Source organism: Pseudarthrobacter sp. NIBRBAC000502770, from assembly GCF_006517815.1.
GTDB classification, from domain to species: Bacteria; Actinomycetota; Actinomycetes; order Actinomycetales; family Micrococcaceae; genus Arthrobacter; species Arthrobacter niigatensis.
The window spans coordinates 4,191,623-4,247,400 of record NZ_CP041198.1 but is presented as its reverse complement, the minus strand read 5'-3'; the positions used below and the strand labels follow the sequence as shown (position 1 = coordinate 4,247,400).

The 55,778-nt window shown below is 66.8% G+C and carries 53 protein-coding genes, 1 pseudogene and 3 riboswitches (1 of these 57 cut by a window edge); of the genes and pseudogenes, 24 read left to right on the top strand and 30 right to left on the bottom strand.

Features of this window, described 5'->3' with window-relative positions; genetic code table 11:
* The 4 genes from NIBR502770_RS20225 to NIBR502770_RS20210 form a co-directional block, all read left to right on the top strand.
* Window positions 1-343 carry the 3' portion of a phage holin family protein gene (locus NIBR502770_RS20225; RefSeq protein WP_141158388.1) on the top strand. The gene continues 89 nt to the left of window position 1, outside the view, so 343 of the gene's 432 nt are visible here — the last part of the coding sequence; its start codon lies off the left edge, out of view; the stop codon is at window positions 341-343.
* Window positions 340-1,002, top strand: coding sequence for a DUF3618 domain-containing protein (locus tag NIBR502770_RS20220; RefSeq protein WP_141182869.1), 663 nt, complete (start codon window positions 340-342; stop codon window positions 1,000-1,002). The genes NIBR502770_RS20225 and NIBR502770_RS20220 overlap by 4 nt, the downstream gene beginning before the upstream one ends.
* Before the next feature lie 104 nt (window positions 1,003-1,106).
* Window positions 1,107-2,336 carry a YhjD/YihY/BrkB family envelope integrity protein gene (locus NIBR502770_RS20215; RefSeq protein ID WP_141183147.1) on the top strand — a complete coding sequence of 410 codons (1,230 nt, stop codon included), beginning with the start codon at window positions 1,107-1,109 and terminating at the stop codon, window positions 2,334-2,336.
* A gap of 384 nt (window positions 2,337-2,720) precedes the next feature.
* The gene (locus NIBR502770_RS20210; protein ID WP_141158391.1) at window positions 2,721-2,978 is read left to right on the top strand and encodes a hypothetical protein; all 258 of its coding nucleotides are present in this window, start codon (window positions 2,721-2,723) and stop codon (window positions 2,976-2,978) included.
* 34 nt (window positions 2,979-3,012) lie between these two features.
* Here NIBR502770_RS20210 and NIBR502770_RS20205 read toward each other — a convergent pair whose 3' ends face one another.
* From NIBR502770_RS20205 to NIBR502770_RS20185, 5 genes are read right to left on the bottom strand one after another with little or no spacing between them, the layout of a single operon-like run.
* Window positions 3,013-3,804, bottom strand: a complete 792-nt coding sequence (locus NIBR502770_RS20205) for a glycosyltransferase family 2 protein (protein ID WP_141183146.1) — start codon at window positions 3,802-3,804, stop codon at window positions 3,013-3,015.
* A complete protein-coding gene (locus tag NIBR502770_RS20200; protein ID WP_141158392.1) occupies window positions 3,801-5,177 on the bottom strand; it encodes a bifunctional PIG-L family deacetylase/class I SAM-dependent methyltransferase in 1,377 nt (458 codons plus the stop codon). The genes NIBR502770_RS20205 and NIBR502770_RS20200 overlap by 4 nt, the downstream gene beginning before the upstream one ends.
* Window positions 5,171-6,259, bottom strand: coding sequence for an acyl-CoA dehydrogenase family protein (locus tag NIBR502770_RS20195; RefSeq protein ID WP_371416480.1), 1,089 nt, complete (start codon window positions 6,257-6,259; stop codon window positions 5,171-5,173). Before NIBR502770_RS20195 ends, NIBR502770_RS20200 begins: the two co-directional genes overlap by 7 nt.
* A gap of 50 nt (window positions 6,260-6,309) precedes the next feature.
* Entirely contained in the window at window positions 6,310-7,002 is a 693-nt protein-coding gene (locus NIBR502770_RS20190) for an O-methyltransferase (RefSeq protein ID WP_141183145.1), read from the bottom strand.
* A gap of 60 nt (window positions 7,003-7,062) precedes the next feature.
* A complete protein-coding gene (locus NIBR502770_RS20185) occupies window positions 7,063-7,386 on the bottom strand; it encodes a thiamine-binding protein (protein WP_141158394.1) in 324 nt (107 codons plus the stop codon).
* Window positions 7,387-7,510: 124 nt separating this feature from the next.
* On the opposite strand from NIBR502770_RS20185, the gene NIBR502770_RS20180 reads away from it, so the two are divergent.
* Both NIBR502770_RS20180 and NIBR502770_RS20175 read left to right on the top strand, forming a co-directional pair.
* A complete protein-coding gene (locus NIBR502770_RS20180; RefSeq protein WP_141183144.1) occupies window positions 7,511-8,158 on the top strand; it encodes a TetR/AcrR family transcriptional regulator in 648 nt (215 codons plus the stop codon).
* A gap of 244 nt (window positions 8,159-8,402) precedes the next feature.
* Window positions 8,403-8,627 (top strand): hypothetical protein, encoded by a 225-nt coding sequence (locus NIBR502770_RS20175; protein ID WP_141183143.1) that lies wholly within the window; start codon window positions 8,403-8,405, stop codon window positions 8,625-8,627.
* A 31-nt stretch (window positions 8,628-8,658) separates the two neighbouring features.
* Here NIBR502770_RS20175 and NIBR502770_RS21620 read toward each other — a convergent pair whose 3' ends face one another.
* From NIBR502770_RS21620 to NIBR502770_RS20140, 7 genes are all read right to left on the bottom strand, one after another.
* Window positions 8,659-9,126 (bottom strand): hypothetical protein, encoded by a 468-nt coding sequence (locus NIBR502770_RS21620; protein ID WP_246857339.1) that lies wholly within the window; start codon window positions 9,124-9,126, stop codon window positions 8,659-8,661.
* An 83-nt stretch (window positions 9,127-9,209) separates the two neighbouring features.
* Window positions 9,210-9,347 (bottom strand): hypothetical protein, encoded by a 138-nt coding sequence (locus NIBR502770_RS21615; protein ID WP_246857338.1) that lies wholly within the window; start codon window positions 9,345-9,347, stop codon window positions 9,210-9,212.
* A gap of 236 nt (window positions 9,348-9,583) precedes the next feature.
* On the bottom strand, window positions 9,584-9,895 hold the full coding sequence (locus NIBR502770_RS20160) for an AzlD domain-containing protein (protein ID WP_141183141.1): 312 nt from the start codon (window positions 9,893-9,895) through the stop codon (window positions 9,584-9,586).
* On the bottom strand, window positions 9,892-10,692 hold the full coding sequence (locus tag NIBR502770_RS20155; RefSeq protein WP_141183140.1) for an AzlC family ABC transporter permease: 801 nt from the start codon (window positions 10,690-10,692) through the stop codon (window positions 9,892-9,894). Before NIBR502770_RS20155 ends, NIBR502770_RS20160 begins: the two co-directional genes overlap by 4 nt.
* Window positions 10,689-11,219, bottom strand: coding sequence for a hypothetical protein (locus tag NIBR502770_RS20150; RefSeq protein ID WP_371416479.1), 531 nt, complete (start codon window positions 11,217-11,219; stop codon window positions 10,689-10,691). The genes NIBR502770_RS20155 and NIBR502770_RS20150 overlap by 4 nt, the downstream gene beginning before the upstream one ends.
* Before the next feature lie 65 nt (window positions 11,220-11,284).
* Window positions 11,285-12,676: a CoA transferase gene (locus tag NIBR502770_RS20145; protein ID WP_141183139.1), complete on the bottom strand. Its 1,392-nt coding sequence runs from the start codon at window positions 12,674-12,676 to the stop codon at window positions 11,285-11,287.
* Window positions 12,677-12,683: 7 nt separating this feature from the next.
* Window positions 12,684-13,583: a glycerophosphodiester phosphodiesterase family protein gene (locus NIBR502770_RS20140; RefSeq protein ID WP_141183138.1), complete on the bottom strand. Its 900-nt coding sequence runs from the start codon at window positions 13,581-13,583 to the stop codon at window positions 12,684-12,686.
* Between the two features lie 133 nt (window positions 13,584-13,716).
* Between NIBR502770_RS20140 and NIBR502770_RS20135 the strand changes: the two genes are divergently transcribed.
* Entirely contained in the window at window positions 13,717-14,994 is a 1,278-nt protein-coding gene (locus NIBR502770_RS20135) for a DUF445 domain-containing protein (RefSeq protein WP_371416520.1), read from the top strand.
* Between the two features lie 159 nt (window positions 14,995-15,153).
* Window positions 15,154-16,710 carry an HNH endonuclease signature motif containing protein gene (locus NIBR502770_RS20130; protein WP_141183136.1) on the top strand — a complete coding sequence of 519 codons (1,557 nt, stop codon included), beginning with the start codon at window positions 15,154-15,156 and terminating at the stop codon, window positions 16,708-16,710.
* Window positions 16,711-16,919: 209 nt separating this feature from the next.
* On the opposite strand, the gene NIBR502770_RS20125 is transcribed toward NIBR502770_RS20130, so the two are convergent.
* From NIBR502770_RS20125 to cycA, 5 genes are all read right to left on the bottom strand, one after another.
* Window positions 16,920-17,669, bottom strand: a complete 750-nt coding sequence (locus NIBR502770_RS20125; RefSeq protein WP_141183135.1) for a LamB/YcsF family protein — start codon at window positions 17,667-17,669, stop codon at window positions 16,920-16,922.
* Window positions 17,653-18,456, bottom strand: coding sequence for a hypothetical protein (locus NIBR502770_RS20120; RefSeq protein WP_141183134.1), 804 nt, complete (start codon window positions 18,454-18,456; stop codon window positions 17,653-17,655). Before NIBR502770_RS20120 ends, NIBR502770_RS20125 begins: the two co-directional genes overlap by 17 nt.
* A gap of 122 nt (window positions 18,457-18,578) precedes the next feature.
* The gene (locus tag NIBR502770_RS20115; RefSeq protein ID WP_246857337.1) at window positions 18,579-19,415 is read right to left on the bottom strand and encodes a methylenetetrahydrofolate reductase; all 837 of its coding nucleotides are present in this window, start codon (window positions 19,413-19,415) and stop codon (window positions 18,579-18,581) included.
* A gap of 153 nt (window positions 19,416-19,568) precedes the next feature.
* Window positions 19,569-19,668: riboswitch (glycine riboswitch) on the bottom strand.
* 92 nt (window positions 19,669-19,760) lie between these two features.
* A complete protein-coding gene (gene purU, locus NIBR502770_RS20110; RefSeq protein ID WP_141183133.1) occupies window positions 19,761-20,666 on the bottom strand; it encodes a formyltetrahydrofolate deformylase in 906 nt (301 codons plus the stop codon).
* 17 nt (window positions 20,667-20,683) lie between these two features.
* Window positions 20,684-22,195: a D-serine/D-alanine/glycine transporter gene (cycA, locus tag NIBR502770_RS20105; protein WP_141183132.1), complete on the bottom strand. Its 1,512-nt coding sequence runs from the start codon at window positions 22,193-22,195 to the stop codon at window positions 20,684-20,686.
* A 153-nt stretch (window positions 22,196-22,348) separates the two neighbouring features.
* Window positions 22,349-22,446: riboswitch (glycine riboswitch) on the bottom strand.
* Between the two features lie 312 nt (window positions 22,447-22,758).
* Window positions 22,759-22,858: riboswitch (glycine riboswitch) on the top strand.
* Between the two features lie 153 nt (window positions 22,859-23,011).
* On the opposite strand from cycA, the gene gcvP reads away from it, so the two are divergent.
* From gcvP to lipA, 6 genes are all read left to right on the top strand, one after another.
* The gene (gcvP, locus tag NIBR502770_RS20100) at window positions 23,012-25,864 is read left to right on the top strand and encodes an aminomethyl-transferring glycine dehydrogenase (protein WP_141183131.1); all 2,853 of its coding nucleotides are present in this window, start codon (window positions 23,012-23,014) and stop codon (window positions 25,862-25,864) included.
* Window positions 25,865-25,874: 10 nt separating this feature from the next.
* A complete protein-coding gene (gcvT, locus tag NIBR502770_RS20095; RefSeq protein WP_141183130.1) occupies window positions 25,875-26,987 on the top strand; it encodes a glycine cleavage system aminomethyltransferase GcvT in 1,113 nt (370 codons plus the stop codon).
* 46 nt (window positions 26,988-27,033) lie between these two features.
* Window positions 27,034-27,417, top strand: a complete 384-nt coding sequence (gene gcvH, locus NIBR502770_RS20090; RefSeq protein WP_141158408.1) for a glycine cleavage system protein GcvH — start codon at window positions 27,034-27,036, stop codon at window positions 27,415-27,417.
* Window positions 27,414-28,736: a serine hydroxymethyltransferase gene (gene glyA, locus NIBR502770_RS20085; RefSeq protein ID WP_141183129.1), complete on the top strand. Its 1,323-nt coding sequence runs from the start codon at window positions 27,414-27,416 to the stop codon at window positions 28,734-28,736. The genes gcvH and glyA overlap by 4 nt, the downstream gene beginning before the upstream one ends.
* 288 nt (window positions 28,737-29,024) lie before the next feature.
* A complete protein-coding gene (locus NIBR502770_RS20080; RefSeq protein ID WP_141183128.1) occupies window positions 29,025-30,464 on the top strand; it encodes an L-serine ammonia-lyase in 1,440 nt (479 codons plus the stop codon).
* Window positions 30,465-30,510: 46 nt separating this feature from the next.
* Complete coding sequence (lipA, locus tag NIBR502770_RS20075; protein WP_141183127.1) at window positions 30,511-31,524, top strand: lipoyl synthase; 1,014 nt, start codon at window positions 30,511-30,513, stop codon at window positions 31,522-31,524.
* A gap of 106 nt (window positions 31,525-31,630) precedes the next feature.
* Here the strand turns inward: lipA and NIBR502770_RS20070 are convergent, their stop codons facing one another.
* The 3 genes from NIBR502770_RS20070 to NIBR502770_RS20060 form a co-directional block, all read right to left on the bottom strand.
* Window positions 31,631-33,976: a glycoside hydrolase family 65 protein gene (locus NIBR502770_RS20070; protein ID WP_141183126.1), complete on the bottom strand. Its 2,346-nt coding sequence runs from the start codon at window positions 33,974-33,976 to the stop codon at window positions 31,631-31,633.
* A gap of 138 nt (window positions 33,977-34,114) precedes the next feature.
* Window positions 34,115-34,852: an HAD family phosphatase gene (locus NIBR502770_RS20065; RefSeq protein WP_141183125.1), complete on the bottom strand. Its 738-nt coding sequence runs from the start codon at window positions 34,850-34,852 to the stop codon at window positions 34,115-34,117.
* Between the two features lie 202 nt (window positions 34,853-35,054).
* A complete protein-coding gene (locus tag NIBR502770_RS20060; RefSeq protein ID WP_141183124.1) occupies window positions 35,055-35,672 on the bottom strand; it encodes an alpha/beta hydrolase in 618 nt (205 codons plus the stop codon).
* A gap of 174 nt (window positions 35,673-35,846) precedes the next feature.
* Here NIBR502770_RS20060 and NIBR502770_RS20055 point away from each other — a divergent pair, with 174 nt between their 5' ends.
* The 5 genes from NIBR502770_RS20055 (at window position 35,847) to NIBR502770_RS20035 (ending at window position 40,584) form a co-directional block, all read left to right on the top strand.
* On the top strand, window positions 35,847-36,104 hold the full coding sequence (locus NIBR502770_RS20055; protein ID WP_141158415.1) for a DUF6458 family protein: 258 nt from the start codon (window positions 35,847-35,849) through the stop codon (window positions 36,102-36,104).
* A 257-nt stretch (window positions 36,105-36,361) separates the two neighbouring features.
* On the top strand, window positions 36,362-37,168 hold the full coding sequence (locus NIBR502770_RS20050; protein ID WP_141161390.1) for a DeoR/GlpR family DNA-binding transcription regulator: 807 nt from the start codon (window positions 36,362-36,364) through the stop codon (window positions 37,166-37,168).
* The gene (locus NIBR502770_RS20045; protein WP_141183123.1) at window positions 37,165-38,145 is read left to right on the top strand and encodes a 1-phosphofructokinase family hexose kinase; all 981 of its coding nucleotides are present in this window, start codon (window positions 37,165-37,167) and stop codon (window positions 38,143-38,145) included. Before NIBR502770_RS20050 ends, NIBR502770_RS20045 begins: the two co-directional genes overlap by 4 nt.
* 2 nt (window positions 38,146-38,147) lie before the next feature.
* Window positions 38,148-40,238: a fructose-specific PTS transporter subunit EIIC gene (locus tag NIBR502770_RS20040; RefSeq protein ID WP_141183122.1), complete on the top strand. Its 2,091-nt coding sequence runs from the start codon at window positions 38,148-38,150 to the stop codon at window positions 40,236-40,238.
* Window positions 40,239-40,305: 67 nt separating this feature from the next.
* On the top strand, window positions 40,306-40,584 hold the full coding sequence (locus tag NIBR502770_RS20035) for an HPr family phosphocarrier protein (RefSeq protein WP_141158418.1): 279 nt from the start codon (window positions 40,306-40,308) through the stop codon (window positions 40,582-40,584).
* A gap of 122 nt (window positions 40,585-40,706) precedes the next feature.
* On the opposite strand, the gene NIBR502770_RS20030 is transcribed toward NIBR502770_RS20035, so the two are convergent.
* From NIBR502770_RS20030 to NIBR502770_RS20020, 3 genes and pseudogenes are all read right to left on the bottom strand, one after another.
* The gene (locus NIBR502770_RS20030; protein WP_141183121.1) at window positions 40,707-41,138 is read right to left on the bottom strand and encodes an SRPBCC domain-containing protein; all 432 of its coding nucleotides are present in this window, start codon (window positions 41,136-41,138) and stop codon (window positions 40,707-40,709) included.
* A complete protein-coding gene (locus NIBR502770_RS20025) occupies window positions 41,135-41,983 on the bottom strand; it encodes a class I SAM-dependent methyltransferase (protein WP_141183120.1) in 849 nt (282 codons plus the stop codon). The genes NIBR502770_RS20030 and NIBR502770_RS20025 overlap by 4 nt, the downstream gene beginning before the upstream one ends.
* A 147-nt stretch (window positions 41,984-42,130) precedes the next feature.
* A pseudogene (locus NIBR502770_RS20020) lies at window positions 42,131-43,254 on the bottom strand (Ku protein).
* A gap of 40 nt (window positions 43,255-43,294) precedes the next feature.
* On the opposite strand from NIBR502770_RS20020, the gene NIBR502770_RS20015 reads away from it, so the two are divergent.
* Window positions 43,295-45,772, top strand: coding sequence for an ATP-dependent DNA ligase (locus NIBR502770_RS20015; protein WP_141183119.1), 2,478 nt, complete (start codon window positions 43,295-43,297; stop codon window positions 45,770-45,772).
* A 109-nt stretch (window positions 45,773-45,881) separates the two neighbouring features.
* Here the strand turns inward: NIBR502770_RS20015 and NIBR502770_RS20010 are convergent, their stop codons facing one another.
* Window positions 45,882-46,139: a hypothetical protein gene (locus tag NIBR502770_RS20010; RefSeq protein ID WP_141158423.1), complete on the bottom strand. Its 258-nt coding sequence runs from the start codon at window positions 46,137-46,139 to the stop codon at window positions 45,882-45,884.
* 432 nt (window positions 46,140-46,571) lie between these two features.
* On the opposite strand from NIBR502770_RS20010, the gene NIBR502770_RS20005 reads away from it, so the two are divergent.
* Both NIBR502770_RS20005 and NIBR502770_RS20000 read left to right on the top strand, forming a co-directional pair.
* Complete coding sequence (locus NIBR502770_RS20005; protein WP_141183118.1) at window positions 46,572-48,161, top strand: MFS transporter; 1,590 nt, start codon at window positions 46,572-46,574, stop codon at window positions 48,159-48,161.
* Between the two features lie 206 nt (window positions 48,162-48,367).
* The gene (locus NIBR502770_RS20000) at window positions 48,368-49,504 is read left to right on the top strand and encodes an FUSC family protein (protein ID WP_141183117.1); all 1,137 of its coding nucleotides are present in this window, start codon (window positions 48,368-48,370) and stop codon (window positions 49,502-49,504) included.
* Here the strand turns inward: NIBR502770_RS20000 and NIBR502770_RS19995 are convergent.
* On the bottom strand, window positions 49,472-50,245 hold the full coding sequence (locus NIBR502770_RS19995; RefSeq protein ID WP_141183116.1) for an SDR family oxidoreductase: 774 nt from the start codon (window positions 50,243-50,245) through the stop codon (window positions 49,472-49,474). The two genes, NIBR502770_RS20000 and NIBR502770_RS19995, sit on opposite strands and share 33 nt — an antisense overlap.
* Before the next feature lie 88 nt (window positions 50,246-50,333).
* Between NIBR502770_RS19995 and NIBR502770_RS19990 the strand changes: the two genes are divergently transcribed.
* Together NIBR502770_RS19990 and NIBR502770_RS19985 are read left to right on the top strand one after the other, a co-directional pair.
* On the top strand, window positions 50,334-50,684 hold the full coding sequence (locus NIBR502770_RS19990) for a hypothetical protein (RefSeq protein WP_141183115.1): 351 nt from the start codon (window positions 50,334-50,336) through the stop codon (window positions 50,682-50,684).
* A gap of 125 nt (window positions 50,685-50,809) precedes the next feature.
* Window positions 50,810-51,133: a hypothetical protein gene (locus NIBR502770_RS19985; protein WP_141183114.1), complete on the top strand. Its 324-nt coding sequence runs from the start codon at window positions 50,810-50,812 to the stop codon at window positions 51,131-51,133.
* A gap of 32 nt (window positions 51,134-51,165) precedes the next feature.
* Here NIBR502770_RS19985 and NIBR502770_RS19980 read toward each other — a convergent pair whose 3' ends face one another.
* The 5 genes from NIBR502770_RS19980 to NIBR502770_RS19960 all read right to left on the bottom strand — a co-directional run bounded on the left by NIBR502770_RS19980 (window position 51,166) and on the right by NIBR502770_RS19960 (window position 55,674).
* A complete protein-coding gene (locus NIBR502770_RS19980) occupies window positions 51,166-51,495 on the bottom strand; it encodes a GNAT family N-acetyltransferase (protein ID WP_141183113.1) in 330 nt (109 codons plus the stop codon).
* Window positions 51,496-51,510: 15 nt separating this feature from the next.
* Window positions 51,511-52,830, bottom strand: a complete 1,320-nt coding sequence (locus NIBR502770_RS19975) for an acyltransferase (protein WP_141183112.1) — start codon at window positions 52,828-52,830, stop codon at window positions 51,511-51,513.
* 85 nt (window positions 52,831-52,915) lie between these two features.
* The gene (locus NIBR502770_RS19970; RefSeq protein ID WP_141183111.1) at window positions 52,916-53,320 is read right to left on the bottom strand and encodes a DUF1304 domain-containing protein; all 405 of its coding nucleotides are present in this window, start codon (window positions 53,318-53,320) and stop codon (window positions 52,916-52,918) included.
* Between the two features lie 36 nt (window positions 53,321-53,356).
* Window positions 53,357-54,208, bottom strand: coding sequence for a class II fructose-bisphosphate aldolase (locus NIBR502770_RS19965; RefSeq protein WP_141183110.1), 852 nt, complete (start codon window positions 54,206-54,208; stop codon window positions 53,357-53,359).
* The gene (locus NIBR502770_RS19960; protein ID WP_141183109.1) at window positions 54,208-55,674 is read right to left on the bottom strand and encodes a GntP family transporter; all 1,467 of its coding nucleotides are present in this window, start codon (window positions 55,672-55,674) and stop codon (window positions 54,208-54,210) included. The genes NIBR502770_RS19965 and NIBR502770_RS19960 overlap by 1 nt, the downstream gene beginning before the upstream one ends.
* Between the last annotated feature and the right edge of the window lie 104 nt (window positions 55,675-55,778).

The following is a 55,778-nucleotide window of genomic DNA, read 5'->3' as shown; positions in this document are numbered from 1 at the left end:
CCGTGACCTGTCCACCCTGATGCGCCAGGAAGTGGAACTGGCCAAGGCCGAACTCAAACAATCCACCTCCCGCGCGGGCAAAGGCGCCGGCATGCTCGCCGGCGCCGGCGTGGGCGGCCACTTCGTCCTGGTCTTCCTCTCCCTGGCCCTGATGTTCGCCCTCGGCGCCGTCATGGCCCTGGGCTGGGCGGCGCTGATCGTCGCCGTGCTCTGGGCCATCATCGCCGCCGTCCTGGCCTCCATCGGCCGGAAGGAACTCAAACAGATCAAGGGCCTGCCCCAAACCGGGGAAACCCTCGCAGAAATACCCCCAACCCTAAAACCAGGTGAGGTAAACCGATGAGCGAAAACCCCGATGCCATCCGCGCAGACATAGAAGCCACCCGGGCCCGCCTGGGCACCAACGTCGACGCCGTGGCCGACAAAGTCACTCCGTCCAACATCGTCCACCGCCAAACCGACAAGGTCCGCGACGCCGTGACCGGGGTGAAGGAGAAAATCATGGGCGCAGCAGACCACGCCACCACCAAGGTTCACGACACCACCGCCACCGGGACCGGACACACCACCAACGCCCTAAACACCGCCGGCGACAACCTCCACCAGGCAGGAGACGCGGTCTCCGCGAAACTCTCCGACGCCGGCCAGGCCGTCTCCAACGCCCCGGACCAGGTCAAAGCCAAAACCGCCGGGAACCCCCTGGCCGCCGGGCTCATCGCGTTCGGCGCCGGCATGCTCATCTCCTCCCTGATCCCCGCCAGCGAGAAGGAACGCGAAGCCGCGGACCAACTCAAAACCGCCGCCCAGCCCCTGGCAACCCAGGTCACCGACGCCGCCAAAACCATGGCCCAGGACCTCAAGGAACCCGCCCAGGAAGCCATGGACAACGTCAAAGCCACCGCCACCGACGCCGCCCACAACGTCAAAACCGAAGGCCAAAACGCCGCCACCGACGTCAAAGACCGCGCCACAGACGCCAAAGACAACATCCAAAACACCTAGCCCCCCCCCCCGCGGCACTGTAAGGCAACAGTTTGATCGGCAGGCCGGCACCGCGATCCGCGGGCCGGCCTGTCCCCTTGGCCCCCTGATTGAGAGGACACCCCATGGCCACTCACGACACATCCGAGACCAGTACCGCCAAGGCGGGCCAGGCTCCGGCCCCCGATGACTCGAGGAAACCTGCCAGCCCCAGGGACCTGGATAAACCGTCCTGGAAATACATCGCCAGGAAGACGCTCCGGGAATTCAGCAAGGACCAGTGCCCCGACCTCGCAGCGGCCCTGACGTATTACGCGGTTCTCTCGCTGTTCCCGGCCCTGCTGGCACTGGTATCGCTCCTTGGCCTGTTTGGGGACCCGCAGAAGACCACCAATGCACTGCTGGAAATCGTGCGCGGCTTCGCTCCGGCGGAAACCGTGAATACCATCAGCGGGCCGGTTTCGGAACTGACCAGCGCCCCGGCGGCCGGATTCACCCTTGTTATTGGCCTCGTAACCGCGCTGTGGTCCGCCTCCGGTTATGTCGGAGCCTTTGGCCGGGCCATGAACAGGGTCTACGAGGTGGATGAGGGCCGGGCTTTCGTGAAGCTCCGTGGAACCATGCTCGGCGTCACGCTCCTGGCTGTGGTCATCGTGGCCATGCTGGCCGGCATGCTGGTCCTCAGCGGCCCGGTTTCCGAGGCCGTGGGCGGCCTGATCGGCCTCAGCGGGCCGTTCCTCATGGTCTGGAACATCGCCAAGTGGCCGGTGATGATCGCCCTGATCATCGCCATCATTGCCGTGCTGTATTACGCCACTCCCAACGTCAAGCAGCCGAAATTCCGGTGGATGAGCATGGGGTCCGGGATTGCCCTGGTGGTCTTCCTGATCGCCTCACTGGGATTCGGTTTCTACGTGGGGAACTTCGGCAACTACAACAAGACGTACGGGGCGTTGGGCAGTGTCATCATCATGCTGCTGTGGCTCTGGATCCTGAACATGTCGCTTCTTTTCGGCGCCGAGTTTGACGCGGAAGTGGAACGCGGCCGCGAACTGCAGGCCGGGATCAAGGCCGAGGAAACCATCCAGCTGCCGCCGCGGGACACGAAGAAGAGCGAGAAGCTGCAGAAGCAGGTCGAAGAAGACATCAAGCATGGCCGTGACCTCCGGGAAAAGTACGCCGCGGAGAGTGGCCGGCAGGGCTCCGGCGAGGACCGGGACAGGCAGCCTGCCCGCAACGGCCGGGACGCGGACCGGCCAGGTGAGCGGCACCGCGACAGGGTCCGCGACAAGGTGCAGCACCGTGCCGAAAGCGGGGAGTCCGACGACGGAATCCGGCGGGGCGGGAGCGCTTAAGCAGGCAGGCGCAACCGCGGCGCAGAGGGACTAGGCAGGACCTTCGGGATGGAGGAAAATTCATCCTAGAGGTCCTGTTTGGTTTTCCCGGGCGGCAGCACCCCCGGGGCAATACGGGGTCGGCGGTGAGATGGCCTCTTCTGAGACCGAGGCCAGTCCCCCCAGTCGCCGTCGGCCCCCTCAGGCCCGCCCGTGCACCCCGTTCGCGGCGACGCCGCGCCACTGTACACGGGCCCCTCCCCACAGGCCCAACCGGCCCGGAACCAACTGGACAAGCACGCGGAACTGCAATACTTTCGTGAATACCTCGCCGGGATTCCCCGGAAGACCGGCAAGGCCGCTGAAGCAGTCGGCGGGATTACTGTCAACCATTTGTGAGCGGACATGCCTGCTATCCATTTTGAACAGTTTCTTGCCGAAGCAGTCGTTGCGGACAGGGAGCCCGGACTGGGTCTCCGACGCGACGAGCTATACGGTCTCTACACAAGCTGGTGCCTCCTGCATAAAGCGGAACTCCAGCCGCCGGCAGCCCTTTGGGACGCCCTGCACAACGCCGGCATCAACCCGGACAGCAACAACCTTTCCATGACAGGACCGGCCGCCGCTGACTACATCGTTGCCAGCGCCCCGGACCTGGTCTGACAGGGATACCACCCCCGCCGTCAGCGCGTTGCAGCTAAGGCCGGGCGAGTGCCAGGAGATAAGCGGCGAACCCCTGCGGTGCCCGTCCCGCAGTCCGTCCTGATGTGAGGACCCGGGTGGTGTCCGTGGCGACGATGCGTGCGCCGCTGTGCCGAAGCCGGGCCACCAGGGCCTGGTCTTCATCGAAATCGACGCCGGGAAAGCCTCCGGCCGCAAGGTAGGACGACGCCCGGACCCCCAGGTTGGCACCGTAGACATGGGGGTGGTTCTCGGTGCTGGCGTGCCGGGCGTGCCAGCGGGCCAGGAGCTCGTGGTGCATGCCGTGGGGGTCCGGCTGAACGGTGCCCAGGACAACATCGGTGCCTCCGGCGGCCAGTTCCAATTGCCGCAGCAGCCAGTGCCCGGGAACACAGGAATCCGCATCTGTGTTGGCCAGCCAGATTCCCCGCATTGGATCTGCCGGCGCACCGGACTGCGCAGGACCGCCGGCGTTCTCCAACGCCGCCCGCACACCGGCCTGCCGGCTCTTACCCACGCTCCCGAAGTTCGCCGAAAGCAGCACGCACCGCGGATCGCCCGCAACTGCGTCGGCGGCCACCGCCGGGGACCGGTCCGTGCAACCATCCAGGACGACGACCACCTGCACGGCAACATCCGGCACTTCCGACTCGACCCGGTCGGCCGCGTGCCTGACGGCGGTGAGAGCCCGTTCCAGGTGCTGCTCCTCGTTGTGGGCCGGAATGACCACTGCCACGTGCCGGATGCCGTGGTTTGCCTGGCCACCCGGCGTCGTTGGACCACCGTTGCCCGGGACAGTCCTGGTCATCCCGGCTCCCGGTCCGGAGCCACCAGGACTTCCAGCACAAAGTCGCGCTCCTGGTACAGCCCGGAAGTCCGCCAACCAAGCCGCTGCCGGGCCAGGGTGTGGACGGTGTCCCCGTCGAGCTCCCACCCTTCGATGGGATGCCGCCAGTGGCACAAGAGCAGGGTTCCGCCAGGTTCCAGGGATGCCTCCACCCTGTCCCACAGCCGGGCCAGCTCGGCAGGGGCCAGGTAGTAGCCCACTTCCGAGACCACCACCAGGTCGTACGTTCCTCCGGGCCAGGATCCAGGCAGCACGCGTTGTTCGACCCGGACCCCCGGCGTGCCCGCCAGCAGGTCTTCGGCGCGGCGCACGGCGGTTCCGCTGGCGTCCACCGCCAACAGGTTGTGGCAGCGGGCAGCCAGCTCGGCCGTCAGTGTTCCGATGGAGCAGCCCACTTCCAGCCCGCGCTCATAGCCTTCCTCCGGGAGGGCGGCCAGGGTGAGGGCCCGTTTGCGGCGCTCGTACCAACTCCTGCCGTAGTTCCAGGGATCCTTGGAATGGTCGTGGACGCCGTCGAATACCGCCTCTGCGTCCGCGCTGGAATGCAACGGGCCGGGTGAACCGGGCGCCGGGGTCCAGGCGAAGACTTCATAGCCTCGCCCGAAGTGCTCCAGGAAAGCGGCGCTGAGCAGGGTTTCGTCCCCGGGGAGGGGCGAAAGCGGCTGCACCTGGGTTGCGTGCTCCTCCATGGCGCGCTTTTTGGCCCGCCGGGCGCGTTCATCGAGATGGAAGCGGACCCACTGCTGCCGGTCCAGGTCGCCCGGCGTGGCCCAGTGCCAAAACCAGATTGGATATTCCAGGAGGGCGTGGCCGTCGCGGCGGGCAACCTCTGCCGCTGCCGCCCCCAGCGCGTCGTGGTCACCGTGGCCGTCGGCCCGGTACGGAGCAACGATGGCCAGCTGGTCCGGGCGGCCGGGGAGCCGCCGAACGGCGTCCCGGATGGCGCCGGCAACCGCTTCCGCATGGCCGGCCAGTCCCCGGTCCGGCAGACCGATGAACGTCCAGCGGTCCGCCAGGCCAAGGGCGTCCAGGGCCGCGGAAAATTCGGCAAGCCGGACGGCAGCCAGCTGCTCGGGGGTGGTGCTGGGTGAGTCCGGATGTGACCCCTCCCCCGCAGTGCAGAGCACGACTTCCACCCCGGCTCCCAGGGCCGCCAACGTGGCCATCAGCCCACCGGCACCAAGAGTTTCGTCATCCGGATGCGCCGCCAGGACAACGAACCGCATGCCCGACAATTCGGCCGGATTGAGCGGCAGCTCAGGGGCCACAGCCAGGCCGCTCCGGGTCCAGGCTGCTTCACTGGTGCCATCGTCCGTGTGCGAAAAGGTCACCACGGGCAGTCCCCCTTGAGCGCGAGCCGGCCCAGCTGGGCATCATCCCGCGCACCGTGATGCTGCCGGACGTAGAGGGCCAGGTCCGCCATCCTCTTGGCGTACTTTTCGTCAAAGGCGAGCGGCCCGGGCCCGCGGTTGGAGCCCACCAGGTGAAGGACACGTTCGACGGCGGCGGCAACAGTCCCCCGGACACGCTGGGCCTCGCTCCAGGTGCTTTGGTTCCCGTCAGCACCGAGCGATCCGTCATCAATGCGGGCTGCGGTGCGGGCAAGGTACTGGAGGGCGGCTGCGATGGTCCGGTCCACCTCACCCAAAGCCGCGAGCGCCAGCTGGTCCGGTTCCCGTCCGGCTCCGGCACCGGCGAGCAGCCCGTCCCGGAAGTCCCGCGCAACCCCCACGGCGCCGCCCAGCCAGCAGGCGGCGACGCCCATCCCGCCCCAGGCGAAACCGGGCCGGCTGTGGTACCAGCCGGTACCTCCCACAGGTGTTGCCGGGACCTGGTCGAAGTGCACGCTTCCGCTGGGTATCTCCCGGAGCCCGCGTGCGATCCAGGCCGGTTCCTCGCATTGCACCCCTGGGTGGCGAAGGCTGACAGCGAAAGCCGCCCTGCCGCCGTCGTCCGTATGGGCAGTGACGATGGCGCAGTCCAGCCTGCCTGCAAGTGAACACCAGGGCTTGGTCCCGTTGAGGACCACCCCGGTGCCTTCGGAGCGCGCCTCGAGCCTGGCATTGGGCGCCTCTGCGGCGAAGACGCCCCAGGATGCGTCGGCGGCACCTGCAGGCATGGGCTGGTCCACCGGGGAAGAATTGGCGGCCTGGGCGAGGATGGCGACGGCGTCGAGGTGCGGCTCGAACACCCTTGCGGCCGCCACATCGACGGCGGCCACGGAGGCGAGGAGCTCCCACAACACCATGGTGCGCCCCTCACCAGGCCGTGGCCAGGTGTGCCCGGCGTCCACGGCAAGGTCCAGCAGGGCGGGCACGTCACCGGCAGTACCGCCGGCTGAGTCAAGGATTGGAAACCACGGGGAGAGCCCGGCGGGAGTGGAGCCCAGGAGCACAGGAGTAGTTGTCGCTGGCAAGTACGTCCTCCATGAAAGGTGTCCGGTGGCACCGGACGCATCTCAACAGCTTACTTACTATTTTTCGGCAGGATGCGCGCCAGGGCGAATCCGTCCCAGCCCTTGGAGCCCACCGTCTGGATTACCGTGGCGTCCAGCCGCGGGTGGTCGCCCAGCAGCTTGAGGGCGTCGATGATTCCAGGCGCGTTGACGGGGTCGAGCTCCGGGTCCAGGACGGCGCCCTCCCAGATGGTGTTGTCCAGGACCACTGCCGCTCCGGGCCTGCCAAGCCGGACAGCCCAGTCCAGGTAGCGGCTGTTGTTTTCCTTGTCCGCGTCGATGAAGATGAAATCGAACGGCTCCCGCTCCTCTTCCTCGAGGGCAGCCAGGGTTTCCAGCGCAGGGCCCAGCCGGATTTCCACCCGCTCCCCCAGGCCGGCCGCATCAATATTGGCCCAGGCCACCTCCGCATGCTGGGGCAGGTATTCGCAGGTAACCAGTGTGCCGTTGTGTGGAAGTCCCCTGCCCATCCAGATGGTGCTGTAGCCCGCGAGGGTCCCAATCTCCAGGATGCGCCGCGCACCCGAGAGCTGGACCAGGAGCTTGAGGAGCTTTCCTGCGTTCGGCGCCACCTCGATGGGGGGCATCCCGGCCTCCGCGGCGGCGCGGATGGCCTGCTGGACGGCACCGTCCGGATGCACCACGGTGTCGGACAGGAACTCCTCGGTGGCAACCCATTCCGGCCGTGGTTTGTGCTCGAACATTGCCACAGTTTGGCACGCGGCGCCCCGGCGGTCCAGACAATCCGGCCCCTCAAAGGACGCTTAGGGCTCCTGCGCCAGTGCGGTCTCCAGGCGGTCAACCTTCGCTGTCAGTTCGCCGCTGTACCCGGGCCTGATGTCCGCCTTGATCACCAGTGAAACGCGGCTGCCGTACCGGCCCACGGCTTCGGTGGCGCGCTTGACCACGTCGAACACTTCGTCCCACTCGCCTTCGATGGTGGTGAACATGGAATCCGTCTGATTGGGCAGCCCGGACTCGCGGACGATCTTCACTGCGGCAGCAACGGCGTCGTGCACTGACGCGTCGTTGGGCCTGGAGCCCTCGGTGGGAACGCCTGACGGAGCAACAGAAAATGCAAGCAACATGCTCACCAGTCTCCCACGTGCCCGCGGGCAGCCGCAGGGCCGGGGCGCCGGTCGGCTGCGTCACATAAGCGGCTACCCCGAAGTAACCATGGTGGCGGCAGTCTCCGTTGTTACCCTTTTTGGCATGAGCCTCGCAGTCGCCCGAAAGCCCCTCCGCGCAGACGCAGCGCGGAACGTGGACAAGATCATTACTGCGGCGCGCCAGTGCTTCCGCGAGTTCGGCCCGGAGGTACCGCTCCAGACCATCGCAGCCACGGCCGGCGTTGGCCCGGCAACCCTATTCCGAAACTTCGCTGACAAGGAAGAACTGGTACTGGCGGCGCTCAACCGGCAGCTCCGGCTCACCGTGGACCCCGTCATGGACGGCGCCCTCGCCGATATCGATGCTGCCGCAGGCATGTTGCGTGTCCTCGAAGCCCTGATGGCCGCAGCGAGCGACGACGCCAACCTGCTGTGTGCGGTGGCGGGCCGGCGCGAGCTCCTCACCGGGATCACCGGATCGCTGATGGAATCCATGGGAGTGCTTCTGGTCCGCGGGCAGGGCCAGGGAAGCCTGCGCCCTGACATTTCCATGACGGACATGTTTCGGCTGCTGGCCATGCTGATCGGTGTGGTGGACACCATGGAACCGGGGTCCGATGCCTGGCGCAGGCCGCTTGCGCTGGTGGAGGACGCCATCCGCACAGTCCGGCCATCCCGACCGCTTCCGGTGTTCGTCCCCGTCCCCGCCGCCCCTGGGTTCACCGCCACCACGCCGGGCCAGCCGGGCTGAATAACATGCAGTCAGCCTGCCGGCCAGTCCATGCCGGGCGAGGCCGGCGTACGCAGCTCCGGTGCCGGAATCCCGCTGCCGGGCTGTTCCGCCGAGGGAGTCAGGTCACCAGTCGGGCCCCATTGTTACCTGCAGGTACGTGCAATAAACTCGGAGGTGGGGTTAGGCAGCCAGCCTCGGCACTTCCACGTTGGAGCAACCCCATGCACTTTGCGCCTGCCCCCCAGACAACGGCCGCACTGCCATGAACCACTCAAAGCTTCTCCACTACCTGACGGATCCGCGCGGGCCGGAGGAAGTCCTTCCCGAGCTGAACGCCGGCGAGCTGGTCGAGTTGCTCGACGCGCTGTACCAGAACCTCGATACCCCCGAACCCGAGTTTGGCGCACAGGTCTGGTACGAGATGGGCGTGGAGGAATGCGGCCGCCGGTCCGTCTCCCCTGACGGCGCGGCGCACGGGGTAGCCTAGCTACCCGTTCGTCCCGATTCCCCTAACTGTGTCAGCGCTTCTCCGCACCGGGTTCGCCGGCGGCGCTGTCCCCGGCGTGGGCATCTCCGCCGGCCCGTTGTCCAGCCGGCGGGGTTTCCTGGTGCTGCGACCCTGGGTCTGCGTGGCCGGGCTGCTCCTGCGCGGATGGCCCGTCCGCGTGCCCAGCGCCCAGGTGCCCGTGTTCGGCGTGCCCGTGTCCCTGGTAGCCGTGGCCGGGGTGTTCATGGAACTCGTTGGGAACGTGGTCCTTCGCTTCCATCAGGTGCTGCTGGAGCTTCTCCTCCGCATCCCGCCGACGCCTGGCGGTGTCTCGCAGCTCGCGCGTTGATTCCGAGCCGCGGGGGTCCAAATAGGTGGCCCGCGACTTCGCAGACTGTTCTGCCGGTACCCCCGCGCCTTGTTCGTCCTTGGCGTTCCTGCCGGTATCCTCGGTGCCCTGGCCGCCATGCGGCTCAACAGGCCGTGACTGTTCGTCCATCTCGAATCCTCCTTCGGTGGCCGCCTGGGTGTGGGCTGCCTCTCATCCAGTGCATCACAGATGGCTGCCGGAATGTTGGGCCACTAGGCCTGGGCTGCATCTGCCCGCCTGCGCATTTCCTCCCGCAGCAGGGCCTGAAGGGCCGGAACGGACGACGACGGATCCAGGTCGAGTGCCGCCCGGAGCCGTTGGCAGAGAATTTCCAGTTCCTCTTCCGGCACGTCCGAAAGTCCGGAAAAGCGCCTGAAGAACCGTTTGGCGGGAAGGCCCGCCCGCCGTCGGGCGTTCTTTTGGCGGATTCTGCCCGCCAAGCCGCCCGCAGGGTGCAGCTGATTTTCCATGGGTGCCGTTCAATAAGGAATTCCATGGCCAACTGCATAAGCCGATCCCATAGTACAACTGGCACCCCGCCGGCGAAGTGACCCACGTCACCATGCCCCGGAGTGGATTCAACAGCTCAGCTCCACCCCAGCATCCTCAGCAGCGCCGCCGTGCCGGCACCGGCGATCACCACCACCAGGAATGGAGCCCGCAGTACCAGGGCGATCGCGGCCGCGGCCAGCGCTCCCAGCCTGGCATCCGCGGCGAGTCCCTGCCCCGACACCACCGCGTTCACCACCGTCAGCGAGGCCAGCAGGCCGATAGTCATTGTTCCCGCGACACGTGAGGTGCGCGGATCCTCAAGGAATTTGGCGGGGACGAAGTAGCCCACCAGTTTCCAGGCGTAGCCGAGCACGCAGGCGATGAGCAGCCAGATCCACAAAGTCACCTGCCCTCCTCCGGGTCCGCAGCTCCCCTGCGGCCGGCTTCCCTGCGGACGCTCCTGCCCCGGAGATGGGCGCCGCCCGGGTGATGGCCGTGGTCGCCGTAGGGTTCGACGTCCGGCTCAAGGCCTTCGTCGCGGCGGCCGTGGCTGAACCAGCCCACCACCGCGGCAACGACCGCAGCCACCAGGATGGGCACGCCCGCCGGGACAAAGGGGACAGCAACCACCGTGGCCACTGCACAAACCACCGCGATGGCGATCGGCTCGCGTCCTTTGAGCCGGGGCCAGAGCAGTGCCAGGAAGGCGGCGACGGCGGCCCCGTCAAGGCCCCACTGCATGGGGTCGCCCAACCCGCTGCCGGCCAGCGCGCCCACGGCCGTGAAGATGTTCCACAGTAGGTAGACCCCTACGCCTGCGGTCCAGAAGCCGCGGCGCTGTTCGTCCGGGTCCGTCTGGCCCGTGCTGGTGGCCGTGGATTCGTCGATGGTCAGCTGCGCTCCGATGTACTTGCGCCAGCCGGTGGGCCGGAGCAGCGCGTTCAACTGCATGCCGTAGATGCCGTTGCGCATGCCCAGGAGGGTGGCCGCGCTCATCGCCGCAACGCCTGAACCGCCCCCGGACACCACCCCGATGAACGCGAACTGGGAGCCGCCACTGAAGAGGAGCAGGCTCAGCGCCATGGTCTGCCAGAAGTTGAGCCCGGACGTGACCGCCAGCGCGCCGAACGATACGCCGTAAAGACCGGTGGCAATACTGATGGAGATGCCCACCTTCACCGCCGGCGAAGCCAGCAGCTTCACCCCCGGCTTCCCGGGTTGACCGCGGGCACGGCGGCTTTTCGCAGGCTCCAGGCCCACATGATCAGCGGCGCCTGGAGGGGAAGCCGCACGGCATGGATCTTCCGCCGGCGGGGTGTGCCCTGCGGCCCGTACGCCCCCAGGAGGGCATCAACATGCCCGGCCAGGAATGCCGTGAACATGGCGGTGAGGGCAGTGGCTGTGGGCTTTCGGGTGGGTGGGAGCAGGATTCCGACGGCGGCGGCGAGCTCCAGCAGACCGCTCAGGGCGATCCATTCATCCCGGGACAGGACGGCCCAAGGACGCTGGGCTGTGCTGCTGCGGGGTTCGCCCGGCACCGCGTCCTGCCGGCACAGGTACCCGGGAACGACGTCCCGGTAAAAACCTGGGTCCCGGAAATGCTTGCCTGCGCTGGCCAGGAGAAGGGCTCCCATGGCCGCTGCGGACAGATGCCGCAGGGCCGGGACGTGGATGGATCGGAACGGACCGGACAAGCCCTTAGCAGCGGTGCCGGACCTGGGAAAAGACATGGAACCACTCAACCACAGCCACAGCGCGGCCCGGAAACCGGCGCTAGGGCACAGCGGCGACGGCCTCACGGCTGCGCTGCCCGGCCTTCCAGCCAGGCAGGCTGCGAGCTGCCATATGGTGGCGGCGGTGACTGAAAATCCAGGGGGTGTCCCGCGTCAAGCAGGGGCGGCCCAACGTAGCTCAGCTCCCCATAGCTGCTGGCCACGGACCGGTATTCTGGGGTGCGCAGTCCAGCAGGGCTTTCCGTGCTGGTTGGGCCACTCATGCTGTCAGGGTCTTGCCCACCGGCCAGGGAAAACAGCTCGTCCGCGGTACGCACCAGCGACAGGTGCGCGGCACCGCCCAACCCGGTCCGGCGGCGGGCGGCCAGGAGGCGGACTGCGGCCGCCGCCACCCCATAGCCGGTGGCATGGTCCAGCGCCTGGACCGGCAGCGCACCCGGGCGCCACCCGCCGTCGTCCTCCATGCCGTAAGTGCTGGCGATTCCGCAGGCGGCCTGGACAATACTGTCGAAGCCGCGCAGGCCGCTCCAGGGCCCCGCGCTTCCCCAACTGTCCAAGGTGACCACTACCAGTTCCGGACGGGCTGCCAGCAGCTCCCGCCCGCTGAGGCCAAAACGGTCCAGGGCACCGTGCCGGTAGCCGGTGACCACGGCATCCGCGCCGGCCAGGAGTTGCTGGAGGTTTCCCTGGCTTGCCGCCTGCCCCAGGTCGAGTACGGCACTGCGCTTTCCGAACGCCGTGTCCACGAACTGGTCCTGGATCTCGGGAAAGGCAGGCGGGTCGATCCGCAGGACGTCTGCCCCGAGCGCGGCCAGCAGCCGGGTAGCGACTGGGCCGGCGATGACCCGCGTCAGGTCCAGCACCCGCAGCCCGGCCAGCGGCAGGTCCCTGGCGCCGCGTCCCGCCCCGGAAGCGGCGCCTGCTCCTTCTGCAGCTTCCCGCAGTCCCAAGCCACCGGTGGTGCCGTCCGCATGCTCCACCGCAATCCATGGTCCCGAGCCGGCCGCCCGACCCATGTCGGTTGCGAGCCATTCACTGCGGGTCCGGACGGCCGCGGCTATCCCTCCCTGTTCCTGGATTGCGGCCTCGGCGTCCAGCGCGGCCATGGAGCGGAGTTTCCTGTCCACATCCTCCGCGCCAGTGGCAGCCAGCGCGTGCAGGAGCCGCTGCTCATGGTGGGGGTAGTTGGCGTGAAGCCGGATCCAGCCGTCAGCGGTCTTCCGGAAGCCGGACAGGGGCGCGAAGCCCTGCGGCTTGCGCCCCGCAATCCGGAGGTGCCCGAAGGAATCGAAGGCGGCCGCTGTCAGTTCGGTTGTGGTGCTGAAACGGCCCGGCATCCCTGAGTACAGGTTCAGCGCCTGGGCCGCGGCTTCCACCGACTGCAGCGCCAAGCCTTCGACGTCGAGCTTCCCCGCCCACCACCGGGGCGCGGCGGGCATGCCGCGGGCGCCCATGTCCGCGCTACTTTCCCTGCGGTGCGGCCGCGTGGAGCTGTTCCAAGACACGCGCCGGCACGTTTGAGGTGATCTCCTGGATGCCCAATTCCCGGCAGAGCGACACGTCCTCAGGGGAGTCCACGGTCCACACCCTGAAGCGGCGGCCGGAGTCCAGCCAGCGGCGGACTGTTTCAGGGCGTTCCCTGACGTATTCGATGCCGGGGCCGGCCATGCCCACCTCGCAGTCATCCAGGATCCGTTCGCCCTCCAACTGGGTGGCTTTCATCAGGTTCGCGATGGCCCCGCCGGTAATCGGCCCAACCCCCAGGCCGCCACGGATTTCATGGATGGTGAGGTCGTCCACCAGCTGGCAAATATATTGCGGCGGTACGGAGAGGAGCAGGTGGCGGACTGAATCCGGGCTGAAGCTCATGAAGGTCACGGCCACGTTGTCCACGGTTGAGCTTTGCGGTTCCCAGCCCTCGCTGCGGAGCACCTCCAGGACCCGGTCCTCCAGTTTGAGCTGGTACGGGCTGGGATGCTTGAGCTCGATGGCGAGTTTTATGGGCCGGCCCGCGCCGCGAAGGATGTCCAGCAGTTCCGGAAGGGTCAGGAGCTGTTCGGAGCGTGCCCCGAACGTTTCGGGGATCCGGACGCCTTTCCAGGACGAGAAGTCCAGCTGGCGCAACTCCTCCAGCGTCCGCTCGGCCACCGGACCTGTGCCGTCCGACGTGCGGTCCAGGTTGGCGTCATGGAGCAGGACCACGTGCTGGTCGCGCGTCAGGTGGACGTCGCACTCCACTCCGTCCGCGCCGTCGGCCAGGGCCTGGAGGTAGGCGGCGCGGGTGTGTTCGGCATACGTGCCGCTGGAACCGCGGTGGGCAAAGACCAGCGGCCGCTGCGGCACTGACTCGTCAATTGTCATGGACACACGGTAGCCGACTGGTCCCCGCCTTCAGGGCTAGGCTTGGCACATGCAGGTGAACTCTGAGGCAACCACTGGGCCAACCACGCAGGAAGCACCCGCCGAACCAGCGCGGGAGCCGCGGCCGGGCACTATGGCGGCAGGCGCCGTCGTAAGCCGCCAGCTTGGTGCCGGTGACGCCGAAAAGGTGGCAGCGCTGCGGAAAATGAAGTTGCTGGCGCTAGGCCTGCTGATCGCCATGGCCGTGATCTTTGTCTTCGCGTTCGCCCTGCAGAAGGAGTATCCGTGGCTGCAGTACGTTCGTGCGGCGGCTGAGGGCGGCATGGTGGGCGCACTGGCCGACTGGTTCGCTGTGACGGCCCTGTTCAAGTACCCCATGGGCATCAAGATTCCGCACACCGCCATCATTCCGCGCCGCAAGGACCAGATCGGCGCCTCCCTGGGCGAGTTCGTGGAGACCAACTTCCTCTCCGAGCAGGTGGTCCAGGACAAGCTGGCCAGCGTCAACATTGCCCGCCGGGCAGGTGTTTGGCTGGCAGCGCCCGGTGGCGCCGACCGGGTGGCCAAGGAAGGTGCCGCGGTGATCCGTGGCGCGTTCAAGGTTTTGAATGACGACGACGTCCAGGCCGTCATTGAGGGCATGGTCCGCAAGCATCTCCTCGCTCCGCCGTGGGGGCCGCCGGTGGGCAGGCTGGCGGAGCGGGTCTTCCACGACGGGCACCACCACACGCTGGTGGACCTGCTGGTGGACCGCGCCGCGGACTGGGTGGATGACAACCACGAGACCGTCACCCGTCTGGTGTCCGACCGCTCCCCCACCTGGGTTCCGCAGTTCGTGGACGGCCTGGTGGGCGACAAGGTCTACCTCGAAATCCTCAAGTTCGTGCGCGCGGTACAGGCCGATCCCCGCCACCAGGTGCGCCAGTCGATCGACAAATACCTGAACGACCTCGCCCAGGACCTGCAGCACGATCCGGCGATGATTGCCCGCGCGGAGGACATCAAGGCGCAGGTGTTGGGTGATCCCGAGGTGCGCGAGCTCGCTTCCCGGACCTGGGGCACGGTCAAGAACGCGCTGCTGGGTGCCGTGGATGATCCGGACAGCGAACTCACCATCAAGTTCAAGGCCGCGGTGCGCGACTTTGGGTCACGGCTCGTGGACGACCCCGAACTGGCCGGGAAGGTCAACGCATGGATCGGTGACGCCGCCGGGTACTTGGTCCGCACCTACCGTTCGGACATCGCCGGCGTTATTACGGACACCGTGGCGCGGTGGGATGCCGAGGAAACCTCGCAGAAGATCGAGCTCCAGGTAGGCAAGGACCTGCAGTTCATCCGCATTAACGGCACCGTGGTGGGGTCCCTGGCCGGGCTGGCGATCTTCACGGTGGCGCAACTGATTTTTGGGTAGCCCCTTCGGGATCTTTCGCTGCGCAAATTCCTTTTCGTGCCGCATATTCGGGGTGCGGGGAGGAGCCTGCGCAGCGGGAATGCGTACGACGACGGCACGCGGCTTTGGTGCTCACTGGCAGCCGGTCAGAATGTCAGTGGGTCGCGCGATGATGTCGGTATGGGAAACAGCACGGACCGGGCAGCGATATCGGAAGGTATTGGCGTCTCTGTTGCTGCCCTGGATGCGCTGGAGCGGGAGGACGCTTTCCTGGCTACCGGGGTCGGCGTTGGTGCTGGTGTTGACGTGTTGCAGCGGCGGTATGAGATCCGGTTGGAACGGCTGGAGCTCACTGCTTGCCTGGAGGCGCAGCTGGCGGCGATGAAAGCGCGGTACGCTGCCGAGGCCGTCGGGTTTCAGGAGGCCATGACCCCGGCTGACGCGTCCGTGGAGGACCGCACCTACGCGGAGATGTCGGCCGTGGAGGAAATTGCCGGGGTTTTGACCATCAGCTCCGGGGCCGCGGCCGCGTTCGTGGACCAGTCCCGGCGGATCTGTTCCCTGCCGCCGGTGTTCGAGGCCTTGGCTGGAGGTGCGGTGTCGTGGCAACACGCGAAGGTCGTAGCGGACGAGACCGAGGGGTTGACCTCTGCCGGAGCTGCAGGTTTGGTGGCGCATTTCTTCGACCCTGACGCCCCAAACCCGGCCCGTGGCGCGGCCCCCGGTGACCTGGTCCCGTCCCGGTTCCGGGCCAAGGTCCGGGGCTGGCGGGAACGCCATCATCCGGAATCGATCGAGAAGCGCCATGTCAAGGGTTTGGCGGATCGTCGGATGGAGTACACCCCGGACCGGGACGGCATGGCCTGGATCTCCCTCTACCTTCCCGGCGATACCGCGTGCGCCATCTGGAACCGGACCACCGCCACCGCCCGCGGCCTCCAGGGCCCCAACGAACCCCGCACGCTCACCCAGCTCCGCCCCGACATCGCCGCCAGCCTCCTCCTCGGCGCCGGTATGACGCCCAGCGCCGAGGAAACCGCCGCCGGCGCCGGCGAAGACGTGCTCGATCCCAGCGCCCCGGGCACACAGGGTTCGGTCACACAAGCTGTCACAGGGATCGGTAAGGTCCCCACCCCGCGGGCCGACGTGCTGGTCACCGTGCCGGTATTCGCGCTTCTCGGCCTCACCGACGAACCAGCAGTCGTCGATGGTTTCGGCCCGATCCCGGCGTCCATGGCCCGGAAACTCGTCGCTGGTGGGGCGGAGTCGTTCTACCGGGTCCTCGTCGACCCGCGGGACGGGGCGCCCCTGGAAATCGGCAGGAAAAACTACCGGCTGACGAGGTCCATCAAACACTGGATCAGGCTGCGCGATGCCCAATGCACGTTCCCCGGCTGCACCAACAAGACCCCCGACAACGAGACAGACCACCTCACCGCCTGGGAACACGGTGGCACCACCAACGTCAGCAACCTGGCCCAGCTCTGCCGTAAGCATCATCGGCTCAAACACCACAGCCAATGGACCCCCGGCCGGGCCACAAGCAAGGACCCACCGGGCTGGACCTCACCCACCGGGCGCCACTACAACCCCGACCAGCAGGATTCAGAACCAACCCACTGGCCACCGGGAAGCCTGCCACCGCCACTTCAATGGGCCGTGCCCGGTGAATGCCGGGCCGGGCGGCCAGCCTCGAGAACCTCCCGCAGTAGGAACCCGACGACGAAGCGTCAATAGACCCCAGCGACCTCTCCCCCGACGATCCACTCTGGGCCGAACTCCTCGCGACGCCATTAGTGCCGTCGGGATGATGCGAGCCCTGGACAGTACAACGGTCGGTAATCAGTGGGCCCCTGGTCCAACGGTCGGCAGTCCTTGATTAACCACTGCCTGAGCTAGAAGTCGTTGGGTCCTGAATCGCTGGGTGAGAAGCGCAACTCCGCCTTCTACGCGAAGGCCTCCAGCTCCACGCCTACGGCCTCAAGACCTGCCCGGATGCGGGACGCCGCCTCCAAGGCTGCGGGGCTGCCGCCGGGCAGCCGCAGGGAGTCCGGCTGGATCCGGACCACCGAACCGTCAACCGCCACCACTTCGCCTTTTGTTGCCAACCGCACGGCCCGCTCAACGATCGTGTCGACGTCGTTCAACACGGCGTCTTCCCCGGACAGCGGCACCAAGGTTCCGTCTGCAAAGTAGGCACGGTCGGCGTAGGCCTCGGTGAAAACAGGGTGGCCGGCCTCCTTGGCCTGCTTCAACAGCTCCGAGCGGGGGAATCCGAGGATGGGCAGCCCCGGATCATAGGCGTTCACGGCCGCCACGAGCGCGGAAGCCTGCTCGGCGTCGTGGATCACCGCGTCATACAGCGCACCGTGCGGTTTCACGTAGTCCACCGAGGCACCCACGGCGTGCGCGACGCCGTCGAGCGCGCCCAGCTGGTACAGCACGTCGCCGAAAAGCTCGTCAAAGCTCATGTCCAGCGAGCGGCGGCCAAAACCGGCCATGTCGCGGTAGCCGAGGTGCGCACCCACGGTGACGTCCAGTTCGTAGGCGGCCCGGCAACTGTCCAGCATGGTGACGGGGTCGCCCGCGTGGAGGCCGCACGCGACGTTGGCGCTGGTGGCCAGCTGGAACATCGCCGGATCGCCTCCCGTGGTCCAGGAACCGAATGATTGGCCTACGTCAGCGTTGAGATCCAAGGATGTTGCCTTCCAGGGTCAGGTTGTCCGGCCCGGCAGCCGCGGTCAGCTCCCCGGGGATGGTGTCCGGCATGGGTCCGAACGCCTCCCGGGCGTTCTTGGCCACTGCACGGCCCATCACGAGGTTACCGGCTCCGCCCACAACCGCCCCTATGCCGAAGGGCAAGGCCCGTCCGAACAGCGCGGTGCCCTGCCGCTTGAGCAGGTTCTTGAGGAAGGCGTTCTGGATCCGCTTCCGGACGCTGCCGAATCCCGGGATCGAGGACCTGGACAGCACGTTTCCCCAGACGTCCGCGGGCTTTGCTCCGCCGGCCGCCTGACCGCTCAGGGTTCCCAGCAGGGCAGTTCCTTCCTCGCCCAGCATGATGGCCATGACCATGGTGCCGGCTTTCTCCGGGTTGGTGAGGCGAATGCCGTGGAGCTCGGCCAGCGACGTCGCATAGAGGGCTGTCGCCTCCAGGAAGCCAACCGTCGCGGCCGCAGATAGTCCCAGCGACGCGACGGTACCCACGCCCGGGACGACGGCGGTGGCGCCCACCAAGGCACCTCCGCCGGCCACCGCCCTAAGGTAGTCACGCTCCGCGATGTCTGCGAGCTGCGCTGCGGTAGCCCGCGGATGCTTCTTCTGGAGCCGGCGGATATAGGCCACCACCAAGGGCCGCTGGATCTGCACTGCCTTCAGGAGCATGTTGTGGACGCCGGGCTTGGGCTTGCCCTCGGCATCGAACATTGCGTTATGGGCGGTTTCCTGTGCGATTCGTACTGCGGGATTGCTGCGCCTGGCCATGGTCACCTTCATTCAAATCGACCTGCAGCGGGTGGGCTGCCGTGCTTATCCATCCTATGTGGACAAACACTAAGCATGCTGAACTTTCCGGCCGGCACTTGGTTCTTCCCCGCCGCTCTTCCCTAGCTGCCGGTGCCCGCCAGGTTGTTGAACGTGTACAGGTGCACCCCCTCCACCACCCCGCCGCCCTCCAGCTCCGCAAGGATCGCCTGCGGTGAGTAGAGGCCGCCCTTGAGCAGGCGGCGGCCGAGCGGGCCCCTGCGATTCAGGAATTTGAGGGAGGGGCCCACCCCGATTTTCAGTGCGGCGCGGATGAGCTGCTCCCGGGGAACGGCGCCGGGAACTCCGGCCCAGACAGGGAGCCGCACCCCTTCCCGGCGGAGCATTTCTGCGTACCACTGGATGCGGGAGGCCGAGAAGCACAGCTGCGTCACCACGGATGAGGCCAGATGCTGCTTTTCCAGCAACGCATCAAGCATGTGCAGCTCGCCGTGGCCGGGATGGCCTTCCGGGTAGCCCGCCACACCGGCCCGGATGGTGCCGCCGGACAGCTCGGCGAGGTCCTCCAGCAGCGGAAGGCTGCTGTCATAGGGCCCGGCGGGCTCCCCTGCGTCACCGCCGACGGCGAATACTTCGGTGATCCCGGCATCGTGGCAGTTCCGGACCACACCGGCCAGCTGCCCACGGCTTTCGATGCTCCGTGCGGCCAGGTGCGGGACAACCTCGAAGCCGAGGTAGGCAAGCTCGATGGCTGTCCGGATGGTCGGCCCCACACCTTGGCGCGGCAGGCAGGTCACCGTCAGGGCCGTGCCGGCGGGAGCGTGTGCCTGGACGAGGGCGGCAACATCCTCGGTGGGATTGATCTGCATCCGGACGGGCAGCGCTGCCCCGGAACCGGAGGCCTGTCCTGCCGCGGGGATCGATGCGGCGGCTGGTGCCATGAGGGATTGAATCGTCATGAGGAACTCCAGGATTGGCCGGCCACGGGTGGCTCGGCATGGATCGGGTCCCTCCCCGCTCTGTATTGGACCTGAGAGATTCCGCAAACCCAGCCAGGGCCTGCTTGCACCGTCGGTGAGTACTGCCGGAGCAGCACTGCTTTCCAGAGTCGCCTCGCCGTGACGGTACATGGGCCTGAGAGATTCCTGGGGAGGATTTGCTCCTACGGCGCCTGCCCGGTGATGGCCGGGAGAACTCTCCCGCCACAGCTCGAAAGGCTGTATTCAAATGTGGTGCCACGGCGGCCGGCGCCTGCCCCTCCGCCTGGGAGGAGTGCAGCGCCGGCCGCGTGGATGGGCCTGCAACTAGCGGAGGATGACCGTCCGGTTGCCGGAGAGGACTATCCGCCCTTCAGCGTGCCAGCGGACGGCATTCGTGAGCGCCTTGCATTCGGCGTCGCGGCCAACCGTGACCAGGTCTGAAGCGGAATACGTGTGGTCCACCTCGATGACCTGCTGCGAAATGATGGGCCCCTCGTCCAGCTCCGAGTTCACGTAGTGGGCAGTGGCGCCCACTGTCTTGACGCCGCGTTCGTACGCCTGGTGGTACGGCTTTGCGCCCTTGAAGCTGGGCAGGAACGAGTGGTGGATGTTGATGGCCTTGCCGCTGAGGCGCGTAGTGGCTTCATCGCTGAGCACCTGCATGTAGCGGGCCAGCACCACCAGTTCCACTGCGTACTGGTCCACCAGTTCCAGCAGGCGCCCCTCAGCTTCCGCCTTGGTATCGGGCGTGACCGGGATGTGGTGGAACGGGACACCGTGCCACGCGGCAAGGGGTTCCAGGTCCGGGTGGTTGGACACCACGGCGGCAATCCGGACGGGCAACTCACCGCTGCGGGCGCGGAACAGGAGGTCGTTGAGGCAGTGGTCGTATTTGGACACCATGACCAGGATGGGCTGCTTGCGGCCGTGGCGTTCGAGGCGCCAGTCCATCTGCCACTCCCGGGCCACCTGCTCGAAACCGGTCCGGAGGTGGTCGAGTTCCAGCTCTACCTGGGCGGTGACGTGGATCCGCATGAAGAACCTGCCGCTCGCGCGGTCCCCGAACTGCTTGATGTCCACGATGTAGCATACCTGCTCGAGCAGGTAGGCCGCCACCGCCTGGACGATGCCGAGCGCATCCGGGCAATGGAATGTCAGGACGAATTCCTTGCCCGTTTCCGGAGCCACGGCCTGGCGCTGCCCGGCCGCGGCCGTGCTGCCCTGCGACATGCGGGCTTCCGTGCCGATCACCGCTTGACCCGCTCTTCCCCCGCTTCTGCGGCGGCAACCTGACGGGCGGCCTGGCCGGATGCGGCGTCGGTGAAGTCCTGGTCTGCCTGCAGTTCAGCCTGGAACGCGGCGAATCGGGCCTGGTGTGCGGGCCGGCGGCGGAGGACGAACCATGCGGCGCCCAGCAGGATGAACCAGACCGGCGTGACCAGCAGGGCCAGCAGGGTGTCCGGCTGGGTGGTGAGGGTCCAGATCACGAAAGCGAAGAAGGCGAAGACCACCCAGACCATGGCAACACCGCCGGGCATCTTGAACTTCGATGCTTCATGCAGGTGCGGCCGGCGGCGGCGGAAGGCGATGTAGCTGGCCAGGATGATCGACCAGACAAAGACGAAGCAGACAGCTGAGACGGTGGTAACCATGTCGAAGGCCTTGCCCACGTCCTGGCCGGCATACATGAGGACGACGCCGGACAGCAGCAGCACGCAGGAGAGGAACAGTGCGTTCTGGGGCACCTTCCGCCGGGACAGTTTGCCAAAGACGTCGGGAGCGTCGCCTTCCTGGGCAAGGCCGAAGACCATGCGGGAGGTCGAGTAGATGCCGGAGTTCGCGGAGGACATCGCGGAGCTAAGCACCACGAGGTTGACGATGGTGGCTGCGGCGCCCAGGCCTGCCAGGGAGAACATGGCGATGAAGGGGCTGTGGCCGGCCCTGAACTCGGTCCAGGGGGTGACTGCCATCAGGATGATGAGGGCGCCTACGTAGAAGAGGAGCACGCGGATGGGGATGGAGTTGATGGCCTTGGGCAGGTTCCGCTCCGGGTTCTTGGCCTCGGCGGCGGTGGTGCCCACCAGTTCGATTCCCACGAAGGCGAAGACGGCGATCTGGAAGCCCGCCACGAAGCCCATGAACTCGTTCGGGAAGAATCCGCCGTGGCTCCACAGGTTGGTGAAGGTGGCAGGACCGGCGTCGGACTGGAAACCGGTGAAGATCATGAACAGGCCAACGATGATCAGCGCAGCAATGGCAATGATCTTGATGAGCGCGAACCAGAACTCCGTCTCGCCAAAGGCCTTGACGGTGGTGAGGTTCAGCAGGAGAAGGATGGCTACGGTGGCCAGGCCGGGGATCCACAGGGGCACCCCGGGCCACAGTTCCCGGGAGTAGCCGGCGATGGCGATGACATCGGCGATGCCGGTGATGACCCAGCAGAACCAGTAGGTCCAGCCCGTAAAGAAGCCGGCCCACGGGCCCAGCAGGTCTGCGGCGAAATCGCTGAAGGACTTGTAGTTGAGGTTGCTGAGCAGCAGTTCACCCATGGCACGCATGACGAAGAACAGCATGAAACCGATGATCATGTATACGAAGATCACCGAGGGGCCGGCTGCCGAGATGGTCTTGCCGGAACCCATGAACAGGCCAGTGCCGATTGCGCCGCCGATGGCGATCAGTTGGATGTGGCGGTTGCTGAGCTGCCGCTCCAGGTGCGGGGCTCCGCCGCCGGGGGACGTCGGGGAATGGGTCGTCATTGAGGAACTCCATCGTTCGAGCGGCACCCGGGGTGTCGCAAAGATTGGATTTCCTCCCCGCTCTGTCTTGGACCTGAGAGTTTCCACTCGCCGGGATGGCGTGCTTGCACCGTCGGTGAGCCAGGACAGGGCCTGGCTGCTTTCCAGAGTTGCCTCACCGCGGCGGTACGTGGGCCTGAGAGTTTCCTGGGGAGGGTTTGCTCCTACGGCGCCTGCTGAACGTACCGGCAGGGCTCTCCCGCCGCAGGTCAAAAGCGTTGATTGGTAAATCAGTGTTCAGTTATCGGAGTGCATCCGCTGCGGGCTTTCCAGCCGCACGGCGCATTTTTGGGCCTCCGGTAATCACAGCCGGCGACGGAGCGCCCAGCGCTCTTTGGGCCAGTTCCGCTGCCCGGCCGGATCACGGGGTTCAGTGTGGTGTCCGTCACGAACAAAAGTCAAGCCCGCCATGACAGCATCTGCCTAACGGTCCCGCCTGCGTGCTTCATGACGGACCGATTTGCTCCCCGGGGCCGCCATCCTGTAACTTGTGAGCCGAATCACCCACATTTCAATAAGCCTTTCGAGCTGTGGCGGGAGAGTTCTCCCGGCCATCACCGGGCAGGCGCCGTAGGAGCAAATCCTCCCCAGGAATCTCTCAGGCCCATGTACCGTCACGGCGAGGCGACTCTGGAAAGCAGTGCTGCTCCGGCGGCACTCACCGACGGTGCAAGCAGGCCTTTGCTGGGTTTGCGGAATCTCTCAGGTCCAATACAGAGCGGGGAGGGACCCGATCCATGCCGAGCCACTCGTGGCCGGCCAATCCTGGAGTTCCTCATGACGATTCAATCCCAACCGTCTGCCTTCGCGGACCGGCACATTGGTGCGCGCCGCCAGGCTGACGTCGACACCATGCTCAAGGCCGTTGGCTACGACAGCGTTGACGGTTTGGTGGACATCGCTGTCCCCAATTCGATCCGCCAGTCCAAGCCGCTCGCGCTCAAGGGCGCCCTGAGCGAGGTTGAGGTGCTTGCGGAACTGCGCAGGCTCGCCGCCAAGAACAAGACCGCTGTCCAGATGATCGGGCAGGGCTACTACGACACCGTCACGCCTGCAGTGATCCGCCGGAACGTGCTGGAAGCCCCGGCCTGGTACACCGCCTACACGCCGTACCAGCCCGAGATTTCCCAGGGCCGGCTCGAGGCGCTGCTGAACTTCCAGACCATGGTCCAGGATCTCGTGGGCCTGCCCATCGCCAACGCCTCGCTGCTGGATGAAGCCACCGCCGTGGCCGAAGCCGTGCTGATGATGCGCCGCGCCAACAAGAACAAGGACGCCCGCGACGGCAAGACCGTCCTGGACGCCGACGTGCTGCCGCAGACCATCGCCATCGTCAAAGGCCGCGCCGAGGCGCTCGGCTTCGAGGTTGAGGTCGCCGACCTGTCCAACGGCCTGCCCGACGGCGACATCAACGGCATCGTGCTCCAGCAGCCCGGCGCCTCCGGCCGCGTCTTCAACCACGCAGGCGTCATCGCCGAGGCCAAGGAACGCGGCGCACTGGTTACCGTCGCTGCCGACCTGCTGGCACTGACCCTGATCACGCCTCCGGGCGAGCAGGGCGCCGACATCGCCGTCGGCTCCACCCAGCGTTTCGGTGTGCCGCTGTTCTTCGGCGGCCCGCACGCCGCCTACATGGCCGTGGCCAAGGGCCTGGAGCGTTCCATGCCCGGCCGCCTGGTGGGCGTCTCCAAGGACGACGCCGGCCTCCCGGCCTACCGCCTGGCGCTGCAGACGCGCGAGCAGCACATCCGCCGCGAAAAGGCCACGTCCAACATCTGCACCGCGCAGGCCCTGCTGGCCATCGTGTCCTCCTTCTACGCCGTCTACCACGGCCCGGACGGACTGAAGGCCATCGCCGAGCGCGTCCACAACAACTCCCGCGCCCTGGCCACCACCCTCAAGGTCGCAGGCCGGGAACTGGCCACTGAGACGTTCTTCGACACGGTCACTGTCTCCGTTCCCGGCAAGGCCGCCAAGGTCATCACCGCTGCTGAAGCACGCGGGATCAACCTGCGGCATATTGATGCCGACACCATCGGCGTGTCCGTGGATGAAACCACGACGCCGGAAATCCTGTCCGCGATCGCCGTCGCCTTCGGTGCCGGCCCCGTGGTGGACGCCGAGGGCTTCGAACTGCCCGCAGAGGTGCTCCGCACCTCCGAGTACATGCAGCACCCGGTGTTCAACACCCACCGGTCCGAAACCCAGCTCCTGCGCTACATCCGCAAGCTCTCTGACCGGGACCTCGCGCTGGACCGCACCATGATCCCGCTGGGCTCGTGCACCATGAAGCTGAATGCCACCGCCGAGATGGAAGCCATCTCCTGGCCGGAGTTCGCCTCCATCCACCCCTTCGCCCCGGACTCCCAGACCGAAGGCTGGCGTGAACTGATCAGTGGCCTGGAAGCCGACTTGGCGGAAATCACCGGCTACGACCAGGTGTCCCTCCAGCCCAACGCCGGGTCCCAGGGCGAGCTCGCCGGCCTGCTGGCCATCCGCGGCTACCACCGCGCGAACGGCGACACCCAGCGCAACGTCTGCCTGATCCCGGCCTCGGCCCACGGCACCAACGCCGCCTCCGCCGTCCTGGCCGGCATGAAGGTCGTCGTCGTTGCCACGGCCGCGGATGGAACGATTGACCACGAGGACCTGTACGCAAAGATCGAGGCGAACAAGGACGTCCTCTCGGCGATCATGATCACCTACCCATCCACCCACGGCGTCTACGATGCGGACGTGACCGAGATCTGCGAGGCCGTCCATGCTGCCGGCGGCCAGGTCTACGTTGACGGAGCCAACCTGAACGCCCTGGTCGGCCTGGCCCAGCCGGGCAAGTTCGGCGGGGATGTGTCCCACCTGAACCTGCACAAGACCTTCTGCATCCCGCACGGCGGCGGCGGACCCGGCGTCGGCCCCGTGGCAGCGAAGGCCCACCTGGCACCGTTCATGCCCGGCGACGCCAACAAGGCAGCGCATGAGGGAGGCCACGGCGTGGCCATCAGCGCCTCGAACTTCGGCTCCGCCGGAGTCCTCCCGATCTCCTGGGCCTACGTTAAGCTCATGGGCGGGGAAGGCCTGACCGAGGCCACCAAGGCAGCATTGCTCGCTGCGAACTACGTCGCCGTGCGCCTGAACGACTACTTCCCGGTCCTCTACACCGGCGAAGGTGGCCTCGTGGCGCACGAATGCATCCTGGACCTGCGCGAACTCACGGCCAAGACCGGCGTCACCGCCGAGGATGTGGCCAAGCGCCTCATCGACTACGGTTTCCACGCCCCCACCCTGGCGTTCCCGGTGGCCGGCACGCTGATGGTGGAGCCCACCGAGTCCGAGGACCTGGCCGAGATCGACCGCTTCATCGAGGCCATGATCACCATCCGCAAGGAAATTGACCAGGTGGCCAACGGCGACTTCTCTGTCCAGGACTCCCCGCTGCGCAACGCACCCCACACCGCGTCCGCCGTCGTGAACTCCGAATGGACCCGGCAGTACAGCCGCGAACAGGCTGTCTTCCCCGTCCACCACCTCAAGCAGGACAAGTACTTCCCGCCGGTGGGCCGGATCGACGGCGCCGGTGGAGACCGGAACCTGATCTGCTCCTGCCCGCCGCTGTCCGAGTTCGAAAACTAAGGATCCCCCAATGACTGAGAACTACACGGCTCTCTACGAAGAGCACAAGAACCTGGGCGCTTCCTTCACCGACTTCGGCGGCTGGCAGATGCCGCTCAAGTACAGCTCCGAACTGGCCGAGCACCACGCCGTCCGCAAAGCTGCGGGCCTGTTCGATCTCTCCCACATGGGCGAAGTCTGGGTCACCGGCCCCGAAGCCGGCGCCTTCCTGGATTACGCCCTGGTGGGCAAGTTGTCCGCCATCGCGGATGGCAAGGCCAAGTACTCGCTGATCTGCAACGAGGACGGCGGCATCATCGACGACCTCATCACTTACCGTTTCGGCGACGAAAAATACCTGGTGGTCCCCAACGCCGGCAACGCCCCCACCGTGGCGGCAGCCCTCGCCGAACGGGCAGTTAACTTCGACGTCAAGGTGGAGGACGCTTCGTCGGCCACCTCCCTCGTCGCAGTCCAGGGACCCAACGCCGAGGCCATCCTGCTCAAGCTCACGGATGAATCCCAGCACGCCCTGGTCACCGGCCTGAAGTACTACGCGTTCAACGAGCTGACCATCGCCGGCCACAATGTCATCCTGGCCCGGACGGGCTACACCGGCGAGGACGGCTTCGAACTGTTCATTCCGAACGCCGACGCCGCGAACCTGTGGGCCAAGGTGGCCGAAGCCGGCGAAGAGTTTGGCATCATCCCGTGCGGTCTTGCGTCCCGCGACTCACTCCGCCTCGAGGCCGGCATGCCGCTCTATGGCAATGAGCTGTCCCTGGAACGTTCACCGTTCGACGCCGGCCTGGGCCCCGTCGTGGCGCTCAAGTCCAAGGAAGGCGACTTCGTGGGCCGCTCCGCCCTGGAAGCTGCGAAGGAAGCCGGTTCCAAGCGGAAGCTCGTGGGCCTGAAGGGCCTCGGCCGCCGCGCCGGCCGTGGCGGCTACCCGGTCCTCAAGGACGGCAACGTGGTGGGCGAGGTGACCTCCGGCCAGCCCAGCCCCACCCTCGGCTACCCTGTAGCACTGGCCTACGTCGACGTCGAGCACGCCGGGCTGGGCACCCCCCTGGACGTGGACCTGCGCGGCAAGGCCGAGCCCTTCGAGGTTGTCGCCCTGCCGTTCTACAAGCGCCAAAAGTAGCTTCGCGCTTCCCCACTCTTGAACCCCAAACTTAAGGAAAAACACCATGGCTAAAGTTGCCGCCGAACTGAAGTATTCCGCCGAGCACGAATGGATCGCCGCTGACGGCTCCGGCCCGTCCGTGGTTGGCGTGTCCGCTGTCGCCGCCGAAGCACTGGGCGACATCGTCTACGTTGACCTGCCCGAGGTTGGCTCCACCGTGACGGCCGGCGAGACCTGTGGCGAGATCGAGTCCACCAAGTCCGTCTCGGACCTGTACTCCCCCGTCACGGGCGAGGTCACGGAAGTCAACGACGACGTCGTCAGCGACCCTGCCGTGATCAACAACGATCCGTACGGCGCCGGCTGGCTCTTCAAGGTCACCGTCACCGAAGAGGGCCCGCTGCTGTCCGCAGAGGAATACGCCGAAGCGAACGGCGGCGAACTGTGAGTGCCCCCGCTGACACCGCAGTGTTCGAGCAGGTAGTCTCCCCCAGCCTCAACGCGGACCTGTCCGCGTTGGACCCCGAAATCGCCGCCAAGATCGACGACGAATTGGGCCGCCAGCGTGAGGGCCTGGAAATGATCGCCTCGGAGAACCACACCGCCGTGGCCGTGATGCAGGCGCAGGGCTCCGTCCTGACCAACAAGTACGCCGAAGGCTACCCGGGCAAGCGCTACTACGGTGGCTGCGAGCACGTGGACGTCACCGAGCAGCTCGCCATCGACCGGGTCAAGGCGCTCTTCGGCGCCGGGTTCGCCAACGTGCAGCCGCACTCCGGCGCCCAGGCCAACGCCTCGGTGATGCACGCGCTGATCAAGCCCGGCGACACCATCATGGGCCTGAACCTGGCCCACGGCGGCCATCTGACCCACGGCATGCGGATCAACTTTTCCGGCAAGCTCTACAACGTGGTCCCATACCAGGTCCGCGAAGACACCCACACGATCGACATGGCAGAAGTGGAACGGCTGGCGCTGGAAACGAAGCCGCAGCTCATCGTTGCCGGCTGGTCGGCTTACGCCCGCCAGCTGGACTTCGCGGAGTTCCGCCGCATCGCCGACCTTGTGGGCGCCTACCTCATGGTGGACATGGCGCACTTCGCCGGCCTCGTGGCAGCCGGACTGCACCCCAGCCCGGTGCCGCACGCCCACGTAGTAACGTCCACCACGCACAAGACCCTCGCCGGTCCGCGCGGCGGCATCATCCTCTCCAACGACGCCGACATCGCCAAGAAGATCAACTCGGCTGTCTTCCCCGGCCAGCAGGGCGGCCCCCTGGAGCACGTCATTGCCGGCAAGGCCGTGGCGTTCAAGATCGCAGCGTCCCCCGAGTTCAAGGAGAGGCAGGAACGCGTCCTGCTCGGCGCATCCATCCTCGCCGAGCGCCTGGTCCAGCCGGACGTCACCGCAAAGGGCATCAGCGTGGTGTCCGGCGGGACGGACGTTCACCTGGTCCTGGTGGACCTGCGCAACTGCGAACTCGACGGCCAGCAGGCGGAAGACCGCCTCGCCGCGATCGACATCACGGTCAACCGCAACGCCGTCCCGTTCGATCCGCGTCCGCCGATGGTGACATCGGGCCTGCGCATCGGCACCCCCGCCCTGGCCACCCGTGGCTTCGGTGAGGCTGCCTTCCGCGAGGTAGCCGACATCATCGCCGAGGCCTTGATTGCCGACGCCGACGCGGACCTTTCGGGGCTCCGTCACCGCGTCGAAGCACTCGCAGCAGCCCACCCGCTCTACCCGGGCGTGGCACCCCTGTCCTAAGGGATCGTGATCGCTAACGGGCCCGGCGGACCGGACATTTTCACGCCTGCTGCTCCTTCGTCGCTTTGACGCAGGCTTTCGAAAAGTCCGGCTCCGCCGTCCCCTCGTGGGCATGTCGCCTTGGTGACAGACCCTCGGAGTGGGCGGGGCATCCGGCAGCGTGCGTCTAAGGGAGCGTCACGTCCGCTTAGCGGGCGTCTTCGCGACCGAGCACGCAGAGGATGTCCTGCCCGCTCCACCCCAGCCCGGCCACACCAACCGAACCACAGTTTCAGTAAGGATTTAGTTATGGCAGTCGGAGTCTTTGATCTTTTTTCGATCGGGATTGGCCCGTCGTCTTCGCATACTGTGGGGCCGATGCGGGCTGCTGCTGTGTTCGCTGAGGAGCTCAAGGCCTCGGGGAAACTGGCTGCGGTGGCGGGGTTGCGGGTGGATTTGTATGGGTCGTTGGCAGCGACGGGGCACGGGCATGGGACGATGACGGCGGTCCTGCTGGGCTTGGAGGGGTTCCATCCGGAGTTGATCCTGCCCGAAGAGGTCGAGGAGCGGCTGGCCTCGATCGCGGAGACCGGGGTCCTGAACCTGGCCGGGTCGGTGGCGCTGCCGTATGGGGTGAAGGACATGGTGTTGCGGCCGTTGACGGTGCTGCCGCGGCACACGAACGGGATGACGTTCACGGTCACCGACGCGCAGGGTTCGGTGGTGCACGCGGCGACGTTCTTCTCGGTCGGTGGCGGGTTCATCGTCCGGGAGGGGGAGGAGGACGCGGCGCAGCAGGAACTGGACGCGTCCAAGGACGGGCTGCCGCTGCCGTTCCGGACCGCGGCGGAGTTGTTGGCGCACTGCGCGGTGACCGGGCTGGGCATCGCCGACGTGATGTTCACGAACGAGTTGGCCTCCCGCTCGGGGGAGGAGATCCGTGCGGGGCTGCTGCACATCTGGTCCGTGATGGAGAACTGCGTGCAGACCTCGCTCAAACGCGAAGGGGTGCTGCCGGGCGGGTTGAAGGTCCGCCGCCGCGCCCCTGACTGGTACGAGCGGTTGAAGAAGGAAACCGCCCGCCCCGAAGACACCGGCCAGGACGGGCAGGACGGGCAGGACCACTACGACCCACGGTACTGGCAGGAGTGGGTTAACTTGGTGGCGTTGGCCGTGAACGAGGAAAACGCCTCCGGCGGCCGGGTGGTCACCGCGCCCACGAACGGGGCGGCCGGGATCATCCCCGCGGTGTTGTTCTACGCCCTGCATTTCGCCCCGGGCATGGACCAGGCAACGCAGGCGGACCGGGATGATGTGGTGGTGCGGTTCCTGCTCGCGGCCGGCGCCGTGGGGGTGCTTTACAAGGAACAGGCCTCGATCTCCGGGGCCGAGGTCGGCTGCCAGGGCGAGGTCGGCTCCGCGTCCTCGATGGCCGCCGCGGGCCTGGCCGAAGTCATGGGCGGCACCCCCGCCCAGGTGGAGAACGCCGCGGAAATCGCGATGGAACACAACCTGGGCCTGACCTGTGACCCGATCGGCGGGCTGGTCCAGGTCCCCTGCATCGAACGGAACGCGATCGCGGCCGCGAAAGCGATCAACGCCGCGAAAATGGCGCTCTGGGGCGACGGCACCCACCGCGTCTCCCTCGACGAAGTCATCATCACCATGCGCGAAACCGGCAAGGACATGAGCGACAAATACAAGGAAACCGCCATGGGCGGCCTCGCCGTCAACGTCGTTGAATGCTGACACCCGGCACACTCCGACTCCCCCAGAAGACAAAGGAAACACGATCATGACCCTGGCACCTGAAGGCCGGAAGATGCTGCGGATCGAGCAGCGCAACGCTGCGGTCCCGGTGGAGCGCAAGCCGGAGTGGATCAAGGCCAAGGTCCAGATGGGCCCCGAGTTCGTCGGACTGAAGAACCTGGTCAAAAAAGAAGGCCTGCACACCGTCTGCGAAGAAGCCGGCTGCCCCAACATCTTCGAATGCTGGGAAGACAAGGAAGCGACCTTCCTGATCGGCGGCTCCGAATGCACCCGCCGCTGCGACTTCTGCCAGATCGACACCGGCAAACCCTCCCCCGTGGACCTGTTCGAACCCACCAAGGTGGCCCGCTCCGTCCAATCCATGCAGCTGCGCTACGCCACCGTCACCGGCGTGGCCCGCGACGACCTCGAAGACGAAGGCGTCTGGCTCTACGCCGAAACCGTCCGCAAGATCCACGAACTGAACCCCGGCACCGGCGTCGAACTGCTCATCCCCGACTTCTCCGGCAACCCCGACCACATCAAGGCGATCTGCGACTCCGCCCCCGAAGTCTTCGCCCACAACGTCGAAACCGTCCCCCGGATCTTCAAACGGATCCGCCCCGCGTTCCGCTACGAACGCTCCCTGGACGTCATCACCCAGGGCCGGAACCTGGGCATGGTCACCAAATCCAACCTCATCCTGGGCATGGGCGAAACCCGCGAAGAAATCAGCGAAGCCCTCCGCGACCTCCACCAGGCCGGCTGCGACCTGATCACCATCACCCAATACCTCCGCCCCTCCGAACGGCACCTGCCCGTGGACCGCTGGGTCAAACCCCAGGAATTCGTGGACCTCCAGCACGAAGCCGAAGAAATCGGCTTCCTCGGCGTCATGTCCGGACCCCTGGTCCGCTCCTCCTACCGCGCCGGCCGCCTCTGGGCCACCGCCATGCGCAAAAAAGGCCGCGACATCCCCGCCGAACTCGCCCACATCGCAGAAGGCATCCAGGACTCCGGCACCACCCGCCAGGAAGCCGCCACCCTCCTCGCCGGCTGAATGACGGCGGGCCGGCCTGGTGCTGTTTTGGGGGCACCAGGCCGGACGTCGGCAGGAAAGTCAGCACGGCCCCGCAAGGCTCCCGGGGCGCTGCGGGGCAACCCGCTCAGCTGTTGCCGCGCACCACGGGGATACTCGCCGTCGGCAGCCCGCTGGGGAACACCGTGGGTTCCGGCTCTGCGACTGGCTCCAACGGCAGCTGCACGGGCGTGTTGCCCACCGTCACCCGCCGGCCGCGGACATCCACCTCCAGCGGGGCGCCGTCCTGGACCGTCAAGGTGATGGATCCGGAGGCGAGCTGGACCAACAGCAGGCGGCCCCGGATCTTCAGGTGGAAGGCCAGACTTTCCCACTCCGCGGGCAGGCGGGGATCGAAGTACGGGACCGGGCCTTGGTCCCGCATTCCCGCGAACCCGCATACCAGCGAACTCCACACTCCCCCGCTGGAGGCGATGTGCACGCCGTCGATCGTATTGCCATGCGTGTCATCCAAGTCGATTAACGCGGCACTGGTGAAGTGCTCCAGCGCCTCCCTCGAATAGCCCACTTCTGCCGCCATGATCCCCTGGACGCAGGCGGAAAGCGTTGAGTCACCGGTGGTGATGGGGTCGTAGAAGTCGAAGGCCCGCTGCTTTTCCCCTGCGGTGAAGTCCTGCCACTGCAGGAACATGGCCAGGACGGTGTCTGCCTGCTTCAGGACCTGGTGCCGGTAGATCACCAGCGGGTGGAAGTGCAGGAGCAGCGGATACTTCGACCGGGGCGTGGTCCAGTCCCAGGCTTCCAGGGTCATGAAGTCGTTGTCCTGCGAGTGCACCTGCATCCGGTCATCGAACGGCAGTTGCATGCGGTTGGCGGCAGCCTCCCACAGCTGGCGCTCCTCCTGGGTGATGCCGGCATGCTCGAGCGCCGCGGCAGCACGCAGGTTGAAGCGGGCCATGACGTTGGTGTACAGGTTGTCGTTCACCACGGCCGTGTACTCATCAGGGCCGGTGACGCCGTGGATATGGAAGAGCCCGTCCTTGCCAAAGAAGCCCAGGGAGATCCACATGCGGGCCGTCTCGATCAGCAGTTCCGCACCCATGCCGTCCCGGAACGCGGCATCCCCGGTAGCCCAGAGGTACCTGTTGGTGGCGAAGGCGATGGCGGCGGCGATGTGGAACTGTGCGGTACTGGCCGCGTAGTAGGCGCTGGCCTCGAGCCCGTTGATGGTGCGCCACGGGAAGAGGGCGCCGTCCACACTCAGTTCCTTCGCCCGGATCCTGGCCTCGGGAAGCATGCCGTGGCGGAACTCGAGGACCTGCCGGGCTCCGTCGGGGTTGGTGTAGGTGAGGTACGGCAGCAGGTACACCTCCTGGTCCCAGAAGTAGTGCCCTTCATAGCCTGAGCCCGTCACGCCCTTGGCGGGGATACCGGCCACATCGGCACGCGCCGTGGCCTGGGCAAGCTGGAACAGGTTCCAGCGGATGGCCTGCTGCAGCCCGGGCCGGCCGCCCTCCACCACGATGTCGGAGGTAGCCCAGTAGGCGCGGTAGTGGGCCATGCTCTCGGCAAAGATGCTGTCCACCGGGCTGAGGGCCTCCTCAGCCACCGCGGCCGCATCCACGTCCGGGTCCTGGATGCTGCGCCCGGCCACGTAGCTGACGCTCTTCTCCAGCCGGAACGGCTCGCCGGCATCAACCGCCAGGACGTACCGGACAGTGCTGTGGTCCTGGTCCACCACGGTTTCAAAGGGCTGCTGCCCGGCGGAGGTCCAGTGGTCCACTGCCAGGCCAACGCGCTGCTTGGATTCAGCCGCTTCCCAGGACAAACGCAGCGACCCGTCGCCGCCGTCGAGCCGCACAGGGAGCAGCACCCTGCCGGCGTGGCGTCCGGCCCGGCGGGGATCGTGCACGGAGTGGTCTTCCACCGGCTGGTCCTGGCGGTTGATCACGGCAGAGGTGACGTCCAGGGAGATTTGCCGGTCCGCGGCCACCTCCAGCGAGATGCCCAGGCTGCCACGGGACTCATAACCAACGGCGCGGCGTTCGGTGGTGGTCACCGTGGCCCCGGACCGGCACTGCCACGTGATGCGGCACTCGTAGATCCCGGTGGAGAAGTCGACGCTGCGCCGGTATTCCTGCACCTCCGATTCGGCGAGGGTCAGGCTTTCGCCATCCACCACCACCGCGAAGTTGTTGGCGTCCGGGATGTAGAGGATGCGCTGCCCCGTCCGGGCAAAGCCAAAGGCATTTTCGGCGTGCTTGATGTCCCAGATCTCGTGCAGGCCATTGATGAAGCTGCCCGGCAGTTCGGCATCGGCCACTGCCCAGTGGGCGCCCCGGATGCCCAGGTGCCCGTTGCCCAGGGCAAACAGGGTCTCCAGGGTTCCCGCCGCATCGGCTTCGTAGCGCGTTTCGACGATCTGCCAGGGAGTATCGGGGAACCGGTCGCGGTCCGCGGAAATCAGTGCCATGGTTGGGGGTCCTTTTGGCCTTGCTGTGGTGCCGGACTGGCCGGCACGAAGTATTCGGGGGAAGGGCGGTACTGGGATGGGCGCTGCCGGGGAAGCAGCGGTGTTGCCCCGGGGAAGGCAACGGGGGTCCTGCGGATTTTAGGGGATGAGTTCCTGGAGGTCGCTGACCACCAGGGTGGCGCCGGCGTCGAGGAGCGTCTGGCGGCCCGCGCCCCGGTCCACGCCGATGACGGAGTGGAAGGAGCCCGCGCGTCCGGCCTGGACCCCTGACACTGCGTCCTCCACCACCACGCACTCCGGACTGGAGAGGTCCAGCAGTTTGGCTGCGTACTCGTACGTGGCGGGGCTCGGCTTGCCGGGCAGCCCCTGCTCCGCGGCCACCACGCCGTCCACCACGACCGGGAAGTGGCGGCTGAGGCCGGCGGCTTCCAGGACGGCGGGGGCATTGCGGGATGAGGAGACGACGGCGACCTTGAGGCCGCGGGCAAGCGCGGCTTCGAGGAAGCGCACCGAGCCTTCGAACGGTTCGACGCCGGCGCTCACGATGTCATTGAAGATGGCATTCTTGCGGTTGCCCAGGCCCTGGACGGTTTCGTTGGCCGGATCGTCGTCGAGGGGGCCTTCCGGCAGCGCGATTCCCCGGGACGCCAGGAAATCACGGACTCCGTCAAAGCGGGGTTTGCCGTCGATATGGTCAAAGTAGTCGCTTTCCCGGTACCCGGGAACCTCCGGGTACGAGGCAAGGTAGCCGTTGAACAATTCCTGCCAAGCACGCTCGTGGACGGTGGCCGTCGGGGTCAGGACCCCGTCCAGGTCAAACAGGATTGCCGCCGCGCCGGTCCAGTCGGCGGGCTTGGCTGCAGTTTCCAGTGTCATCGGCAGTGCGGTGTCCTTTCGGTTCGTGGACAGCCGGACCTGCCGGGACAGCCTTAGGGAAGGTACTGCTGCGCCTCATGCGCGCAGCATCACTTCCTTGTCCGCCCACTGCAGGACCGATCATGGCCGTAGACGAGTGTAAGCGCTTGCAAATTTCGCTGGCAACTGTTTTTTCGTACCCACCCGTGGGGCAGGCACACGGTCAGCGCAGCACGTAGTGGCGGAGGAAGGCGCTGACGTCCACCATTTCGGCCTTGGACATGGCGTGCCCCATGCCCGGGTAGGTCCGGGCCGTCAGCAAGGTGTTCGCAGCCAGCCACCCGGCAGTGTAGGCAACGGCGTCTTCGTTAATCACCAGGTCCGCCTTGTCCCGTCCCCAGAAGAACGGCGGCTTGGTGTCGAAGGAGTGCATCGCGGACAGGAGCTCGTTGTTGAGCACGAAGCCGGACAGTCCCACAACCGCTTTATAGTCGTCCGGGTGCAGCCGCAGGAGCGTGCTGGCCATGGCCATGCCCTGCGAATACCCCATCAGGGTGACGCTGCTGTGCTGGTCCCTCACTCCGTTGATCCAGGTCCGGACCGCAGTTGCTGCGGAGATGACATCAGCAAAATCGTTTGCCAGGAAGTAGTCGAGCAGGAACCAGCCCCAGTGGTCACCGATGGGCATAGGGGCCCGCAGCGCGGCGAAGGTGAACTCCTGTGGCAAGTATTCGAACAGGCGCACCATCCGCGACTCATCCGTGCCGTAACCGTGCATCATCACCAGCAAGGGAGTGCCGGCTCGCTGGCCTTCCGGCCTGGACCACACAACTGTTTCCACTGGTCAAGCCTAACCACGCGGAAGCCGACGCCCCGCCCGGATCATTGAATCCGCAACGACCGGACGGTAGCGTGACGCTTGACGGACAGCAGGCTTAGCTTTTGGCAGTGTACGCACCACCCTCCCGTATCGCCCTACCAGCGCCGCGCAGGCCGCGGCCGTAAGGAGCAAGTCATGAGAATCGGCTCATCAATCTTCCTCATCGCCCTCGGCGCCATCCTTGCCTGGGCGGTAGCCCCCGGACTGATCCCCTTTGTGGACCAGCAACTGGTGGGATACATCCTGATGGCCGTGGGCGTGATCGGACTGATCGCATCGCTGATCCTTGCCTCCCCCGGCCGCAGCCGCCGGGTCAGCGAATCGCGTTCCGTCATCGATCCCAACACGGGCGAACGCATCACCCGCCACGAAAGCCGGGACGGCGGTATCTAACGACGCCGCCACGGAGGACGGGATCCGGGCCACCACTGATGAACCCGAAAAGCCGGGTTGGACCACCACGTGTCCAACCCGGCTTTTCCATGCCCCCGCAAAGATTCCACCGGATCTTGTTTCATGTTGGTTTCCATTGACAAACCAACAGAACCAAAGATAAAGTCAAGTAACTCAACATCAATGTGATGCCAGTCACGCCGACTCCGGGAACGGAAGAGGCGGGCACCCAGCAGGACCTACGCAACGGAGGGTACGTGTTCGCCGAAGAGCGCCAGCAACAGATTGCCGAGCTTGTCGCCGGCAGCGGCCGGGTCAGCGTGACCCTGCTGGCTGAGCGCTTCCGTATCACCACCGAAACGGTGCGCAGGGACCTCGCCGCCCTGGAAAACGCCGGCACGGTGCGCCGCGTCCACGGCGGAGCCGTCGCGGCGGACCGCTTCAGCACCACGGAAGAAAGCGTCACCGAACGGGCCATCCAGCGGCCGGACCAGAAGGTCCGCATCGCCGAGGCAGCACTCGCCCTCATACCCCGGAACTCATCCGCCAGCGTCCTGATGGACGGCGGAACCACCACAGAGGTGCTTGCCGACCTGCTGGCCCGCCGCGCCGCCGTCGAGCCCTCCGAGGGAACGGGCCCCCGGCACGAACTGGTGGTCATCACCCACGCTGTACCCATTGCCAGCAAACTCTCCAACGTTCCCGGTGTTGCCCTGCAGATCCTGGGCGGCCGGGTCCGCGGACTCACCCAGGTGGCCGTAGGGCAGGCAACGGTCAACGCCGCCGCCCGGATCCGCCCTGATATCGCGTTCATCGGGACCAACGGCATCCACGCCACCTTCGGCGTCAGCACTCCCGATCCTGAAGAAGCCGCCGTGAAGGCAGCCTTCGTCCAGTCGGCACGCCGCATTGTGGTGCTGGCCGACTCCTCCAAGCTGGACACGGAAACCCTGGTCCAGTTCGCCTCCCTGAAAGATCTGGACACCTTGATTACAGACAGTGAACCCGGACCTGAACTCGCAGCAGCCCTGGAAGAGGCCGGCGTTGATGTGGTGGTCGCATGATCGTCACCTTCACGGCCAACCCCAGCCTTGACCGCACCGTAGCCCTCCCCGGCCCGCTTGAACGCGGCGAGGTCCAGCGGGCCGTCTCCGTGCGGCAGGAGTCCGGCGGCAAGGGCGTCAACGTCTCCCGTGCCCTGGTGGCCTCCGGACTGGAATCCCTGGCCGTCCTCCCCGGCGCGGACAGCGACCCCGTCCTGGCCGGCCTGCGCGAAAGCGCGGTACCCTTCGTTTCGCTTCCAATCGACGAGCCGCTGCGCACCAACGTGGCCCTCACCGAGCCCGGCGGCGTAACCACCAAGATCAACGAGCCCGGCCCTGCGCTGGATGGGAACCAGCAGGAAGCCCTCATCAAGCTCCTGGTGGAAAGCTCCCGCGGTGCCGGCTGGGTGGTCCTTGCCGGCTCGCTGCCGCCCGGATTCCCTGCAGACTTCTACGCGACGGTAGCCCACCGCCTGCGCTCCTCCGCCGACGGCGCCGCCCCCCGCATCGCCGTCGACTCGTCCGGACTGCCCCTCGCTGCCGCCCTCACCGGCGGCGCGGAGGGCATGCCGGACCTCCTGAAGCCCAACGCCGAGGAACTGGCTGAGCTGGCCGCAGCTGCCGGCTTCCCCCCGGCATCCGGTGACGAACTGGAAGCGGACCCAACGGCTGCCGCAGCCGCCGCAGCCGCCGTCGTACGTTCCGGTGTGGGTGCTGTGCTGGCAACTCTCGGTTCCAAGGGAGCTGTCCTCGTCACGGCCGACGGCGCGTGGTTGGCCACGCATCCGCCGGTCGCCGCAGTCAGCACGGTAGGCGCGGGCGACTCCGCGCTTGCCGGCTACCTGCTTGCCCACGGCCGGGGCGCCGCCCCCGCCGACTGCCTTCGCCAGGCGGTGGCCCACGGTGCCGCCGCTGCCTCGCTGCCGGGTTCCACTGTTCCGGCAGTAAACCAAACCACCCCGGATGCCGTAACCATCACGGCCCTTCGAAAGGATTGACAGTGACCCAGCTCATCACCACGGACCTGGTCGAGCTCGACCAGAACCTGGGCAACGCCCCCGAGACGGTGATCCGGCATCTGGCAAGCAAGGTAGCTGCCACCGGACGCGCATCAGAAGTCGAAGGCCTCTTCGCCGATGCGTTCGCCCGCGAGCAGAAGACCGCCACGGGCATCCCCGGCGGCATCGCCATCCCGCACTGCCGCTCCGCCGCCGTCACCGTACCCACCCTGGCCATGGCCCGCCTGAATCCGAAGGTGGACTTCGGCGCCAAGGACGGGCCCGCTGACCTGGTGTTCTTCATCGCCGCTCCGGACGGGGCGGACCAGGAGCACCTCAAGCTGCTCTCCAAGCTGGCCCGTTCCCTCATCAAGAAGGACTTCACCGCGGCCCTCCGCAACGCGTCCTCCGAGGCGGAGATCGTGGAGCTCGTGGACGGCGCACTGGCGGACAAGCCTGCCGCGCACGCTGCAGCTGCCCCGGCTGACGCAGTGCCCGTGGGCGCCGGCGCAGCTGTTGGTGCCGCCGCCGGCAGCGCCCATTCAGGTGCCCCGGCAGCTTCCGCAGGCCGCGGATCCAAGCGCCTCGTGGCCGTGACCGCATGCCCCACCGGCATCGCCCACACCTACATGGCGGCCGACTCCCTGGTGGCAGCCGCCAAGGAAGTGGGCGTCGACCTGCAGGTGGAAACCCAGGGATCCTCCGGCGCCAAGGCACTGGACCCCGCCGTCATCGCGGCCGCCGACGCCGTGATCTTCGCCGTGGACGTTGACGTACGCGGAAAGGAACGCTTCGCCGGCAAGCCCGTCATCAACGCCCCCGTGAAGCGCGGCATCGACGAGCCGGACAAGATGGTCCAGGAAGCACTCGCCGCAGCCGACAACCCCCACGCCCGCCGCGTCCCGCACTTCGGCGCGGAGGAGCAGGCCGAGCACGAGGCTGAGGAGAAGGGCGAGCACATCGGCCAGAAGCTCAAGAAGGCCCTGCTCACCGGCGTCAGCTACATGATCCCGTTCGTGGCAGGTGGCGGCCTCCTGATCGCCCTCGGCTTCCTCATGGGCGGCTACCTGATCACCAAGTACGCGGACAACATCGTGGTCCAGAACAGCCTGTTCAACCTGCCCACCGAGTTCCCGGACAACGCGTGGGGTCCGCTGGGCGCCTACCTGGGTGCGGTGCTGTTCAAGATCGGCGCCCTGTCACTCGGGTTCCTGGTCCCTGCACTTGCCGGCTACATCGCCTATGCAATCGCTGACCGCCCGGGCATCGCCCCCGGCTTCGTCGCCGGTGCCGTGGCCGGATTCATGGGAGCCGGCTTCCTCGGCGGCATCGTCGGCGGCCTGCTCGCCGGTTACATCGCCCACGTGGTGGGGCGCCTGCAGGTAGCCCGCTGGCTGCGTGGCCTGATGCCCGTGGTGATCATCCCGCTGCTGGCATCGCTGGTGGCGTCCGGCCTGATGTTCCTGATCCTGGGCGGCCCGATCGTTGCCATCACCAAGGGCCTGAACGCCTGGCTGTCCGGCCTGACCGGTGCCGGCGCCATTGCGCTCGGCGTGATCCTGGGCCTGATGATGTGCTTCGACCTCGGCGGTCCCGTCAACAAGGTTGCCTACTCCTTCGCCGTCGCCGGCCTCGGTGCAGCAACCATCGACAACCAGGCACCGTGGCAGATCATGGCCGCCGTCATGGCTTCGGGCATGGTTCCGCCGCTCGCCATGGCGCTGGCTTCCACTGTCCTGAACAAGAAGCTCTTCAGCCTGGCGGAGCAGGAGAACGGCAAGGCAGCCTGGCTGCTGGGTGCGTCCTTCATCTCCGAAGGCGCCATCCCGTTCGCCGCCGCAGACCCGCTGCGCGTCATCCCCGCCAGCATGCTGGGCGGCGCGGTGACCGGCGCCATCTCCATGGCTGCCGGCGTCGGATCCAAGGCACCGCACGGCGGCCTGTTCGTCTTCTTCGCCATCGACAACTTCCTGATGTTCGTCGTATCGATCGCCGTCGGTACGGTAATCACCGCCCTCTCGGTCATCGCCCTGAAGCGCTGGGCAGTCAAGAAGACCGTTGATACGGTTGAACCGGTTCCCGTAACCGTCTGATCCGGTTTAGCCACATACCTTCCCGGCGCTGAACCATCAGCACGCCGAAAGACTAAAAGGAGCAAAAATGCCAGAACGCACCGCAACCGTTGCCAGCCGCGTGGGCCTGCACGCCCGCCCGGCCGCCATCTTTGCCGAGGCAGCCGGAGAATTCGACCTGGACATCACCATTGCCCGTGAAGGCGAGCCGGCCGATGAGGCCATGGATGCTGCCAGCATCCTGTCCCTCATGAGCCTGGGCGCCTCGCACGGCGACGTGGTGGTCCTCCGCGCCGAAGGTGCCGGCGCGGAGGACGCGCTGGACCGCCTGGTGCAGATCCTGGAAACGGACCACGACGCCGAGTAGCAGCCATGCTGCCTCAGGCAGCGCAACGCGAGCGGCCGCCGTCGGGCTTTCCTCCGAAAGGGAAACGTCCGACGACGGCCGCTTGGCTTTAAGCCTTAAACACCCCGGCGGGGCGGCGTGGGTCAGCCGCGCTCGGCGAGCGCCTTTACGTCCGCCACGAGCTTGTCCCACATGCCCTTGGAGTGCGCGGCAGCTTCCTCGCTGGGGTTGTTGTCCTGCGACAGCGAAAGCTTTGTGGCACGGTCCTGGTCCTCCAGTGTCCATTCGAGCGTGTGGTAGTTCTCCGGCTGGTCCGCCTGGCCGGACAACGGGCTGAAGTGGGTGTACACCAGTTTCCGGCCCGGCTCGACCGCCAGGATCCTGCCCTTGTCCTGGAAGGGCTTCCCCTCCCACTCACCCTCCCAGGTGATCGGGCTGCCAACCCTCCAGTCAGTGTGCAGGGTGGCCCCGAACATGAACTCCTTCACGGCGGCGGGGTCGGTGATCACCTCCCACACACGCTCCGGCGCGGCGTCGATGGTGGTGACGGACGTTGCTACATGGTTTTCGCTCATGCTGCAGCCTTTCTTGCCGTGAAGAGCAGGTACTCCCACTCCATCTGGAACGGGGAATCGCCGTGAGCATCACCGAAGGAATCGGCAAGGTCGGTCAGGGCCTTGTCCAGGGCCTTGGCCTTTTCCTGGTCCTCGGCGAGCGACTTGTACACGGAGATGATGGGTCCGTAGTGCGACTTGAAGTACCTGACGAAGTCCCCGGGCTGGTGGAAGCTCCTGACGGCCAGGTTCTGCTTACGGATGCGGACGTCCGTAATCCTCCCGCCCAGCAGTTCCCGGACGTGCTCTTCGCTCCCCCACAGCGTGGCCGGAAGCGCGCCCGGCGGGGGCGGCGGAGCGAACGGCTTCAGGACGGCGAACATCTGCCCGATGAATCCTTCCGGCGTCCAACACAGCAGCCCTATGGACCCTCCCGGCTTGCACACCCGGAGCAGCTCGTCGGCCGCCGCCTGGTGGTGCGGCGCGAACATGACGCCGATGCAGGACATCACAGCGTCGAATTCCGCATCGCCGAACGGCAGGGCCTCGGCATCCCCTTCCTGCCACTCCAGGCTGACGCCCCGGTTGGCCGCTTCCCGCCGTCCCGCCTCGAAAAGCTCCGGGGTGAGGTCGCTGGCCACCACTTTGGCGCCCATCATGGCCGCCGGAATGGCCGCGTTGCCGGTTCCTGCCGCTACGTCAAGGACACGTTGGCGCGATCTGATGCCGCAGGCCTCCACCAGGACGGCTCCCAGTTCCAGGAGCATCTCGTCCGCCAGGGCGGGGTAGTCCCCCGACGCCCACATGGCCCGGTGCTTTTTCTTTAGCTCCCGGTCCGCCTCCACTGCATCGGTCTGCTGGCTCATGTCCGTGCCCCTCTACGTGTCCGGTTCATCGGTGACAGCACGCTGTTGGCACAGCGGAGGCCGTGATGCGACTCATTGTGGACGCGATGAAGGCTGCTGTAAAGGCGCTGTTGCCGGGCGGCAGGCAACCCCGTCCAGCGCAGCCGGTCACGCCGGCTTGCGGGCCCTGGTGGTCTTGGCGGCGGGCTTGGCTGCGTCCTTCGTCCCGGACGTTTTGGTGCCCGTCGATTTCCCTCCGGCGGACTTGGACGCCGTTGACTTGGCCGCAACAGACTTCGATGCCGTGGACTTGGCGGAAGCGGAGGTCGATTTGGCAGATGACCGGGCAGGTTTTGCGTCGTCCGTCCCGGTTTTCACGGCCGCCGTCCTGGACGCGGCCGCCTTGGTGCCGGAGGTCCTGCGTGCCGGTTTGGCGGGCCCAGCCTCTTCGTCCCCGGCGTCCGCCTCGTCGTCGGACGCGCCATCAGCCGAGGCGGCCTCGCCACCGCCGCGCTTTCGGTCCAGGCTGCGTTTGAGGGCCTCCATGAGGTCGATGACCTCGCCCTTGCCCCCTCGCCGGCCTCGACGCCGAAAGTCTCCTCCGTATCCAGCGATTCGCCCTGTTCCAGCTTGGCCTCGATCAGTTGGCGGAGCTGCACCTGGTACTCGTCGGTGAAGGACCCGGGCTCGAAGTCGGCAGCCATGGATTCCACCAGGGCCGCGGACATGTCACGTTCCTGCGCGGAAATCCTGATGTCCGCCTCCAGTGACGGGAAGCTTGCCTGGCGAACCTCATCCGGCCAGAGCAGGGACTGCAGCACCAGCACATCGTCCTTGATCCGCAGGGCACCCAGCCGCGTCTTCTCCCGCAGCGCAAACTGGACAATGGCCACCCGGTCCGTGTCCTCCAGGGCCCGCCGGAGCAGCACGTAGGCCTTGGGCGACTTGGAATCGGGCTCCAGGTAATAGCTCTTCTCGAACATCATGGGTTCGAGCTGCTCGGATGGCACGAACTGCACCACCTCGATTTCGTGGCTGTTCTCGGCGGGAATGGACTTGAGCTCGTCCTTGGACAGCACCACCGTGCGGCCGTCCTCCTCGAACGCCTTCTCGATGTCCGAGTAGTCCACCACCTCCCCGCAGACCTCGCACCGGCGCTGGTAACGGATCCTGCCGCCGTCGGCGTTGTGGACCTGGTGCAGACTGATGTCATGATCTTCAGTGGCGCTGTAGACCTTCACGGGCACGTTGACCAGCCCGAACGCGATGGCACCTTTCCAGATGGCTCTCATTCATACAGTCAACATCAGTGCGGGCCGGAGGTGAAGACCCGTGGCCGGCAGTAGGGAACGTGTCCGGGTGGCGGGACGCGAATTAACGCTCACCAACCTGGACAAAATCATCTATCCGGAGACCGGCACCACCAAGGCCGACGTGCTGGCCTACTATGCCGCGGTGGCCCACGTCCTGATCCCGGCCGCGGCCAACCGTCCGGCCACCCGCAAGCGGTGGGTCAACGGAGTGGGCACCGCGGACAAACCCGGCGAGGTGTTCTTCCAGAAGGACCTGGAGGATTCGGCGCCCGGCTGGTTGCCGCGGGCGGCGATTACCCACAAGGACCGGACCATCCATTACCCGCTGGTCAATGACGCCGCAACGCTGACGTGGTTCGGCCAGATCAATTCGCTCGAAATCCATGTGCCCCAGTGGCGGGTGGATTCGCACGGCAACCAGCTCAACCCGGACCGGCTGGTGCTGGACCTGGACCCGGGAGAGGGCGCCGGACTGCCGGAATGCCGGGAGGTGGCCCTGCTGGCGCGGGCCATCCTGGAGGATGTGGGGCTGGACCCGGTGCCGGTCACCAGCGGCAGCAAGGGCATCCACCTCTACGCGGCGCTGGACGGGACCCAGACCTCGGAACAGATCTCCGCCTTTGCCCGGGAACTGGCACGCGCCCTTGAAGCGGACCACCCGGACCTTGCCGTCAGCGACATGAAGAAAACCCTGCGAAAAGGCAAGGTGCTGGTGGACTGGAGCCAGAACAATGCCGCGAAAACCACCGTGGTCCCCTACTCGCTGCGCGGCAGGCCTACGCCCATGGTGGCAGCCCCGCGGACGTGGCGGGAAATCCAGTCGCCGAAGCTCAAGCACCTGGACTACCAGGAGGTGCTGCGCCGGGTGAGCGACGGCAAGGACCCGTTCGCCGCCGTCGTCAACGCTGCGGCAGGTGCCGCCGGCCAGGAGGACACGCACGACGGCGACCCGCGCCTGGGCAGGTACCGCTCCATGCGGGACCCGCGGGAAACACCCGAACCATTTGCGGGGATCCCCTCCGGCGGCAACAGCTTTGTCATCCAGGAGCACCACGCCAGCCGGCTGCACTGGGACCTGCGGCTGGAACACGAAGGCGTCCTGGCGTCATGGGCGCTGCCCAAAGGCATTCCCGAGGCCGGGGACAAAAACCACCTGGCGGTCCAGACCGAGGACCATCCCATGGACTACCTCACCTTCCACGGGACCATTCCCAAGGGGCAGTACGGGGCAGGTGAGATGACTATCTGGGACACCGGCACATACCAGCTGCACAAGTGGATCAACGGCAAGGAAGTCATCGTCACGCTGGACGGATCCGAAGGCGGCGGCCTGGGCGGCAGGAAGAAAGTGGCGCTCATCCACACCGGACGCGGCCAGGGCACGGACGACGGCGGCCAGTGGCTCATCCACCTGATGGACCAGGAAAAGCAGGGTGGACGACGGCGGCATGCGGCTCCGGCGGCACAGGAACCGTCCCGGGACACCAGCGGAAAAGAGCCTGCCGTTGCCCCGGCACCAGCCATCAGCGCGTCCGCGGACCCCCTGGATTACGCACCTATGATGGCTACCGCCGGGACGGCGGCAGACCTTCAGGGAAGTGCGTGGCAGTACGAGCTCAAGTGGGACGGTGTCCGGGCCCTTCTGGTAGCGGACACCGAAAAGATCCGGATCTTCTCCCGCAACGGCAATGATGTCACCAGGACCTACCCCGAGTTCACGGACCGGGCCTGCTGGCCGGAGCAGCCGTTCGTGGCTGATGGTGAGATTATCGCCGTCGGGCCTGGCGGAAGGCCTGACTTTGGCCTGCTGCAGGGGCGGATGAAACTCACCCGGGCGGCCGACGTCGCCAAAGCCCGTACGGCCATCCCGGTCCAGCTGATGCTGTTCGATCTCCTGTTCCACAACGGAGAGGACCTCCGGCGGCTGCCCCTCAGCACACGGAGGCAGCGGCTGGAGGACTTTTTTGCGCCCTCCGGCTGCCCGGTGGACCTGTCCATGGTGCTCGAGGAATCCGTGGACCTCCTCCTCGACAGCGCCCGGGAGCTTGGCCTTGAAGGGGTGATGGCCAAGCGGACGGACAGCCGCTACGTGAGCGGGCAGCGGACCAGGACCTGGATCAAGCTCAAGACGGAGCAAACCCAGGAGGTGGTGGTGGGTGGCTGGCGGCCGGGAAAGGGCGGCCGCCAGGACACCGTGGGGTCGCTGCTGGTGGGAATTCCCGACGGCGGCAAGCTGCAGTACGTGGGCCGCGTGGGTTCTGGTTTCAGCAGCCGGGAGCTTACGGAACTGCGGCAGACGGTGGAACGCCTTGGCCGGAAGACGTCGCCCTTCCACGACGTGCCCCGCCCGGATTCCGCCGATGCCCACTGGGTGTCACCGGAGCTGGTAGGCGAAGTAACCTACAGCGAATGGACGGGGCCCGGCAGGCTTCGGCATCCTCGCTGGCGGGGCTGGCGCGTGGACAAGGACCCGTCGGACGTGGTGCGGGAAAGCTGACCCGGGTTTTCGACGCGCCAACCATCCCACGACGCGCAAATTACCTGGCGCCCGCCAAATTTCGGGGGCGCCAGGTAATTTGCGTGTCGAGAGTGGTTCCAGGTGTCGCCTACGAGGAGTGCGGCATCTGCGGCCGGCCGGTCCGGTGGACCGCCACCACGGCGGCCTCGTGGCCCATCCGCCCATGCCCCGCGTTGCGGTCCTTCGGGTGCTGCCGCTTCCCGTAGCCGTCCGGCCAACCGCCCTGCCCTGCCAAGGGGATGCCCGCCCCGGTTGCTGCGGGTCCGGGGGCCACCGGTGCGTCCATGGCTGCGGCAAGGTGGTCCGCGACCTCAGGCTTGATGTGGAACTGGCTGGATTCTTCCATGGTCTGCTTTCCTTCTTTCCCTCGTTCTTCCTTGAAACGAAACGCCAACCAAAGCGCCCGGGCGCGTGGACTACCGCCCGGAAAGAAGTGTGTTCATCGCTCTACCATAGGCACGTCAAAGGCTCCTGTGAACCCCCTCCACAGGCGGTGGCGGCGGTCACTTTTAGTGCGGCATCACCGGCCAAAACTGCCCCGGAACCGGCTGTCGACGAAAAAATTCGGTAACAATCCGCTTCGTCAGCCTGCTTCCCAATGATCACGCGGGAAAACCGCCGGAAAAATCTTCGGATCACCCCCGATCCAGAGGTTCAAACGGGCGAATCCTAGGCCATCCGGCGAGCCAACGGTACTGATTTCCCGTAAAATTGAAGGCCTGCCCGGAGCGGGGCAGCTACAAGTCGCAAGCAAATGACCTCCACAGGAGTTGCCCAAATGCCCACAGACCGAAGCAGTATCCACTCTCCAGCCGGCGTTGGGAACGCCCGCGGAACCGACCCGGCAGCCCCCACGGCTGCCAAGAAGCCCAGGCTGCTGCCGCGGCGCCGGCTTAAGGAATCCGATGTCAACGTGGTTGACCAGCCGATGCTGAAAAAAGCACTCGGCGGAACCATTGTTGGCAACACCATGGAATGGTACGACGTAGGCGTTTTCGGCTACCTCATCACCACCATGGGCCCGGTCTTCCTCCCCGAATCCGATCCCACCACCCAGACGCTGTTCCTGCTGGGGACCTTTGCCGCCACCTTCATCGCCCGTCCGCTGGGCGGCGTGATCTTCGGCTGGCTGGGCGACAAGATCGGCCGCCAAAAGATCCTGGCCACCACGCTGATGATCATGGCGGCCAGCACGTTCGCCGTCGGCCTCCTTCCCGGATACGCCCAGATCGGCCTCTGGGCTGCGGCGCTCCTGGTCCTCCTCAAGGTCATCCAGGGCTTCTCCACCGGCGGCGAGTACGCCGGCGCCACCACGTTCGTCAGTGAATATGCCGCCGACAAACGCCGCGGCTTCTTTGCCAGCTTCCTGGACCTGGGCAGCTACCTGGGCTTCGCCATCGGCGCCGCCCTGGTATCAGTCCTGCAGCTGACCCTGGGCCAGGGCACCATGGAGGAGTGGGGATGGCGCATCCCGTTCCTCGTGGCCGGCCCGCTGGGCATCATCGCCGTGTACTTCCGGAGCAAGATCGAGGAATCGCCGCAGTTCCAGGCCACCCTTGATGCCCAGGAAGAGCATGCCCGGACCGCGTCCGAAGGTGAAACCGCACAGGCCAAGGGCCCCGTCGGTATCATCAAGGCCCACTGGCGCCCCATCATCGTCGCCATGGTGGTTGTTGCCGCCGCCAACACGGCAGGTTACGCGCTGACGTCCTACATGCCCACGTACCTGACGGACTCCAAGGGCTACGACGAAGTTCACGGCACGCTGCTGACCATCCCCGTGCTGGTGGTCATGAGCCTCTGCATCCCGCTGACCGGCAAGCTCTCCGACCGGATCGGCCGCCGGCCCGTGCTCTGGATCGGCGCGGTCAGCACCATCGTCCTGGCCATTCCGGCCTTCATGCTGATCGGTATTGGACAGATCTGGTCCACCCTTGCCGGACTGGCGCTCATTGCGTTCCCCGTGACCTTCTACGTGGCCAACCTGGCCTCGGCGCTCCCGGCCCAGTTCCCCACGTCCAGCCGGTACGGTGCCATGGGCATCGCCTACAACTTCGCGGTAGCCATCTTCGGCGGCACTACCCCGTTCATCGTGGCCGCGCTGATCGGCGCCACCGGCAACGACATGATGCCCGCATACTACCTGATGGCCACGTCCCTGGCCGGTGCCATCGCCATCTACTTCCTGAAGGAATCCGCCAACCGCCCGCTCCCGGGATCGATGCCCAGCGTCGACACCCAGGCCGAGGCGAAGGAACTGGTGGCCACCCAGGACGAGAACCCGCTGATCAACCTGGACGAGCTGCCGTTCGACACCCATGACGGCACCGACCCTCACTCCCACCGCGGGGTCCCGGCCAGGGCGTAGTCCCGCCGGCCGGCCGGGCATTCTTGTAGCCCACGCTCACAGGCCCGTCCCGCGTGGTTCCTTGGGGAACCACGCGGGACGGGCCTTTGCGTGCCCGCCTGATGTCCCCTTATGACTGACCGCATATGACGGTGCCCGCGGCGCGGTGGTACTTTCACAAGGGCCCCCGGGCTGCTGTGCCCCCACCAAAACAGGACAGGTCGACCATGAAGCGCGTCAAGGAGCAGGTGCGCGCACTGCACCGGCTCGAACCCGCCAACGGAGACCACCTTGCCGCCCTCCGCGTGGCCATCAGCGTGGCTGTCCCCTCGTTGCTCCTGCTGGCCCTGGGCCGCGCGGACCTCATCATCTACGCCGTCTTCGGCGCGCTGACCGGCATGTACGGCCGGCAGGAACCGCACCAGCTGCGGCTCCGCCACCAGGGCCAAGGTGCCCTGGTACTGCTCACCGGCGTGGCCGTGGGCGTAACCCTGTCCATCAACCACATCCATTCCTGGTGGCTGGTGGCCGTGGAAGCCACACTGGCCGGCGTAGGCTCGGTCTACGCGGACAGGGTGCGGCTGAAACCTAACGGGCCCTTCTTCGGGATCCTCGCCCTGGGTGCCTGCGCTTCCGTTCCCACCGCGGTCCCCTGGTACGCCGCCCTGCTTATCGCAGCGGGATCGTCGGTGTTTTCCATCCTGGTTGGATTCAGCGGCTGGGTGCGGCGGCGGTCCTGGGAGCCAGGGGCCACCCGGAGCGTTCCGCGCCGTTCGGCGGCGGGGCGCCGGGAGTTGTCGGTGCACGCCGCCCGGTACGTCCTGGCGGTGGGTGCTGCCGGGACGGTGGGCGTCATCAGCGGCAGCGGCCACCCGCACTGGGCCATGGCCGCAGCCGCCGTACCGCTCGCCGGTGCAGACCTCCCCAGCAGCGTCCGGCGGGGTGTCCACCGCATCGTGGGGACGTTCATTGGGCTGGGCGTCACCGCCGTCGTCCTCATTCCCGGGCCGTGGACCCTGTCCGCGCTGTACCCGGCCCTGCAGGAGCCGGTGCACCGGGGTGTGGTGCTGGCCCTGCTGGTGATCCTCTTCCAGTTCGCCACTGAACTGTTCATGACCCGGCACTACGGCCTGGCCATGGTCTGGTTCACCCCTGTCATCCTGCTGATGACCCAGCTGGCCTCCCCCATTGGACCGAGGGTCCTGATCCTTGAGCGGGCCGTGGAGACGCTGGTGGGCGCGCTGCTGGGGATCCTGGTGGTGGTGGCCGTCCGCAGGTCCGGTTCGAGGCCGCAGAAGGGGATTCCCCGGCTTCGAGGCAGGACCTCCGGCCTACTTCGGCTTCCGCGCCGGCCCGGCCATTAGCCGCGCCGGAGCCACCTTGGCCACCGCTGCCACCACTTTGTAGCGCTTGGACGGGATGGACACCGCCTTGCCGCGCTCGTTGTCCGCCAGGCCTTCCCGGACCACCCGCTCCGCCCGCAGCCACGTCCAGGACGGGGCCACCGATTTGTCCATCCCCATCCGGTCGTGGAATTCGGTGTGGGTGAACCCAGGGCAGACAGCGGTGACCTTGACGCCGCGCTTGCGGTAGGCCAGGTTTGCCCACCGGCTGAAACTCACCAGCCACGCCTTCGCAGCCGAGTAGGTGCCGCGCGGCAGGAATGCCGCCACGCTGGCCACATTGATGATCCTGCCGTCCCCGCGTTCCAGCATGCCCTTGAGGGCCGCGTGGGTAAGTACCATGGACGTTTCCGCGTGCAGCTTGAGGTGGCTCGCCTCCTCCGCCGGGTGGTTGTCCTCGAAGTTGTGCAGCAGGCCGATCCCGGCGTTGTTCACCAGGATCCCCACCGGCCGCGCAGGGTCCTTCAGGCGTTCGACGACGGCGGCGACGTCGTCATCCTTCGTCAGGTCCGCGGCGAGCACCTCAGCTGAGATGCCATAGCTGCGCTGGAATTCCTCCGCCGTTGCCGCAAGCCGGGAGGCGTTGCGCGCCACCAGCACCACGTCATGCCCCTGCGCGGCGAGTTGCTTTGCGAATTCGTGGCCCAGGCCGGCGCTGGCGCCGGTGACGAGTGCTGTGGTTCGGGTGCTGGTTGGCGTCATGCTGCAAGCCTAGCCAGCGGGAGCATGCTGTGGGCCGCTAGGCTGGTACCGCCGGCAGCCGGCCGGGCTGCTGCCGTGAGGGGGAAACATGGAACAGCAACACTCCGGGGCGCTCGGATTCCGCGAAGTGGACACACACGGACAACCCGTAGCGCCTGAAGCAGACGGTGCTGAGCCGGCAGGGACGCCAAGGTCATGGCCGGCGCCCAACCCGTTCATCGTGGCGCTGTGGCTGCTGTGCGCCGCAATGATTGCCGGCGGAGCGTCGGCGCTGCTGAACAACCCCATGTCCGTGTCCATGGGAGACCGGGCCACGTTCGACTATCTCGTGTTCGCCTTTGCCCCGCAGGGGATTTCCGGCGGGATTGCCGTCCTGATTGCCCTGCTGTTCTGGCACGCCTGGACTTGGCAGCGCCGGCGGGGCTGGAACCGGAGATGAGGCCCTGACTTGTGCACCAAATAATAAGCATGCTTTGCTTATGGTGACAGATGAACCTCCGCAAGCAGTTCGCGGCGGGACTGCCACCGCCGGCGGTTCCGTGAAGAAGCCCAAGGAAGAACATAATGACCACCGCAATGGAACACCAGCTGACGGCGTCCGGGGAAGGCACCCAAACAGCTGGCCCGGCCTTGTCCACCACCGTACCCGTGGACGCCGGCCTGCTGATGACCTTGAACTCGCGCATGCACTGCCGTACACCGATGCAGCGCGTCGATCCGGACGAACTTCCGGTCCGGCAGCCCGTCTACGTGGACGGCAACACCGTCGTTGCCCTGCGTCCCGGCTCCGTGCCGGAGAGCATCGTCACCTACCGTTGCGCGTGCGGCTTCACCATTGACGATCCGGGAACCGTAGCGGCAGTCAGCGACCAGGCCCTGGCAAGCTGACCACCGCCGGCACTCATGCCGGCGTCCTGGGATCATCCCTCCGGCCAGTCGACAAACTGCTCGTAGCCTTCGTGCTTGCGAAGGTAGCTGGAAATAAACGGGCAGTGCGGGATGATCCGCTTGCCCGTGGCCACCACGTCATCCAGGGCAAAGTGCGCCAGGACCTTTCCCAGCCCCTGGCCCTCAAACTCCCGGCCGGTTTCGGTGTGGGTGAAGTCGATGTGCCCTGGAAGGTCGTGGAAGAAGGCCTGCACCGCGAGCTGTCCGTCCACCAGGAGCTCGTACCAATGCTGCTCGTCGTTGCGCCTCAGCGAGACGTTGGCGGTGAACTTGTCCTCCGCGGACGTGGTGTTCTCGGTCATGCTTCGACACTGGCACTACTTCAGTCCGCTGGCAATGGTCCATCGGCCATGGCGGCGCCGGAATGCCCGCCGGCGGCCCAGCGGTGAACCCCGCAGCAACAGGAGGGCCACCGAGAAACACACTGTTCCGGCTGCCAGCAGTCCCAGCGACAGTCCGCTGAGCGCGGCATCGGCCACCGGGATGAAGACCACCACGACGGCGGCCCCCGCCATGGCGGGCCGGCAGCGGATGGTGGCGGCCGGCGTCGTCCGGTCCTCCAGGCGGCCGAAGGCTACGGCCACCGGCAGGAGCAGGATGACCAGCGCCAGCACCACCAGGGGCCGTGACCACCACCATGCGGCGGTGCCGGCGCCGGGCTTGGGAAACGGCACCAGGAGCAGCAACCCCGACATTGCGCCCAGCAACGGCAGGTGCCACAGGTACACCGTCAGGGACCGGCTGCCCGCCATGGCCACGAGGCGGCCAATCCAGCGGACCTCGGCGAGCGCCGCCAGGACAGGCCGTGCCAGTTCCATCACGGCCAGCTGGGAAACGCCCAAGAGGACCAGGGTGAGGTTGGGTGGATTGAGGTTCACCAGCATGTTGCCGGTGTACAGCCCCAGCCCCGTCACTAAGCCCAACGCAAGGTTTGCTGCCAGCGCGATGGCCAGCAGGCCGGAACGGGAAAGCCGGGCCGTCCAGCCGTCGGCCGCCAGGAAGCCCAGTTGCTGCACTGCGCACCAGACGAACACCAGGTTCGCGTAGGCAAGGTTCGGCAGCGCCTCCCGGAGGCAATCCACGGCAACCACGAGGCCGAGGAGCAGACCGAGCGCCAGCCAGGGGGAACGCGCATGGAGCGCCGCCAGGACCGGAATGTTCAACTGCGCCGCGAGGTACGCCGCCAGGAACCACAGCGGCATGCCGGCGCCGGTGGCCATGAGCTGGACCACCTGCTGGTCCACCCCGAGGGCACGGGCCAAGGACAGTCCCAGGACCATCGCCGCGAGCAGCGCAGTGGCCGGACGGACCAGGCGCAGGAGCCGTGCACGGAGGAACTGGGCCGCCGTCCCGCCCCGCGCCTTCAGCCGGCGCCAGGACTGCAGCCCGGTCACACCCCCGGTAACGAAGAACAGGGGCATCACCATGAAGATCCAGATGACCGGGACAAACCAGTCCTGGTCGCCAAGGGTGTTCTCCGTTGTCACGGTCCCGTCCGGGTGGAGGACCGGACTGACCATCATGGAATGCCCCACCACCACCAATGCCAGGCAGACGAAGCGGACAAGGTCGATCGCCGGATCACGGTCCGCCGTGTCCGCCCCGGTTCCTGTCCCCCGCCCTACGGTGCTGCGCATGGGACCTGCAACGATTCGACGCTGCCCACGGCTCTATTGTGCCCCCGTTACCTGCCCGGTTTGAGGACTTCCGTCCCTTCTGCCGCTATTGCAGCACTGCCAGCAGTCCGAGTACGACGGCGAGCAGCGGCGTGGTGCCTTGGGTTGCGGCCGCGCGGAGGTACTTGCGTCCGGTGAGCGCCAGGACGGCGGCCGCCAGCAGCATGGAGCCGCAGCAGCTGAAGATGAGGGTCCAGCCTGCCACGGCCTGCGCCGATCCGGCACCGGCGAAAGCCACAAGGCCCACGCCGGTCAAGGCCCCAATGGCCAGGAACAGGTTGTAGAAGCCTTGGTTGTACGCCAGGGACTTGGTGGTTTCGGCGTCCGGCTGGGAGGCGACCCCGAACCGTTTCCACGTGGCGGGCCGGGTCCAGGTGAGGGACTCCATGGTGAAGATGAAGACGTGCAGCGCGCCGGCGAGGAAGGCAAAAAGAAGGGAGGCCAGGATCATGGCTCGATCCTAGCCTCCCCCCTCACCGCGACTGTCCTATCGCGCCAGCGTGGCCAGCGTGGTGCCGGCAAACCCCTTCGCCGACTGGTTCCACAGCGCCAGCAGGCCCTGGAGGTTTTCACCGTCGGCGCGGTGGGCGGGAAGCTGGTCCTGGAGGGTGGCCAGCACGCCGGTCCGCAGTTCGGTGTTGAAGTTGACCTTGCCCACGTTCATGGCCGCGGCTTTGACCAGTTCTTCGGCCGGGATGCCGGAGGCACCGTGCAGCACCAGCGGGATGTGGATCCGCGCCGCGATGTCCTGCAGAACGTCCCAGCGCAGCCTGGGCTCGCCCTTGTACTTGCCATGGACGTTGCCCACGGCGACGGCCAGCAGTTCCGCGCCGGTGCGGGACACGAAGTCCTCCACCTGCGCGGAGTCGGTCAGGCCCGCCACGTCGACGCCGGACTGGCCGGGCTCGAAAGCACGGTCCTCGTCCCCTGCCAGGCCGCCCAGCTCCGCCTCGAGCACCACGTCTGCGCCCAGGAGGGCCCGGGCCGCCCGGACCAGCGCAATGTTGTCCTCATACGGGAGGGACGAACCGTCGGCGAGGACGGAATCCGCCCCTGCCGCGACGGCTTCGGCCATGACTTTCAGGTCTGAAGCGTGGTCCAGCTGCAAGGCGACCGGCACGGCGGCAGAATCCGCCAGGCCCCGGAGGGCGGCAATAAGGCGGAGTCCATTCGGGGTGGCGGCAGTCTTGGGGGCCACCAGCAGGATCACGCCCCGGCCGGATTCCTCGGCGGCGGCCACCACTGCCAGCGCGGTGGTGAAGTCGTAGCAGGTGAAGGCCGGCACGGCGGAGCCCTGCTGGAGGGCGGAGGTGACCAAGTGGTCCAGTCGGGTATGCATCAGGCGCCCAGGCCTCCCACCAGGATCCAGGCCACGAAGGTCAGCGCGAAGCCGGCCAGGCCCAGGATGGTGGTCAGGACGGTCCAGGTCTTGAGGCCGTCGGACACCGTCAGGCCGTAGTACCGGACTACGACCCAGAAGCCGGCGTCCGTCACATGGGACAGGCCAAGGGCACCGAAACCGATGGCGATGACGATCACGGCGATCTGGGCCGGGCTGTAGCCCCCGCCGCTGACCGCGGCGGACAGCAGGCCGGTGGTGGTCACGATGGCCACGGTGGCTGAACCCTGGGCAGCGCGAAGGGCCAGCGAGATGATGAAGCCAAGGAGCAGCAGCGGCACACCGAGGGTGTCCAGGGTCTTGGAGAGGGCGCCGCCGATGCCGGAAACCTGCAGGACGTTGCCGAACACGCCGCCGGCGGCCACCACCATCAGGATCGAGGCGATGGGGGGCAGGGAGCCCTCGAAGATTTCGCCGGTTTCCTTGAAGGACCAGCCGCGGCGGACAGCCAGCAGGAAGAAGGACAGCGCCACGGCCACCAGCAGGGCCAGGAAGGGGTTGCCGATGAAGGAAGCGAGGCCGTACAGCGGATCGGACTTGGGGATGACGAGCGTGCCCACGGTGCCAAGCAGGATCTGCACGATGGGCGCTGCGATCAGGAAGATAATCAGGCCGGGGCGCGGCGGTGCGACGGCGGCGGCGCCGGGACCGTCGTGGCCTACCTTGACCAGTGACTTGGAACCGAACTCTTCAATCTGGGTCTTCACCGCGGGCAGCAGTTCGTAGTCCTTGCGGTTCATGATGGAAGCCACCCAGTAGGACAGGAAGCCCAGCGGCACGCAGATCAGGAGCGAGATCAGCGCGATCAGTCCGATGTCGGCGCCGAGGACGCCCGCGCCGGCAACGATTCCCGGGTGCGGCGGGACAGCCACGTGGATGGAGAGCATGATGCCGGCCATGGGCAGCCCAAACTTGACCGGGTGCACCTTGGCGATCTTGGCGAAGGCGTACACGATAGGCACCAGCACGATGATGCCCACCTCGAAGAAGACGGGAATGGCCACCAGGAAGCCGACGGCGGTCAGCGCCACGGCCACGCGGCGGGCCCCGAGCTTGCGGGTGAAATGGTCGGCGAGGGACTGGACACCGCCGGACACCTCGATCATGCGGCCCAGTACTGCGCCGAGCGCAATCAGGATGGCGACCTTGCCCATGGTGCTGCCCACACCGCTGGAGACCACAGTGAAGATGTCCTGCAGCGGAATGGTGGCGGCGACGGCCACCAGAATGCTGACCGTCAGCAGGGCCACGAAGGCCTGGACCTTGAAGCGGATGATCATCACCAGCAGGATGGCGATGCCCACCGCTGCGATGGTGAGCAGTACCGGGGTGCCCAGCTCAACGGCGGGCTTGATGGCCGGGGCATCGGCCGCCCGCTGCAGCAGCGGGTTCATCAGGTGGTTCACAGGGGGATGTCTCCTTTGACGTGCCGGTCCCGGGGCAGGGCGGCATCAGGGAATGGTGGGGTGGGGATAAACGTTGCGGGACTGCGCCGGCAGCGCTGGGAGGG

Excerpts from the sequence above, each read along its gene's own strand:
- NIBR502770_RS20220 (WP_141182869.1), top strand. The coding sequence starts at position 340 with ATGAGCGAAAACCCCGATGCCATCCGCGCAGACATAGAAGCCACCCGG.
- NIBR502770_RS20215 (WP_141183147.1), top strand. The coding sequence starts at position 1,107 with ATGGCCACTCACGACACATCCGAGACCAGTACCGCCAAGGCGGGCCAG.
- NIBR502770_RS20210 (WP_141158391.1), top strand. The coding sequence starts at position 2,721 with ATGCCTGCTATCCATTTTGAACAGTTTCTTGCCGAAGCAGTCGTTGCG.
- NIBR502770_RS20205 (WP_141183146.1), bottom strand. The coding sequence starts at position 3,804 with ATGACCAGGACTGTCCCGGGCAACGGTGGTCCAACGACGCCGGGTGGC.
- NIBR502770_RS20190 (WP_141183145.1), bottom strand. The coding sequence starts at position 7,002 with ATGTTCGAGCACAAACCACGGCCGGAATGGGTTGCCACCGAGGAGTTC.
- NIBR502770_RS20185 (WP_141158394.1), bottom strand. The coding sequence starts at position 7,386 with ATGTTGCTTGCATTTTCTGTTGCTCCGTCAGGCGTTCCCACCGAGGGC.
- NIBR502770_RS20180 (WP_141183144.1), top strand. The coding sequence starts at position 7,511 with ATGAGCCTCGCAGTCGCCCGAAAGCCCCTCCGCGCAGACGCAGCGCGG.
- NIBR502770_RS20175 (WP_141183143.1), top strand. The coding sequence starts at position 8,403 with ATGAACCACTCAAAGCTTCTCCACTACCTGACGGATCCGCGCGGGCCG.
- NIBR502770_RS21620 (WP_246857339.1), bottom strand. The coding sequence starts at position 9,126 with ATGGACGAACAGTCACGGCCTGTTGAGCCGCATGGCGGCCAGGGCACC.
- NIBR502770_RS20150 (WP_371416479.1), bottom strand. The coding sequence starts at position 11,219 with ATGTCTTTTCCCAGGTCCGGCACCGCTGCTAAGGGCTTGTCCGGTCCG.
- NIBR502770_RS20145 (WP_141183139.1), bottom strand. The coding sequence starts at position 12,676 with ATGGGCGCCCGCGGCATGCCCGCCGCGCCCCGGTGGTGGGCGGGGAAG.
- NIBR502770_RS20140 (WP_141183138.1), bottom strand. The coding sequence starts at position 13,583 with ATGACAATTGACGAGTCAGTGCCGCAGCGGCCGCTGGTCTTTGCCCAC.
- NIBR502770_RS20135 (WP_371416520.1), top strand. The coding sequence starts at position 13,717 with ATGGCGGCAGGCGCCGTCGTAAGCCGCCAGCTTGGTGCCGGTGACGCC.
- NIBR502770_RS20130 (WP_141183136.1), top strand. The coding sequence starts at position 15,154 with ATGGGAAACAGCACGGACCGGGCAGCGATATCGGAAGGTATTGGCGTC.
- NIBR502770_RS20120 (WP_141183134.1), bottom strand. The coding sequence starts at position 18,456 with ATGGCCAGGCGCAGCAATCCCGCAGTACGAATCGCACAGGAAACCGCC.
- NIBR502770_RS20115 (WP_246857337.1), bottom strand. The coding sequence starts at position 19,415 with ATGACGATTCAATCCCTCATGGCACCAGCCGCCGCATCGATCCCCGCG.
- purU (WP_141183133.1), bottom strand. The coding sequence starts at position 20,666 with ATGTCGCAGGGCAGCACGGCCGCGGCCGGGCAGCGCCAGGCCGTGGCT.
- cycA (WP_141183132.1), bottom strand. The coding sequence starts at position 22,195 with ATGACGACCCATTCCCCGACGTCCCCCGGCGGCGGAGCCCCGCACCTG.
- gcvP (WP_141183131.1), top strand. The coding sequence starts at position 23,012 with ATGACGATTCAATCCCAACCGTCTGCCTTCGCGGACCGGCACATTGGT.
- gcvT (WP_141183130.1), top strand. The coding sequence starts at position 25,875 with ATGACTGAGAACTACACGGCTCTCTACGAAGAGCACAAGAACCTGGGC.
- gcvH (WP_141158408.1), top strand. The coding sequence starts at position 27,034 with ATGGCTAAAGTTGCCGCCGAACTGAAGTATTCCGCCGAGCACGAATGG.
- NIBR502770_RS20080 (WP_141183128.1), top strand. The coding sequence starts at position 29,025 with ATGGCAGTCGGAGTCTTTGATCTTTTTTCGATCGGGATTGGCCCGTCG.
- lipA (WP_141183127.1), top strand. The coding sequence starts at position 30,511 with ATGACCCTGGCACCTGAAGGCCGGAAGATGCTGCGGATCGAGCAGCGC.
- NIBR502770_RS20070 (WP_141183126.1), bottom strand. The coding sequence starts at position 33,976 with ATGGCACTGATTTCCGCGGACCGCGACCGGTTCCCCGATACTCCCTGG.
- NIBR502770_RS20065 (WP_141183125.1), bottom strand. The coding sequence starts at position 34,852 with ATGACACTGGAAACTGCAGCCAAGCCCGCCGACTGGACCGGCGCGGCG.
- NIBR502770_RS20055 (WP_141158415.1), top strand. The coding sequence starts at position 35,847 with ATGAGAATCGGCTCATCAATCTTCCTCATCGCCCTCGGCGCCATCCTT.
- NIBR502770_RS20045 (WP_141183123.1), top strand. The coding sequence starts at position 37,165 with ATGATCGTCACCTTCACGGCCAACCCCAGCCTTGACCGCACCGTAGCC.
- NIBR502770_RS20035 (WP_141158418.1), top strand. The coding sequence starts at position 40,306 with ATGCCAGAACGCACCGCAACCGTTGCCAGCCGCGTGGGCCTGCACGCC.
- NIBR502770_RS20030 (WP_141183121.1), bottom strand. The coding sequence starts at position 41,138 with ATGAGCGAAAACCATGTAGCAACGTCCGTCACCACCATCGACGCCGCG.
- NIBR502770_RS20025 (WP_141183120.1), bottom strand. The coding sequence starts at position 41,983 with ATGAGCCAGCAGACCGATGCAGTGGAGGCGGACCGGGAGCTAAAGAAA.
- NIBR502770_RS20010 (WP_141158423.1), bottom strand. The coding sequence starts at position 46,139 with ATGGAAGAATCCAGCCAGTTCCACATCAAGCCTGAGGTCGCGGACCAC.
- NIBR502770_RS20005 (WP_141183118.1), top strand. The coding sequence starts at position 46,572 with ATGCCCACAGACCGAAGCAGTATCCACTCTCCAGCCGGCGTTGGGAAC.
- NIBR502770_RS20000 (WP_141183117.1), top strand. The coding sequence starts at position 48,368 with ATGAAGCGCGTCAAGGAGCAGGTGCGCGCACTGCACCGGCTCGAACCC.
- NIBR502770_RS19995 (WP_141183116.1), bottom strand. The coding sequence starts at position 50,245 with ATGACGCCAACCAGCACCCGAACCACAGCACTCGTCACCGGCGCCAGC.
- NIBR502770_RS19990 (WP_141183115.1), top strand. The coding sequence starts at position 50,334 with ATGGAACAGCAACACTCCGGGGCGCTCGGATTCCGCGAAGTGGACACA.
- NIBR502770_RS19985 (WP_141183114.1), top strand. The coding sequence starts at position 50,810 with ATGACCACCGCAATGGAACACCAGCTGACGGCGTCCGGGGAAGGCACC.
- NIBR502770_RS19980 (WP_141183113.1), bottom strand. The coding sequence starts at position 51,495 with ATGACCGAGAACACCACGTCCGCGGAGGACAAGTTCACCGCCAACGTC.
- NIBR502770_RS19975 (WP_141183112.1), bottom strand. The coding sequence starts at position 52,830 with ATGCGCAGCACCGTAGGGCGGGGGACAGGAACCGGGGCGGACACGGCG.
- NIBR502770_RS19970 (WP_141183111.1), bottom strand. The coding sequence starts at position 53,320 with ATGATCCTGGCCTCCCTTCTTTTTGCCTTCCTCGCCGGCGCGCTGCAC.
- NIBR502770_RS19965 (WP_141183110.1), bottom strand. The coding sequence starts at position 54,208 with ATGCATACCCGACTGGACCACTTGGTCACCTCCGCCCTCCAGCAGGGC.